Annotated in this window: 56 protein-coding genes (1 of these 56 running past the window's edge); 26 read left to right on the plus strand and 30 right to left on the minus strand. The window is 38.4% G+C overall.

Going from position 1 to position 57,671, the window contains the following annotated elements; translation table 11 throughout:
* Positions 1-651 precede the first annotated feature (651 nt).
* Both ACJJVX_RS00290 and ACJJVX_RS00295 read left to right on the plus strand, forming a co-directional pair.
* Positions 652-1,023: a hypothetical protein gene (locus tag ACJJVX_RS00290; RefSeq protein ID WP_405629495.1), complete on the plus strand. Its 372-nt coding sequence runs from the start codon at positions 652-654 to the stop codon at positions 1,021-1,023.
* 392 nt (positions 1,024-1,415) lie between these two features.
* Positions 1,416-1,958: a PIN domain-containing protein gene (locus ACJJVX_RS00295; protein WP_405629497.1), complete on the plus strand. Its 543-nt coding sequence runs from the start codon at positions 1,416-1,418 to the stop codon at positions 1,956-1,958.
* Positions 1,959-2,436: 478 nt separating this feature from the next.
* On the opposite strand, the gene ACJJVX_RS00300 is transcribed toward ACJJVX_RS00295, so the two are convergent.
* Both ACJJVX_RS00300 and ACJJVX_RS00305 read right to left on the minus strand, forming a co-directional pair.
* Entirely contained in the window at positions 2,437-3,459 is a 1,023-nt protein-coding gene (locus ACJJVX_RS00300; protein ID WP_405629608.1) for a lytic transglycosylase domain-containing protein, read from the minus strand.
* Positions 3,460-3,466: 7 nt separating this feature from the next.
* Complete coding sequence (locus ACJJVX_RS00305; RefSeq protein ID WP_054203736.1) at positions 3,467-3,748, minus strand: YcgL domain-containing protein; 282 nt, start codon at positions 3,746-3,748, stop codon at positions 3,467-3,469.
* Between the two features lie 155 nt (positions 3,749-3,903).
* Between ACJJVX_RS00305 and minC the strand changes: the two genes are divergently transcribed.
* From minC to minE, 3 genes are read left to right on the plus strand one after another with little or no spacing between them, the layout of a single operon-like run.
* Positions 3,904-4,608: a septum site-determining protein MinC gene (minC, locus tag ACJJVX_RS00310; RefSeq protein ID WP_054203737.1), complete on the plus strand. Its 705-nt coding sequence runs from the start codon at positions 3,904-3,906 to the stop codon at positions 4,606-4,608.
* Between the two features lie 5 nt (positions 4,609-4,613).
* A complete protein-coding gene (gene minD / locus ACJJVX_RS00315; protein ID WP_054203738.1) occupies positions 4,614-5,423 on the plus strand; it encodes a septum site-determining protein MinD in 810 nt (269 codons plus the stop codon).
* 1 nt (position 5,424) lies between these two features.
* Positions 5,425-5,688, plus strand: a complete 264-nt coding sequence (minE, locus tag ACJJVX_RS00320; protein ID WP_054203739.1) for a cell division topological specificity factor MinE — start codon at positions 5,425-5,427, stop codon at positions 5,686-5,688.
* Positions 5,689-6,260: 572 nt separating this feature from the next.
* Here the strand turns inward: minE and rnd are convergent.
* The 3 genes from rnd to ACJJVX_RS00335 all read right to left on the minus strand — a co-directional run bounded on the left by rnd (position 6,261) and on the right by ACJJVX_RS00335 (position 10,065).
* Positions 6,261-7,391, minus strand: coding sequence for a ribonuclease D (rnd, locus tag ACJJVX_RS00325; protein WP_169327159.1), 1,131 nt, complete (start codon positions 7,389-7,391; stop codon positions 6,261-6,263).
* A 49-nt stretch (positions 7,392-7,440) separates the two neighbouring features.
* Positions 7,441-9,093: a long-chain-fatty-acid--CoA ligase FadD gene (gene fadD, locus ACJJVX_RS00330; RefSeq protein WP_054454626.1), complete on the minus strand. Its 1,653-nt coding sequence runs from the start codon at positions 9,091-9,093 to the stop codon at positions 7,441-7,443.
* 120 nt (positions 9,094-9,213) lie between these two features.
* Positions 9,214-10,065, minus strand: a complete 852-nt coding sequence (locus ACJJVX_RS00335; RefSeq protein WP_064435591.1) for an alpha/beta fold hydrolase — start codon at positions 10,063-10,065, stop codon at positions 9,214-9,216.
* A gap of 100 nt (positions 10,066-10,165) precedes the next feature.
* Between ACJJVX_RS00335 and ACJJVX_RS00340 the strand changes: the two genes are divergently transcribed.
* Positions 10,166-11,455, plus strand: coding sequence for an alkaline phosphatase (locus ACJJVX_RS00340; RefSeq protein WP_054203742.1), 1,290 nt, complete (start codon positions 10,166-10,168; stop codon positions 11,453-11,455).
* A gap of 3 nt (positions 11,456-11,458) precedes the next feature.
* On the opposite strand, the gene ACJJVX_RS00345 is transcribed toward ACJJVX_RS00340, so the two are convergent.
* The 6 genes from ACJJVX_RS00345 to ACJJVX_RS00370 form a co-directional block, all read right to left on the minus strand.
* Positions 11,459-13,483: an EAL domain-containing protein gene (locus ACJJVX_RS00345; protein ID WP_405629503.1), complete on the minus strand. Its 2,025-nt coding sequence runs from the start codon at positions 13,481-13,483 to the stop codon at positions 11,459-11,461.
* Between the two features lie 94 nt (positions 13,484-13,577).
* On the minus strand, positions 13,578-13,910 hold the full coding sequence (locus tag ACJJVX_RS00350) for a hypothetical protein (RefSeq protein WP_054454633.1): 333 nt from the start codon (positions 13,908-13,910) through the stop codon (positions 13,578-13,580).
* 59 nt (positions 13,911-13,969) lie between these two features.
* Positions 13,970-14,680, minus strand: coding sequence for a tRNA (adenosine(37)-N6)-threonylcarbamoyltransferase complex dimerization subunit type 1 TsaB (tsaB, locus tag ACJJVX_RS00355; RefSeq protein ID WP_405629506.1), 711 nt, complete (start codon positions 14,678-14,680; stop codon positions 13,970-13,972).
* A gap of 13 nt (positions 14,681-14,693) precedes the next feature.
* Positions 14,694-16,520, minus strand: coding sequence for an ATP-dependent DNA helicase (locus ACJJVX_RS00360; RefSeq protein WP_231658972.1), 1,827 nt, complete (start codon positions 16,518-16,520; stop codon positions 14,694-14,696).
* 191 nt (positions 16,521-16,711) lie between these two features.
* Positions 16,712-17,365, minus strand: a complete 654-nt coding sequence (locus ACJJVX_RS00365) for a DUF1826 domain-containing protein (RefSeq protein WP_054203747.1) — start codon at positions 17,363-17,365, stop codon at positions 16,712-16,714.
* 368 nt (positions 17,366-17,733) lie between these two features.
* Entirely contained in the window at positions 17,734-17,964 is a 231-nt protein-coding gene (locus tag ACJJVX_RS00370; protein WP_169327164.1) for a hypothetical protein, read from the minus strand.
* 350 nt (positions 17,965-18,314) lie between these two features.
* Between ACJJVX_RS00370 and hisG the strand changes: the two genes are divergently transcribed.
* The 8 genes from hisG to hisIE are packed head-to-tail and all read left to right on the plus strand — an operon-like array spanning position 18,315 to position 25,380.
* Positions 18,315-19,214 (plus strand): ATP phosphoribosyltransferase, encoded by a 900-nt coding sequence (gene hisG / locus ACJJVX_RS00375; RefSeq protein WP_054203749.1) that lies wholly within the window; start codon positions 18,315-18,317, stop codon positions 19,212-19,214.
* 4 nt (positions 19,215-19,218) lie between these two features.
* Positions 19,219-20,523 carry a histidinol dehydrogenase gene (gene hisD / locus ACJJVX_RS00380; protein ID WP_405629510.1) on the plus strand — a complete coding sequence of 435 codons (1,305 nt, stop codon included), beginning with the start codon at positions 19,219-19,221 and terminating at the stop codon, positions 20,521-20,523.
* Positions 20,523-21,608 (plus strand): histidinol-phosphate transaminase, encoded by a 1,086-nt coding sequence (hisC, locus tag ACJJVX_RS00385; protein WP_405629512.1) that lies wholly within the window; start codon positions 20,523-20,525, stop codon positions 21,606-21,608. The genes hisD and hisC overlap by 1 nt, the downstream gene beginning before the upstream one ends.
* Positions 21,605-22,666 carry a bifunctional histidinol-phosphatase/imidazoleglycerol-phosphate dehydratase HisB gene (hisB, locus tag ACJJVX_RS00390; RefSeq protein WP_405629514.1) on the plus strand — a complete coding sequence of 354 codons (1,062 nt, stop codon included), beginning with the start codon at positions 21,605-21,607 and terminating at the stop codon, positions 22,664-22,666. The genes hisC and hisB overlap by 4 nt, the downstream gene beginning before the upstream one ends.
* The gene (hisH, locus tag ACJJVX_RS00395; RefSeq protein WP_054203753.1) at positions 22,663-23,253 is read left to right on the plus strand and encodes an imidazole glycerol phosphate synthase subunit HisH; all 591 of its coding nucleotides are present in this window, start codon (positions 22,663-22,665) and stop codon (positions 23,251-23,253) included. Before hisB ends, hisH begins: the two co-directional genes overlap by 4 nt.
* A 26-nt stretch (positions 23,254-23,279) precedes the next feature.
* Entirely contained in the window at positions 23,280-24,014 is a 735-nt protein-coding gene (locus tag ACJJVX_RS00400) for a 1-(5-phosphoribosyl)-5-[(5-phosphoribosylamino)methylideneamino] imidazole-4-carboxamide isomerase (protein ID WP_405629517.1), read from the plus strand.
* The gene (hisF, locus tag ACJJVX_RS00405; protein WP_054203755.1) at positions 23,996-24,775 is read left to right on the plus strand and encodes an imidazole glycerol phosphate synthase subunit HisF; all 780 of its coding nucleotides are present in this window, start codon (positions 23,996-23,998) and stop codon (positions 24,773-24,775) included. Before ACJJVX_RS00400 ends, hisF begins: the two co-directional genes overlap by 19 nt.
* Entirely contained in the window at positions 24,766-25,380 is a 615-nt protein-coding gene (hisIE, locus tag ACJJVX_RS00410) for a bifunctional phosphoribosyl-AMP cyclohydrolase/phosphoribosyl-ATP diphosphatase HisIE (RefSeq protein WP_054203756.1), read from the plus strand. The genes hisF and hisIE overlap by 10 nt, the downstream gene beginning before the upstream one ends.
* Positions 25,381-25,706: 326 nt before the next feature.
* Here hisIE and ACJJVX_RS00415 read toward each other — a convergent pair whose 3' ends face one another.
* Genes ACJJVX_RS00415 through ACJJVX_RS00425 form a run of 3 tightly spaced genes read right to left on the minus strand, consistent with a single transcriptional unit; the run spans position 25,707 to position 28,554 of the window.
* A complete protein-coding gene (locus ACJJVX_RS00415) occupies positions 25,707-26,957 on the minus strand; it encodes a hypothetical protein (protein WP_405629520.1) in 1,251 nt (416 codons plus the stop codon).
* 57 nt (positions 26,958-27,014) lie between these two features.
* On the minus strand, positions 27,015-27,494 hold the full coding sequence (locus ACJJVX_RS00420; RefSeq protein WP_054454636.1) for a hypothetical protein: 480 nt from the start codon (positions 27,492-27,494) through the stop codon (positions 27,015-27,017).
* Positions 27,478-28,554 (minus strand): hypothetical protein, encoded by a 1,077-nt coding sequence (locus ACJJVX_RS00425; protein WP_157601463.1) that lies wholly within the window; start codon positions 28,552-28,554, stop codon positions 27,478-27,480. The genes ACJJVX_RS00420 and ACJJVX_RS00425 overlap by 17 nt, the downstream gene beginning before the upstream one ends.
* A 397-nt stretch (positions 28,555-28,951) precedes the next feature.
* On the opposite strand from ACJJVX_RS00425, the gene ACJJVX_RS00430 reads away from it, so the two are divergent.
* From ACJJVX_RS00430 to ACJJVX_RS00445, 4 genes are all read left to right on the plus strand, one after another.
* Positions 28,952-29,728 (plus strand): hypothetical protein, encoded by a 777-nt coding sequence (locus ACJJVX_RS00430; RefSeq protein ID WP_405629523.1) that lies wholly within the window; start codon positions 28,952-28,954, stop codon positions 29,726-29,728.
* Between the two features lie 223 nt (positions 29,729-29,951).
* Positions 29,952-30,464, plus strand: coding sequence for a hypothetical protein (locus ACJJVX_RS00435; RefSeq protein WP_054203760.1), 513 nt, complete (start codon positions 29,952-29,954; stop codon positions 30,462-30,464).
* Positions 30,465-30,634: 170 nt separating this feature from the next.
* A complete protein-coding gene (locus ACJJVX_RS00440; RefSeq protein WP_054203761.1) occupies positions 30,635-30,817 on the plus strand; it encodes a DUF1289 domain-containing protein in 183 nt (60 codons plus the stop codon).
* Between the two features lie 306 nt (positions 30,818-31,123).
* Positions 31,124-31,486, plus strand: a complete 363-nt coding sequence (locus ACJJVX_RS00445; RefSeq protein ID WP_405629525.1) for a hypothetical protein — start codon at positions 31,124-31,126, stop codon at positions 31,484-31,486.
* A 133-nt stretch (positions 31,487-31,619) separates the two neighbouring features.
* Here the strand turns inward: ACJJVX_RS00445 and ACJJVX_RS00450 are convergent, their stop codons facing one another.
* The 3 genes from ACJJVX_RS00450 to ACJJVX_RS00460 all read right to left on the minus strand — a co-directional run bounded on the left by ACJJVX_RS00450 (position 31,620) and on the right by ACJJVX_RS00460 (position 37,341).
* Positions 31,620-33,779 carry a S46 family peptidase gene (locus ACJJVX_RS00450; RefSeq protein ID WP_405629528.1) on the minus strand — a complete coding sequence of 720 codons (2,160 nt, stop codon included), beginning with the start codon at positions 33,777-33,779 and terminating at the stop codon, positions 31,620-31,622.
* Between the two features lie 164 nt (positions 33,780-33,943).
* Entirely contained in the window at positions 33,944-35,215 is a 1,272-nt protein-coding gene (locus ACJJVX_RS00455) for an O-acetylhomoserine aminocarboxypropyltransferase/cysteine synthase family protein (protein WP_405629530.1), read from the minus strand.
* A gap of 344 nt (positions 35,216-35,559) precedes the next feature.
* Positions 35,560-37,341 (minus strand): M61 family metallopeptidase, encoded by a 1,782-nt coding sequence (locus ACJJVX_RS00460; protein WP_405629532.1) that lies wholly within the window; start codon positions 37,339-37,341, stop codon positions 35,560-35,562.
* Between the two features lie 275 nt (positions 37,342-37,616).
* Between ACJJVX_RS00460 and ACJJVX_RS00465 the strand changes: the two genes are divergently transcribed.
* From ACJJVX_RS00465 to ilvN, 8 genes are all read left to right on the plus strand, one after another.
* Positions 37,617-39,095, plus strand: coding sequence for a GGDEF domain-containing protein (locus tag ACJJVX_RS00465; RefSeq protein ID WP_054203892.1), 1,479 nt, complete (start codon positions 37,617-37,619; stop codon positions 39,093-39,095).
* A gap of 39 nt (positions 39,096-39,134) precedes the next feature.
* On the plus strand, positions 39,135-40,478 hold the full coding sequence (ppnN, locus tag ACJJVX_RS00470) for a nucleotide 5'-monophosphate nucleosidase PpnN (RefSeq protein ID WP_054203766.1): 1,344 nt from the start codon (positions 39,135-39,137) through the stop codon (positions 40,476-40,478).
* A 13-nt stretch (positions 40,479-40,491) separates the two neighbouring features.
* On the plus strand, positions 40,492-41,265 hold the full coding sequence (xni, locus tag ACJJVX_RS00475; protein ID WP_054454648.1) for a flap endonuclease Xni: 774 nt from the start codon (positions 40,492-40,494) through the stop codon (positions 41,263-41,265).
* 70 nt (positions 41,266-41,335) lie between these two features.
* Positions 41,336-41,719 carry a DUF3192 domain-containing protein gene (locus ACJJVX_RS00480; protein ID WP_054203768.1) on the plus strand — a complete coding sequence of 128 codons (384 nt, stop codon included), beginning with the start codon at positions 41,336-41,338 and terminating at the stop codon, positions 41,717-41,719.
* A 9-nt stretch (positions 41,720-41,728) separates the two neighbouring features.
* The gene (locus tag ACJJVX_RS00485; protein WP_405629534.1) at positions 41,729-43,414 is read left to right on the plus strand and encodes a hypothetical protein; all 1,686 of its coding nucleotides are present in this window, start codon (positions 41,729-41,731) and stop codon (positions 43,412-43,414) included.
* Positions 43,415-43,595: 181 nt separating this feature from the next.
* Positions 43,596-44,603, plus strand: a complete 1,008-nt coding sequence (locus tag ACJJVX_RS00490; RefSeq protein ID WP_054203770.1) for an isocitrate dehydrogenase — start codon at positions 43,596-43,598, stop codon at positions 44,601-44,603.
* A gap of 1,012 nt (positions 44,604-45,615) precedes the next feature.
* The gene (locus ACJJVX_RS00495; RefSeq protein WP_054203771.1) at positions 45,616-47,340 is read left to right on the plus strand and encodes an acetolactate synthase 3 large subunit; all 1,725 of its coding nucleotides are present in this window, start codon (positions 45,616-45,618) and stop codon (positions 47,338-47,340) included.
* On the plus strand, positions 47,340-47,837 hold the full coding sequence (gene ilvN, locus ACJJVX_RS00500) for an acetolactate synthase small subunit (RefSeq protein ID WP_054203772.1): 498 nt from the start codon (positions 47,340-47,342) through the stop codon (positions 47,835-47,837). Before ACJJVX_RS00495 ends, ilvN begins: the two co-directional genes overlap by 1 nt.
* A 63-nt stretch (positions 47,838-47,900) precedes the next feature.
* On the opposite strand, the gene ACJJVX_RS00505 is transcribed toward ilvN, so the two are convergent.
* The 13 genes from ACJJVX_RS00505 to ACJJVX_RS00565 form a co-directional block, all read right to left on the minus strand.
* The gene (locus tag ACJJVX_RS00505; protein WP_054203773.1) at positions 47,901-48,176 is read right to left on the minus strand and encodes an HU family DNA-binding protein; all 276 of its coding nucleotides are present in this window, start codon (positions 48,174-48,176) and stop codon (positions 47,901-47,903) included.
* 204 nt (positions 48,177-48,380) lie between these two features.
* The gene (locus ACJJVX_RS00510; protein WP_405629539.1) at positions 48,381-48,917 is read right to left on the minus strand and encodes a DUF3833 domain-containing protein; all 537 of its coding nucleotides are present in this window, start codon (positions 48,915-48,917) and stop codon (positions 48,381-48,383) included.
* Positions 48,918-48,960: 43 nt separating this feature from the next.
* Positions 48,961-49,452 carry a chalcone isomerase family protein gene (locus tag ACJJVX_RS00515; protein ID WP_082378998.1) on the minus strand — a complete coding sequence of 164 codons (492 nt, stop codon included), beginning with the start codon at positions 49,450-49,452 and terminating at the stop codon, positions 48,961-48,963.
* Between the two features lie 26 nt (positions 49,453-49,478).
* Positions 49,479-49,943: a DUF2878 domain-containing protein gene (locus ACJJVX_RS00520; RefSeq protein ID WP_054203894.1), complete on the minus strand. Its 465-nt coding sequence runs from the start codon at positions 49,941-49,943 to the stop codon at positions 49,479-49,481.
* 28 nt (positions 49,944-49,971) lie between these two features.
* Positions 49,972-51,234 carry a cyclopropane-fatty-acyl-phospholipid synthase family protein gene (locus ACJJVX_RS00525; RefSeq protein WP_054203775.1) on the minus strand — a complete coding sequence of 421 codons (1,263 nt, stop codon included), beginning with the start codon at positions 51,232-51,234 and terminating at the stop codon, positions 49,972-49,974.
* Between the two features lie 29 nt (positions 51,235-51,263).
* A complete protein-coding gene (locus ACJJVX_RS00530; RefSeq protein ID WP_054203776.1) occupies positions 51,264-52,001 on the minus strand; it encodes a DUF1365 domain-containing protein in 738 nt (245 codons plus the stop codon).
* Positions 51,994-53,250 (minus strand): NAD(P)/FAD-dependent oxidoreductase, encoded by a 1,257-nt coding sequence (locus tag ACJJVX_RS00535; protein WP_054203777.1) that lies wholly within the window; start codon positions 53,248-53,250, stop codon positions 51,994-51,996. The genes ACJJVX_RS00530 and ACJJVX_RS00535 overlap by 8 nt, the downstream gene beginning before the upstream one ends.
* Positions 53,247-53,957: an SDR family NAD(P)-dependent oxidoreductase gene (locus ACJJVX_RS00540; RefSeq protein ID WP_054203778.1), complete on the minus strand. Its 711-nt coding sequence runs from the start codon at positions 53,955-53,957 to the stop codon at positions 53,247-53,249. The genes ACJJVX_RS00535 and ACJJVX_RS00540 overlap by 4 nt, the downstream gene beginning before the upstream one ends.
* Positions 53,954-54,385: a nuclear transport factor 2 family protein gene (locus ACJJVX_RS00545; protein WP_054203779.1), complete on the minus strand. Its 432-nt coding sequence runs from the start codon at positions 54,383-54,385 to the stop codon at positions 53,954-53,956. The genes ACJJVX_RS00540 and ACJJVX_RS00545 overlap by 4 nt, the downstream gene beginning before the upstream one ends.
* Before the next feature lie 17 nt (positions 54,386-54,402).
* Complete coding sequence (gene phrB / locus ACJJVX_RS00550; RefSeq protein ID WP_054203780.1) at positions 54,403-55,794, minus strand: deoxyribodipyrimidine photo-lyase; 1,392 nt, start codon at positions 55,792-55,794, stop codon at positions 54,403-54,405.
* Positions 55,794-56,747, minus strand: coding sequence for a DUF523 and DUF1722 domain-containing protein (locus ACJJVX_RS00555; protein WP_054203781.1), 954 nt, complete (start codon positions 56,745-56,747; stop codon positions 55,794-55,796). Before ACJJVX_RS00555 ends, phrB begins: the two co-directional genes overlap by 1 nt.
* Before the next feature lie 8 nt (positions 56,748-56,755).
* Entirely contained in the window at positions 56,756-57,415 is a 660-nt protein-coding gene (locus tag ACJJVX_RS00560; RefSeq protein ID WP_054203782.1) for a ChrR family anti-sigma-E factor, read from the minus strand.
* Positions 57,408-57,671: the 3' portion of a sigma-70 family RNA polymerase sigma factor gene (locus ACJJVX_RS00565; RefSeq protein WP_054203783.1), read on the minus strand. The gene runs 360 nt beyond the window's last position; 264 of the gene's 624 nt are visible here — the last part of the coding sequence; the start codon falls outside the window, past its right edge; the stop codon is at positions 57,408-57,410. Before ACJJVX_RS00565 ends, ACJJVX_RS00560 begins: the two co-directional genes overlap by 8 nt.

Below are 57,671 nucleotides of genomic sequence, written 5' to 3' on the forward strand. Positions count from 1 at the left end.
TCATTCGAGGTATTATTCACAGCAGAACGCTGTTCATCACTATCACAACACGGTGATCTATGTGAATTCAAGTTCATTTGTAGTGTCTCCTCTGGTTAAGATGTTCAGGCCTTCACCGTGTCCCCTCCATTACGATGGGCGTTTGGCTACTCGGCAACTGCTCCTGCGTTGCTCTACCTTCTGCATCCATGCAGTCGTATGCCGTCTGCTGACTTCTGATAAGTCACTCTAGCGAGCGGCTTCCTCCAGACTATCTCTCGCGATTTAGCCCTTGCCATTTGCGAGTGTCTATCGTTTAATAACAGTATGTTATTTAAACGGTGATCTTCCTACAGAGGACTTTCACCTCATAAGTCAATGCCCATGCCGGGCGTACACAAGGCGTTTAAACGCTACAAAAACAGTGGGTTACGTTTCGCTTCGCTACACATTTCAACCCACTATTTTAGTCCGCTTAACGCGGCGTTGTGGCTGTATAATTACTCTTTTTTAAGAAAAACAGCCAGTTTTTTGGGTCCTAAATGCACTGCCTAGTGCTTTAAAAGCGCTTAGAGTTAATTATAGGAGCTCGTTTTTTAATTGAATTTGGCTGTTAGAGTAATTCTACAGCCTCGTTAGGTTTAAACCATACATCGGAGTTCTGTGTTAATTATGGAAGCAGTAAAAGAAGAAAACATCGAAGTAGACTCAGTTAACGAAAATAAAGAGAAGAATCAAACTCTCACTACAGAGCTCCACTTTGAACTACTAAAACAGTATGCGTGGCTTTCATCTGCCGTAATTGGTGCAATTATTGTTCTTGTACAATTAAAGGCTGTTGAAATGGGGAACAATATTTATATTACTTTGGGGCTTTTAGGTTTATCTATTTTCGTTTCTATTGTCGGGCAAGACCATATTGTTGATTCATTACTCAAGGGAAAAGATATATATAGAATTTCAAAAATTTTAAAATTAATTAGAGCGGTTTCAATGGGCTGCTTAGGCTTAGCGGCTGGCTATTTTACAGCTACTGCACTTTAAACCTAATCGGGTAGCCGGAGGTCTCTAACCTCCAGCCCCCACACCACCCATCATGCGCTTTTTATTAACAGGAAGCGCAATGGGCGGTTCATTTCCCGTAATGAATATTGATCCAAATATCTTTCAATGACACTAAACCTTGTGAAGCTAAGTACTCATTGCCTAGCGCAACGTTATTTCCTTTTTTTGAGCCTCATACGACTCAAATAAGCCTCTCAAACACATGTAACACCTTCCAAAATACCAATTAAAACAACACCAAGTCTTCTTTTTATATTTCACATTAAACTCAGTTATCGATTGAATCAAAATAGCAACTCGGCTATGGTTAATGCATCAATAAAAAACAAATTAAGCTACAAGCTCATTAGTATTCAAAGAGCATTAATCACATGAAGTGGGCATTTATAGATTACGAAAATATTGGTTGTCTAAGCAAAGTCAATTTATCTATCTACGAAAAAGTCATTGTTTTTGTTGGTGCTAAACAGCTAAAACTTGATTTTGGTGATAAAAAATACGAGTCACCGGTCAATATTGTTCTTATTCAAATTAAAGCTACACAATCTAATAACTTAGATTTTCACTTGTCTTATTACTTAGGTAAATATACACAAGAAGCAGCACCTAACGTGAGCTTTGAAGTTATAACCAATGACAATGGTTTTACCCCATTAATTTCTCATATTAAATCGAACGGTCGCTGTTGTAAGCAAATTAAAATAGTTAACACTTCAAATGAAATAACTAAGTTAATCCATAGCCTTAAATCCAAACCTAAAGAAAAACGGCCGCAAAAAGTGTCTAGTTTAAAAAATCATATAGCATCTCATATGCATGTTAAAGGTAACGAAGTAGCAATTCAAAACCACCTAAATCATCTTGTTAAGATGAATGTACTCTTAATATCTGAAAGTGGGTTGCAATACAAATGACAAGGTTAAAAAATTTTATGGGAAAGCTTGGTCTAATATTATTAGTATTGGTAACTGTATTTTACCTTACAGTTATTATTATCTCTAAAAGCCAATTTCCATTAGCTTTATTTTGGTTACTAATCTGTTTAGGTGTTATTTGTTTTGCGATACTCGGCAAATTTTACTTTTATCATTCGAAGCAAATAAATCACCGTAAATAAATTAAAGCCAAAAAGAGCAATGAAAGGCTTGTTAATACTGAGCAAAGATGCAGACTGATAGGGTATTTTTTCGTTGGGTTTCGTTGCACTCTACCCAACCTACGTAGCCAAATTTAACACCGAGCTTACAACTTAAAGCTTACCGCTTCTAACTCGCTTCTAACTCTCTTCTAACTCGCTTATATATTCTTTATAAACAAAAGCGCGAGATATACTCGCGCTTTCTAAAAACACCCTAGAACCTAGAACCTAGCAACCTATCACTCAATAACTCACTAAATCGCTGGATACCCAATGCGATCAGATAAATAGCCAACGCTGGTGGCGAAGTAGTATGAACGGTTCCAATGCATCAGTGCTTTGTAGTTGTCATAGGCAAGATACATACGACCGCCCATGTCATCAGGCATAACTAGCGCAGCTGTTACATCTACATTTGGCAAGTCAGTGCCGTCCATTTTACGTAAACCAAGTGCTTGCCAATCAGCCAATGAACGCTCAGAATCAGCCCAATATTCAAGCCACTGCTTACGCGTTCGTGTTCCTCGTTTTAATATATAATTTTTATCAAAGCCTTCTGGTAATTTAACTTGGCGGCCCCACGTTAAATCGTCATTCCAACCGGCTTGTTTTAAGTAATTAGCGATTGAAGCAAATGCATCTGCTTGGGTTGTCCAAATATCTTTGCGGCCATCATTGTCATAATCTACGGCGTAGGCATTAAACGATGTTGGCATAAACTGTGTTTGCCCCATAGCGCCTGCCCAAGACCCTTTAAATTTATCTAAAGTGATATGCCCTTCTTTTAGAATATCCAGCGCTGCCCAAAGTTGATTTTTATACATGGTTTCACGGCGGCCATCAAAGGCGAGCGTAACAACAGATGAAATAACACCGTGCCCACCTTGAATTTTACCAAAGTTACTTTCAAGTCCCCATAACGCTACTATGAATCGCGCTTGCACGCCAAACTCGGCTGCAACTTTTTCTAGCAGCTCTTTGTTTTGTGCATATAACTTACGGGCTCGGTCGATTTTCCATTGTGGAACACGTTTGGGTAAATAGCCTTCCAGAGTTTCTTTTACTTCTGGCTGGCTTTTATCTGCCGAAATAACCTTTTTTTTGAACTTTGCAGTCGCAAAGGCTTGTTCAATTAACGTGTTGTCATACCCTTTTTGCGCCGCTTCCTGCTTTAGATTGGCAACATATTCATCAAATTTAGCCTGTGTATTGGCCAGTACAGATGTGCTAGTTGTACAAATAAAAGCACTACATAAAATAGCAGACAAATTTTTCATTACTTTTTTAGTCACTATCAGCTCCATTTTGCTTTCTAAGTTCAGCTAATAAGTTTGCTTCTGGAGGTGGAAGCTGAAGATAAAAGCCTTTATCAGACAATGCCTCTTTCACTAAATTAAGATCGGCTCCACCTAAATGCTCACGTTTTGCTAAATTAATAATCATTACGTAATGTGGTTGACCAAACATAGCCATTAAAGGTTCCGGAACCTTACTAAAATCATCTCTTTTTTCTACATAGAGGAAGGTATCCGCTTTTTTCTTACTTTTATATACCGCAGTTAGCATTATGACCCTATAAAATCTTGCTTAACAGTGCCGCACACTATAACATGAGACTAATAATAAGTTAGAATAATTAGATCGGAAATTTCAATTAAGGGCCTATTCAGCCTAGGTTTATCTAATATTAATTTCTGATTCAACAATTCAAATGAGCGTGTATGTCGGACCAAATTTTTGAGCTAAAAGGGAATCTTTTTACGTTATCAGTTTTACATCTTTATAGTACTGATATAACCCTTTTAGCAGAACAACTGTATATAAAAATAGCCCAAGCCCCTCGCTTTTTTGAAGGGGCACCTATTGTTGTGAACTTAATTGAAATAAAAAACAGTACGCTTGATTTTGTACATTTAAAATCGCTAATCGAACGCATGCATTTTAATGCGGTTGGTGTATGTAATGGCTCTGATGAGCAACATGCGCAAGCTAAGTTAGCAGGCCTTTCTGTTTTAAATTATTCACAAGACGTTAAGAGTGAACCTGTTATACAAGAAGCGAATACTTCAATTGTTGAAAAAACAGTTCACTTACCGGCACAAGTAATTCACGGCACTGTTCGTTCTGGCCAGCAAGTTTATGCCAAAGATCGCGATTTAATCGTGATTGGTGCCGTTAGCCATGGTGCAGAAGTGATTGCTGACGGTAATGTGCACATTTATGGCGCATTACGCGGACGTGCTATTGCCGGTGCACAAGGTGATAATGAAGCGCGAATATTTTGTCAAAAGCTAGAAGCAGAGCTTGTTTCAATTAATGGCAACTATTGGATTAGCGACTCTCTACAAGGCGAACACTGGGGTAGTGCTGCACAAATCCAGCAAAAAAATGAATCATTAGAAATTTCAGCTTTGGTTAAAGGATAAATCTTATGGCAAAAGTTATTGTCGTTACATCGGGTAAAGGTGGTGTAGGTAAAACTACGTCAAGTGCTGCAATTGGCACAGGTTTAGCCCTTAAAGGGTATAAAACAGTTATTATTGATTTTGATATTGGTTTACGTAACCTTGATTTAATCATGGGCTGTGAGCGTCGCGTAGTTTATGATTTTGTAAACGTAATTAATGGTGAAGCTAAATTAAACCAAGCGTTAATAAAAGATAAGCGTGTAGATAAGTTGTTTTTACTTCCTGCATCTCAAACGCGAGATAAAGATGCACTAACGCGTGACGGTGTTGAGCGTGTTTTAAATGAGTTAAAGAAAGACTTCGATTATATTGTTTGTGATTCTCCGGCGGGCATTGAAGCCGGTGCGATGATGGCGATGTACTTTGCTGATGAAGCAATTGTTACAACGAACCCTGAAGTATCATCAGTACGCGATTCAGATCGCATTTTAGGTATTTTGCATAGCAAATCTAAACGCGCTGAAGAAGGGTTAGAAAACATAAAAGAACATTTATTACTGACTCGTTATAATCCAGAGCGTGTATTAAAAGGCGAAATGCTTTCTGTAGAAGATGTACAAGATATTCTGTCTATTGAACTTTTAGGTGTAATCCCTGAATCACAAGCCGTATTAAGTGCATCAAACTCTGGCCAACCTGTCATTTTGGACACTGAATCAGATGCAGGCCAAGCTTATGCTGATGCCATTGATCGCCTACTCGGTGAAACAGTCGATTTTCGTTTCTTAGATGTAGAAAAGAAAGGGTTATTTAAACGGATATTTGGAGGTTAATGTGTCACTACTTGACTACTTCCGCTCAGAAAAGAAAAACACAGCGTCATTAGCAAAAGAGCGATTGCAGATCATTGTCGCACACGAACGTTCACAACGTGGTACGCCTGATTATTTACCACAGTTGAAGCAGGATATACTTGATGTAATACGTAAGTACGTCAACATTAATTCTGATGCTGTACAGGTACAGTTTGATCAAAATGAAGATGATTTAGCCGTTTTAGAGCTAAATGTCACGTTGCCTGACGAAGAAAAAAAGTAATAAACTGCGGGTGCTATTTAGCATCCGCTTACCTACTTAAGTAATAGTATACCTACATACTGCGCCTAATGACATAAGTTAAGTACCTTTTTTGGGCTCAATTTAAAGTTGTGCTTTTACTTTCAAGTGCCATATGAAAGATTGAAAATGGTTTACCCATAGCGTCAAGTGACGAACGCGAAATAATATTAAATCCACAATGCTGGTTAAAACGAACAGCCTGTGCATTTTGTTCGTTTACATCAACTTTATTTGCATCCAGTTGCGTAATGGCACAGTTTAAAAGTGTTTCCCCCCTTGCCTCGCGCCGAGTTTAAGATAAATAGCATTGCAATTTTTGAATCATAAACACAAATAAAACAATAACCTCACCAACAGCATTTTTCCATTTCTTTATGTAGCCGCAGGGAAACCTTGTTCTATCATTATTGGCCTAAAAGGCATTCAGTAGCAGGATTGGTTAAATAAATCGCTTCGACCAAGCGGTGCAATTTCCATAAATCAAGTAAACTGGCTGTGTATAACAACCAGATACCCGTGTTAAAGCCTGTTGTTCAGCTTTTATAAACTCGTTAAACATCCCATTCTTTTAGCGCGTCTTTTATATAGTTATAACGCCATGATCTTAGTAAATCTGGTTTTGGTGTTGTTTTACGTGTCTCACTGTCTAGCTTCCAATTCCAACTGATTAATTGATTGATTTGCTTTTTTGAAGCAAACACATCTTCCGGAATGGCGTTCTTTTTAGCCACAGCCGTAATTTTTTGTTTAATGTCTTTAGCTACTTTCTTATAATCAGGGAAATCGATTAAACGGCGCAAGGTTGGCGGGTGATCCTGTATTTCAACTCGTTTAGCTTGTTCTAAACATTTTAAAATTTCAATCCCTGAGCGATTCACTTCACTGCTTTCAATATCTGGAATATTTCGCATCGCATTTAAGCTGGTAGGTTTACGTTTTACAATCTCTACCAAATTATGTTCTTTTAAAACAAAGTTAAGCGCCAAGTTTTTGCGAATTGCTTTATTACGTCGCCATGCAGCAAGCTCTCGTAAAATCACTAAGTCAGCAGGTTTTAACTGCCACGCATTTTTAATATCTTTATATAAAAGTTCATCTGGAATTTGATAAGCTCGTTTTTGCGCTATCAACTCACTTTCTGCGATAACAATATCAAAAAATTTGGCATCGTTAATTTGCTTAATAATAATCTCAAAGCACGGGAGTAGATGAAATACATCTGCGGCAGCATAATCTAGCTGGCTGTTTGTTAATGGTCGTTGTAACCAATTTGTGCGTGATTCACTTTTATCAATTTCAATATCAAGTAAATTTTTAACCATATGCGCAAACCCCATGCAATTACCATTTCCTAAAAGCTGGAGTGCAAATTGGGTATCAAATAATGGCGCAGGAACAAACCCCGCGTATTTTTGAAATACTTCAATATCTTCTGATGGTGAGTGCAGTACTTTTAATACTTTTGGATCTCGCAATATTTGCCAAAAATCAAATAGTGAAAGTTCTGCAAGTGGATCTATCAAAGCTAAATGTTCGCCATCATACACTTGGATCAGTGCGACTTCTGGATATAAAGTACGTCGACGCATAAACTCTGTATCAATTGCTAATATTGGTTTATTGCTAATTTGCTCTACAAACTCATTTAGTTGATTTTGTGTTTTGATCAGTTGGTATTGCACTTAAACTCCTACAATAAAAAAGCCGACTTATGTCGGCTTTTTTAGCTTGCTAATCTTTTAAGGCTCTTCTGAGGATTTTGCCAACATTTGTTTTTGGCAACTCATCCCTAAATTCTACGAGCTTAGGGACCTTATAATTAGTTAAATTATCACGACAGTGCTTTATTATATCTTTTTCAGTTAAAGATGGGTCTTTTTTAACAACAAAAACTTTAACTTGTTCACCACTGACATCGTGAGGGATACCAATTGCAGCAACTTCAAGCACGCCATCATGCATTGCAACAACTTCTTCTATCTCATTTGGATAAACATTAAAGCCAGAAACAATAATCATATCCTTCTTACGATCAACAATAAAAAAGAAACCATCATCATCGTAAGTTGCAATATCACCCGTTGCAAACCAACCATCTTGCAGGCATTCAGCTGTTGCATCAGGGCGATTATAATACCCTAACATTACTTGTGGGCCTTTAACCCATAACTCACCCGGTTCACCTTTGGCTGCTTCTTCACCATTATCTAACATTAGTTTAATGTCAGTATTTGGTGCAGGTAAACCAATAGAGCCATTATAAGAGCCTAAGTCATACGGACTAATAGTTACCAAAGGTGAACACTCAGTTAAACCATAACCTTCCATTAGCTTACTTTTAGTGACTGCCTGCCATTTTTCAGCAACGGGACGCTGAACGGCCATTCCGCCGCCAAGTGACATTTTTAAATGACTAAAATCTAAATCCGCAAAACCTGGAGTATTTAATAAACCATTAAATAAAGTATTTACACCTGTGATTGCTGTGAACTTATGTTGGCTTAATTCTTTTACAAACCCTTGCATATCTCGTGGGTTAGTGATTAATAAGTTTAAACCACCATACTTCATAAATGTTAAGCAATTGGCTGTTAATGCAAAAATATGGTACAGCGGCAATGCAGTCACAACCACTTCTGTACCACGGTTAAGCACTTTGTCTAAACAACCAGATACTTGCTCTAAATTACCAACCATGTTGCCATGAGTTAACATTGCGCCTTTAGAAACACCTGTAGTTCCACCTGTATATTGTAAAAATGCAATATCAGATAAACATATATCAGGCTTTTTATACGCGTTTTCGTTTGCAGTAAGTAAAGACTCAAACTTGATAGGGTTAGGTAATGAGTAACTTGGTACCATTTTCTTTATGCGCTTAACAACAAAGTTAACTACATGTTTTTTCAAGCCACCAACCATATCGCCTACTTGTGTGACAACAATATGTTTTACTTTTGTATGTGGTAATGCTTTTTCAAGCGTGTCAGCAAAATTTGCGAGTATAAAAATAGCTGATGTTTGTGAATCATTCAACTGATGTTCAAGCTCACGTACTGTATACAGAGGGTTTACATTAACCACCACACATCCAGCACGTAAAATGCCCAATATTGAAACTGGTGTTTGCAATAAGTTTGGCATCATAACAGCGACTTTGTCGCCTTTTTTCAGCCCAAGATCATTTTGAATATAAGAAGCGACACGTTTAGTTGCACTATCTATTTCATCATAACTGAGCGTTTTACCCATGTTAGTAAAAGCAGGCAGATCTTTGTAATCAGTGAAGCTCTTTTCAAACACTTCTAACAACGAGTTGTAGTGTTCAGGATCGATTGTTTCAGGCATACCCTCTGGGTAGCGCTTAAGCCAGATTTTTTCCACTCTTAGCTCCTGTTCTATTTATAATTTATTTTTATTAAACCTTAAACTAACTAAGGCAACTTCACAATTGAGCAAATACTCTAATGGGTAAATAATCCCACATTTGGCGCAAAGATACAATTAGCATGCACCATTTTGCAGCATAAACCCCTGAATTTGCTGTAAACACTTAACTGGATTTTGCATATGACAGTGATGTCCTCCTTCGAGTTCAGTTACTGTTAGGTCTTTGTAATATCTACTATAATCATTTATGTTATCACGTACAAATGGGTACCCTACAGTGCCTAATATTAACTGACACGGCACATTTATTTCATTTATAATGGCTATGCATTGTTGCTCATCAAATCTAAAACCTGAATGATTTTTGAGCTTTGGGTCGGTAGTAAGTACCCATTTACCACCACTTTGGGCGATATTTCTATCCATTAATAATGCGATTAAATCAATTGGTAAATCACTCATTAATGCGCGAGCTTGATAAATCGTTTGCTTTGACTCATAGCTCCTGGGTGCTTTTTTGTTGGTTCGGCGTCTGTTTAAAATTGCTTGACGTAATTGCTGCACAACGTCGTTACTGGGCGTTGTGATCACACCAAATCCTTCTATCATAGTGACTGATTTTACCTTTTCGGCAAAACAGCTGGCAAATAGTCCTGCAGCCATCGCTCCCATAGAATGCCCCACTAAATGCACTTTTTTATCAGTGATTTTGGTAATGAAATTATAAATGTCATCAATGTAATCTACAAAATAGTAATGCGCATCACTACTTCGCCAATCTGAGTGACCATGCCCAGGAAAATCAAGGCAGTACCATTTACCTTCTAACTGAGTGTTTTTTAACATTGGTATAAAACTATGGCAATTATCCAGCCACCCATGTAATCCAATAACAATTTCATCACCTTCGCCAAAGGTTAGTCCATGTAACGCTAAAGTACCACTTTGAATTAAAAAAGGCTGCAAAGGATCATTCCTCATTTTTTTGGCTTTGTTTACCGTAAAAGACATTTAATTATCATACATTGTGTATACAATAACACCACAAAATATATGGGATCCTAAAATGATAAAACAAATAAGTCTATTGGCATTAGCGTGTTCTAGCTATGCATACGCAGAGCAGACTCCAAAGAACATTATTTATATGATTGGTGATGGCATGGGCCCAGCTTATACCACTGCTTACCGCTACTTCAAAGATGACCCAGCGACTAAAGAAATTGAAAGCACGGTCTTTGATACAATATTAACAGGAATGGCGCATACATACCCTGATGATCATACGTATGTAACTGACAGTGCTGCAAGTGCTACAGCCCTTAGTAGCGGCCATAAAAGCTATAATGGGGCTATAGCAGTAGACACTGATAAAAAGCCTGTTAAAACAATGCTTGAAATAGCAAAAGAACGCGGGATGATCACTGCACTTGTTGCCACATCGCAAATTAATCATGCAACTCCGGCAAGTTTTGCATCACACAATGAATCGCGTCGCAACTATAATGAAATTGCTAATGATTACATCGACAATAAAATTGCAGGAAAGTTACCTGTCGATTTAATGCTAGGCGGTGGTACTGCATATTATATTCGTGACGATCGTAATTTGGTTGCTGAGTTTAAAGCGGCTGGTTACCAATATAGTGATGATTTTAATAGTTTAAAGCAAATTAATCAGATCCCTGCTATTGGCTTATTTGCCCCTAAAGGGATGCCATCAGCCCTTGATGAGAACCCAACTCGTTTAGCTAAAATGACCGACAAAGCCCTTAAACTACTTGATAAAAATAAAAAAGATGGCTTTTTTGTAATGATCGAAGGCAGTCAAATCGATTGGTGTGGTCATGCCAATGATATCGCATGTGCGATGGCCGAAATGGACGACTTTGCCAAATCAATCGAGCACGCTAAGGCGTATGTTGACAAGAACCCAGATACGTTACTTGTTATTACTGCAGATCATTCAACGGGAGGTTTAACTCTTGGAGCGCATGGTCAATACAAGTGGGAGGCTGAAGTTGTAAAAGGCGTTAAAGCTACAGCGACTAAATTAACCAAGTTAATGTTAGAAGCTGATGACTTAAAAGCAATTTGGACAGCAAATACAACGATTGAGTACACCAGTGAAAATCAAGTTAAGCTTGAGCAAGCAAAGAAAATGGGAAGTAAAACACTCAACCTTGCTATAAAAGATATTATTAGTAAAGCAAGCTTTACTGGCTGGACAACCGGCGGCCATACCGCAATCGATGTTCAAGTTTTTGCTTACGGGCCAAGTTCTACACAATTTGTAGGGTCGCAAAACAACACCGACATAGCAAACAAACTAATTAACTTTATCCAGAAAAAATAATGGCTATTTATGATGTTGTTTTTTGAGTAATTCAACAGCAACATTATAAGGTAACGCTTTATTATATAAAAAGCCCTGTGCACATTGTATATGGGCTTTTTTTACAACATCTTCGTGTAATTTACTCTCTACCCCCTCAGCAACTATTTTAAAGCCCAGCTCATCGCATATCTTAGCTAAATGCTGATAAAGTACGGCTGATTTAATATTGCCATCGATTGGTAATAAACTACGATCCAGTTTTATCGTATTGATATTAAGCTTAGATAAAACAGATAAACAAGAATACCCAGTACCAAAATCATCCATTGCACATTGAATATTATGCTTATTTAAATATTTAACTAATTCAATTGTTGATTCAAAATCTTCAATATAACTTGACTCTAAAATCTCGACTTCAACCTGATTTGGGAATCGAGAGAAAGCTTTAACTACACGTTTATAGCCATCAGCAAGCAAATTTTGTGGCGATATATTAAAGCTAATTTTTGGATGAAAACCCTGTCGCGCAAAATTGTCTAAATCAACTTCTAATTGATCAATAACAAAGCTATCAATTACATGCATTAGTTTATGCTGCTCAAGTGTAGCCAAAAACCAAGGGCCCATTACTTCGCCATCATTTTTTATTAAACGTAATAATGCTTCAAAACCAACAATCTGCTGACTTAAGGGATCCATTTTTGGCTGATAATACAATGCCAGTGCGCCACTATTGAGTGCATCAGTGACTGTTTTAAGACTATATTGTTCAATATGCTGTTCGGAATGTGATTTCGCAAAGCTTTCTTCCGCTTTATCTTCAATAACATGACCTGCGCTGTAGCGTTTTACAAGCATATCTAGCGCTTTACCTGTGATGTTGTGACGTTGGTTTGCAAGTACAAAGGGATAATAAATGGCTACATTTAATGCGATTAACACTAATTGCAGAGCAATGCCTGTCCAACTATGGGTGATCATCCACCCACTCAATAAAACGGGTGTAAACCAAGGTATATTCTCACTGGCACTAAGCACAATAAGTCCATGATCTATCAATTGATATGCAATGAAACCATTAACAATAGGGGCAAGTAAAAACGGAATTAAAAAATAAGGGTTAAATACAATAGGTAATGCATAAATCATTACCTCACTTATATTAAACACAGCCAATGGCGCTGAAATACGAGCGATGCTGCGTTCATGCTCTGCATTTTTAAGTAAATAACAGGCAATTATTAATCCCCATAAGCACCCTGTTCCACCTAGTAACACAAAAATAGAGAAGAAGTTATAACTCGACAGGCCTTCAAGAACTTGATAATCAGTGTACGCAGCTGGCGCTAAAATATGATAGGTATTATCCCCATGAACACCAAAAAACCATAGCATATGAGCCGTAATCATTTGGAAACTAACTTTATCAAACACACTTGCATCTTGGTGATAATTCATAAGGAATGCGAGTATTTTATTGCCAAAATCACTTATGAAGGGAATACAAATTAACGTTATCAAACTTGTTAGCAAGTAAGGAAATATTAGGTTTAAATGCTTCCTTAAGAATAAGCTTATAGTGCTTATACCTACTAACTTGAGTGCATTTATTGACGCAAAATAATGCAGTATGTAACAACAAAATATCGGCATTAAAATAGAGTAAAGAACCCCACCTTTACTATCTATATGTATCCCTGCTTCATTTACTATGATGTATCCTGTACTTGCAGCAAAACACACTATCACCAGCACAGGGCTTGCAATTGAGTGTAGTTTTAGATTTTTTGATAAATAATAGCTAAATGACAAGAGTGTTATTAATGGAAATAACGCCCAAACCAAAGTATTGAACGTATTTAAAAATTCATGACTTCCCCCTTTATCCGCAATATCAAACCATTGATTGAGTAATGTGATCACTGAAGCAACAATGAAAAAAGGAATAAGAGCGATATAACTTTCACGCAATGAAAGGATCAATGTGTTTGAAGATAGCTTCACAGCACTTTGATTAAATTGATTAAATATCTTAGCCAGCAAAACGGTTTATTCTTTTTATTTTTTTTCTACAATACCGAATTAAGGGAAATATACAAGTGATAATATTGCATGGGAAAAATTATAAATTCAGTATTTAAGCATAAATATCAACACCAATGAGGCTTTGCACCTCGGCGCGACGATCTAAATTTGCAAATTCAGTATAAGTAGAAATTGCTCTGCTCACTTTTGGTGAAGGTTGATCATAAATTGTTTGTGTATATTGGGTTTGAGTATTATTGGTATGTAAAGACAGCTTAGCGGCAAGGTCAACACCTGCGGGGCTTGACTTAACAAACTCAGCAGGTTTTTGATTGGCAATGGCATTACTTAACGTATCAGTAGATACATTAGGCACATTTTTTTTAGGGATAATTCTACCGGGAATATCCCCCGTATAAAAACCAGAACCAATCGGTAAAGCCATAATAGATACTCTTTTAAACTATCAGGTTAATTATGAGCCAAAATATACATTGTTGCAACTTACTCGCGACCGGGTAGCTTTTTCCATGTAACAGTGTCACGAACATACTTAGGTTGAGCTTGTGCTGGCGACACGGTGTGGTGATTTGCGAATGCATAATCAATATGTGCGACCATAAACCCTGCATCAGGCAGTGTAATAGCGTTGTTGATTGTTATATTTGTATAATTATCAAGGGCGTTAGGGTATGTTTTCCAGCCTGTTCCTACTGCTGTGCCTTCTGGATTGTCCAGTATTAGTGCATCTGGTTTCAGCACTTGCTCTTCACCTTGTAACACCATTAGACTCTCATCATTTAGCATATAATGAGCAAAATAAATCTCTCCCATACGTGCATCTATCGCGCAATATACAGACTTATCACCCGTTTGCTGATGTGTCTGCTGTGCCATCATTTGTAATGTGGATACGCCTACTAATGGCAACTTACACGCATACGCTAAACCTTGTGCTATGGCGACACTAATTCGAACGCCAGTAAAGCTACCAGGGCCTTGACCAAAACCAATGACATCTAAGTCATTTAAACGGCAATTTGCTTTACTAAGTAACTCATCAACTAAAGGGAGTATTTTTTGACTATGCTGTTGCGGACACTCTTCAAAGTGATGAAATGTTTGGCCGTTGTAATTAAGCACTAAAGATAATGCTTCTGTAGATGCATCTAAAGCTAAGAAGTTGATTGGTGTAGCATTCATTTGGTTACTCATGGAATGTATTTCTCTAATTAATTTGTTCTAAAAATTCGCTTGCAGCTTCAAGGCTTCGAGTACGGCGCATTGGGGGTAAGCTTTTCAAAAAAACTTGTCCATACTGGCGCGTCACTAAACGGTTATCACAAATGACAAGTACGCCTTTATCTTTATTATCTCTAATGAGCCGCCCAACCCCTTGCTTAAGCGCAATAACAGCCTGAGGTAATTGAATATAGGCGAACGGATCATGGCCTTGTAATTGCGCGTCTTGCATCTTTGCTTGTAACAATGGATCATCTGGCGCTGCAAACGGTAATTTATCAATAATAACACAACTTAATGTGCTGCCTCTAACATCAACCCCTTCCCAAAAAGAAGCAGTGCCTAAAAGGACTGCATTGCCGTGGCGGGTGAACTTTTCGAGTATGATCCGTTTTGACATTTGTCCTTGCATATATATGGGATAATCAATCTGCGTACTCAAACCTTCCGCGACTAAATGCATCATGCGGTAACTTGTGAATAATACAAAACACCGCCCTTTTGCAGCTTTAATTAAATCAAGGGTGAGCTTTACAATTGCATGCGGCATGTTTACAGCATGCGTTTCAGGTAAATAGCGCGGTAAACACAATAAAGCCTGCTTATAATAATCAAACGGGCTATCAACCATCATACTCTGTGCCGGTTTTAACCCAAGACTGGCGTTAAAGTGTGTAAGCTCATTATCAACCGATAATGTTGCCGAGGTAAATACAAAGCCCGCGCCAGTGTCTGCCATCATTTTAGCAAATTTAACGGATACATTAAGGGGGGTTATATGTACCGTTAAATATCGACGCGTTGTTTCATACCAATAACTATTACCCGTTTGGCTAATATCAAATACCCGTTCTAATTGACCTTTAAAGGCTAAGGTGCGTTCAAATGGATGCTCTATTTTGTCGCTACGATCTAAACAATGTTTGAGTACTTGATATAAAAAATCGAGATCACTAATTACTCTGTGTAATGCTGCGCATATGTCCTTATTTGCCAGCATTTGTCGCCAATCGCCTCGGCTACCGTCTAAACCAAATTGTAAACGTAGATCAGCCACGCTGGTTTCAAGTTTATTAAGTGTTTTACCTAACTGCAGCATATCTGGAATGTCGGAACGGTAAATTGCACGTAAATCATTAATTAAGTCCACCAGCTTTTTGGTGCTAATACTTTCACCAAAGTAGTCACTGGCAATTTCACTTAATTGGTGTGCTTCATCAAATATATACGCGTCAGCTGTAGGGATAAGTTCAGCAAAGCCGGTATCTTTAACTGCCATGTCTGCAAAAAACAAATGATGATTAACCACCACAATATCTGCATCCATTGCGGTTAAACGGGCTTTGCGGATATAGCAATCTTGAAAATCAGGACATTCTTTACCTAAACAGTTATCCGCAGTGGAGCTTACGTAAGGCAATACTTTGGCATCTTCTTCAATGCCAATACAGTCAGCTAAGTCACCGGTACGTGTTTCACTGGCAAATTTAGCTACCATAGCTAGCTGATGCATTACATCAGAATCATCCGTAGGCACATGTGCAACATGTTGATTTAGGCGATAAGTACACAAGTAATTACTGCGCCCTTTTAACAGAGCTGTTTTTTTACTTGCACTTAATGCTTTAACCAATTGTGGCAAATCACGATGATATAGCTGCTCTTGCAGAGCTTTAGTCCCGGTAGATATAATCGTTTTTCCCTTAGATTTAAGGGCTGGGGCTAAGTAGGCATAGGTTTTACCAGTACCAGTACCGGCTTCAACCACCAGCTGCGAGCGATTTTTAAGTGCATCACTCACCGCTACAGCCATATCTATTTGTGGTTGACGTGGCGTATATCCATCAAGTGATAACGCTAACGGCCCGGTTGCACTAAAAAGCTCTTTGATAATCTCGTTCGCTTAACTAAATCTAATAGCAGGATTTTACGTAAGCCATAGAGTCAGAGCAAGAAAAGAAACCAATGGTTTTGAAATAACCCGTTTTTAACTTTAATTAAAAACTAACAAATATAATCAATATAAATACATATCCGAGGGTCTTGGTTAATAAATGCCGGTGATGACGTGATCAACGCATTATGTTCTTGAGCCAACCAGTTTGTCCCTTTGTAAATTGCAATGTCGCCGTCACAAAAGTGATTAATAACATGATCCTCAGGAGGTTTAATTTGGTGCGTTAGTTGCCCGTCGACTAAAGGTAAAAACGTTGCATTACTGTGTTCAATCCATTGTTCACCGGTACCGCCTACGGATGAGGCCATACGGGTAATCATTGTGTTTTTATGAAAAGCAGGGCTAATCGCATGGTCACAACTAATAACACGGATACCAATCTCTTTTGGTTCAAATAACACCTCAAACATACTTAACATTTGCTTTATATGCGCTGAGATTAAATCACCGTGTGCTGCCTTATTAAAAAGCTGCTCAACTTCAGTGTATAACTTAGGGTTTATTCCACCTTGATAGCGAATTAATTCTCCCTGACTATGTTGTGCATATTTTTTAGCCGCAGTCGAAAGTGCCCAGCTAGACTTACAGCAATAACACGCAAGTACAGTATTTAAATTATAAATTTGAGATAAAACATTTGCCTGTGTATCAATAGAATAAACAGGTGAAACTGTTTGTTCTTGTGAAAGTAACGCATGCATAGAACTAAAACCATAATGATATGTGATATTATATCAAATTAACATTTTTAGGTATTTTGGCAAGCCTTTAATACGAATATAATTATTTATTAAACAACGGAGTTTCTTATCAAGGTTGCGCCTTCCAGAAGATTAAATTTACTGCTTTGTACTTTGTATTTAGTTTGTAGTTAACTGTATTACGATGCTGATGCCTCATAGAAAATCGATAATGCAGCAAAAAAGAAGTTTACTGCTTAGTCCTCGATTTTTACTTATCCACGAATTCACAAACCTCTCATTGCAATTCCCCCTTCATATTGAATAAAATTAAACCAAGTAAAGTGCAACAGTTTTCACAGCACAGTAAAAATTACAGTGCTTAAAGGTTATGCCCATGTATCTAAGTGAGCTTCATCGTCTTCTGTTTTTTTCTGATTTTGAGTCGTTTCGAGCTGTTTTTTATTAATCTTATCTTTTCGTTCTATGTCACGTTTTTTACGTTTTTCACGTTCAACTACCGTCACGTTCGACTCTTTTAGACCCGCAATATGAAACGCGCCTTTTGATTGAAGTTGCAATTTAGTTATTTGCCCTAAATAAGGGATCATGATGTCCATACCTTCCTCCTTTTGTTACTCTTATTATCGACAGTTATAGCTTATTCTTTAATTTGTAGAAAAAAAACTTGCCTCACTATATAAAAATATGTTTTTCTATATGTGAAATTTATTTAACAGATTCAATTTCTTTGTTTACATATATTAAACGAAGATTTATAGGAAATATTATAATGCGCTTAAACCTGACAACAGTACATCATCACCACCATTCACCGGAATAACCTGTCAGGTCTTTCGCTGAGAGGTTATTCCTAAAAGGAACCTCTGGCGAGTCAAAATACAATGATTCATTTTCGCCCTGAGGTTCCCTCGGGGTTTTTAGTTTTTAAATTAAAGGAAAATGAATAATGAGTAACAGCAACCGTCTACGTATCGCCATCCAAAAAGGTGGCCGCCTTTCTAAAGATTGCCAAGATTTACTAAAACAATTAGGTGTTAAGCTTAATTTACGTGAGCAACGTTTAATTGCTCACTCAACTAATATGCCGATTGACGTACTGCGTGTGCGCGATGACGATATTCCAGGTTTAGTCATGGACGGCGTATGTGATTTAGGTATTGTTGGCGAAAACGTACTTGTTGAAGTGCAAGCAGAACGTGAACGCCAAGGCGTACCAAGTGAAGTAACTAAACTTTCAAAACTTGATTTTGGTTATTGCCGCCTTGCACTTGCATGGCCTTCAGAGCTTGGAAAACAAGAAAAAAGCTGGTTTGAAGGCAAGCGTATTGCAACAACCTACCCTGAAATTTTAACTCAATATCTAAAGCGTGAAGGGATCAATGCCAGCACAGTAATGCTTACAGGCTCAGTAGAAGTGGCGCCTCGTGCAGGACTTGCTGATGCAATTTGCGATTTAGTCTCTACTGGTGCAACACTTGAAGCTAACGGTCTAATGCAAGGCGATACTATTTTAGAATCAAACGCCTGCCTTATCCAAAATAAAGACTTACAAGATGCTGACAAACTAGCGCTTATTAATAAGCTTATGCCTCGCTTACGTGGTGTGAGACAAGCTAAAGAAAGTAAATACATCATGTTACACGCGCCAAAAAATAAGCTGGATGAAATCTGCGATATTTTACCAGGCTCAGGTCAACCAACCGTATTAGCACTAGCAGGCTCAGATGAATACGTTGCCCTGCACATGGTAAGCAGCGAAACATTATTTTGGGAAACCATGGAGCAATTAAAAGCGTTAGGCGCGAACTCCATCCTCGTTATGCCAATTGAAAAAATGATGGAGTAAGTCAATGTTGCGCTGGAATGAGGTATCCACTGACGCACAAGCTGCGGCGCTAATGCGCCCAGCGGTTAGTGCAAGTGCGGAAGTAGAAGCAATTTGCCAAGCAATTATGGCAAACGTAAAAGAGCAAGGCGATACAGCCTTACTAAACATGGCTAAGCAATATGATAACCGTGAAACACCTCGTTTATTAGTACCTCTTAGTGAGATTAATGATGCTGAGCAACAACTTAGCAGTGAGCTTAAATACGCAATTGATACTGCCTACGCTAATGTAAAACGTTTTCACCAAGCACAGTTACCTAAAGATATTAAATTGTCGACTCAGCCTGGCGTGCTATGCGAACTAAAATATCAAGCCATTGAAGCCGTAGGCATTTATGTACCCGGCGGCAGTGCGCCATTACCTTCATCGGTGATCATGCAAGGTGTGCTTGCGCAGCTTAGTGGAGCAAAAACAGTGGTTTTAACAACGCCAGTACAAGGCGACTTACCAATAAATCCAGCAATTTTATATGCGGCTAAACTATGCGGTATCATAACAATCGTAGAAAGTGGCGGCGCCGGTGCAATCGCCGCCATGGCTTATGGTACAGACTCAGTGCCCAAAGTGAATAAGATCTTTGGCCCTGGTAACAGCTTTGTCACTATGGCTAAACAGCTTGTCGCACAAACAATTCCTGGCATGGCGATTGATATGCCTGCAGGCCCGTCAGAGGTATTAGTCATTGCAGACGAACGTGCCAACCCTGAATTTATTGCCGCTGATTTACTCTCACAAGCAGAGCATGGAACAGATTCACAAGTAATTTTACTCTCTAATTGCGCGCTAATTATTGCACAGACAGAGCAAGCTATTGAACGCCAACTTACAGCATTATCACGCCGTGATATAGCCGCTCAAGCATTAGCAAATTCATCGTTTATTTTGGTTGATTCTATCGAACAAGCATTTGATGTATCAGCGCAATACGGCCCTGAGCACTTAATTTTGCAACTTGCCGATGCCAATCCATATTTAGCTAAAGTTAAAAATGCCGGCTCAGTGTTTGTCGGTGATTACACCCCAGAGTCTGCGGGTGATTATGCGTCGGGTACTAATCACGTATTACCGACTTACGGTTATAGTGCAACGTATTCGAGCTTAAATCTGCTTGATTTTTTTCGTACTTATACGGTGCAAACAATCACCGAAAATGGTTTGAAAAACTTATCAAAAGCAATATTACCGCTTGCAGATGCAGAAGGACTTGATGCCCACGCAAATGCTGTAAAGGTGCGTTTAGAGGCTATGAATAGAGGCAATGAATAATGAGTAGTAACCCTTTATTACCCGCAAATATCGATGCATTAGCAGCGTATAGCTCGGCAAAAAGCGAAAAACTAACCGGCACAACGTGGTTAAATGCTAACGAAAGCCCATATGTTAAAAATATTGATATTAATATTAGTGACTTAAATCGCTATCCAGATCCACAACCAACAAGCGTTATCAATCGCTATGGCGAGTATGCAAAGCTCAACGCCGATCAAGTATTAATGACCCGTGGAGCAGATGAAGGCATTGAGTTGCTGGTTCGCACTTATTGCCAACCAGCGACAGATTCAGTTGCTTTATTTTTACCAACTTATGGTATGTATAAAGTAACCGCCGATACCCATAATGTCGCGATTAATGGATTAAGCCAAGCACTGCTATTAGAAGGCTCAGTTGATGAAATAATCACAGCTGTTGGTAACAGTAAACTAGTGTTTATTTGTAACCCCAATAACCCAACAGGCAGCATAACGCCGCTTGATAAAATCAAAGCTATTGCCACAGCACTTGCAAATAAAGCATTGGTTATTATTGATGAAGCCTATATTGAGTTTTGCCCAGAGCAAACCGCAAGCAGCCTTATTAATGAATTTGCCAACGTGGTTGTATTGCGTACACTTTCTAAAGCCTTTGCGTTAGCTGGCCTGCGAACAGGCTTTACCCTTGCACAAGAGTCAGTACTAGCACCTATTCGCAAAGTCATTGCGCCGTATCCGGTATCAACGGTCGTCGCAAGCATTGCTGCGAGTGCTCTAAGCCCAGATGCAATTACTTCAATGCGTCGCCAAGTAAGTATTCTAAATGCGCTCAAAATAAAACTAAAGCAGTGGTTAGAAGCATCCCCTGCTGTATTAAAAGTATTAAGCGGCGAAGGTAACTTTGTAACGCTAAAACTAGCTAACAAAAACAGCTTTAATATTGCCCTTGAGCAAGGCCTAGTGATGCGTTCATTTACTTTGTACGGCGAAAACGACTGGCTGCGCATTTCAATCGGTAGTGAACAAGAATTAGAACAAGTAAAAAGTTGGTTAGATGGGCTTAGCCAATCAGCCACGCTAAAAGAGCAGGAAGTATCATGAGCAACCCTTATTTATTTATCGACCGTGACGGCACTATCATTGCCGAGCCAATTACCGACAAGCAAGTAGACAGCCTAGAAAAATTAGAGTTTTTACCCAATGTGATCCCTGCCCTATTGCAGTTGCAAGGTGCGGGTTACCGTTTAGTAATGGTGTCGAACCAAGATGGTTTAGGCACTGACAGCTTTCCAACAGCTGACTTTGATATTGCCCAAGATAAAATGATGGATATTTTGTCTAGCCAAGGCATTAAATTTGACGAGGTATTAATTTGCCCTCACTTTGATGAGCAAAACTGTGATTGCCGAAAACCTAAAACAGGCTTGTTAACACAGCTTATGCGTTCAGGCAACGTTGATTTAGGCCGTTCATTTGTGATTGGTGACCGTCAAACTGATATTGGCCTTGCGCAAAACTTATGTTGCGAAGGTATTTTGTACAACGGTGATTGGAACGCGATTGTTACCAAGCTGACGACAGCAGATCGTAAAGGCCGTATTACTCGTAACACCAAAGAGACGCAAATTGATGTAAAAATCAATTTAGATCAAAACAAAAATGGTGAGATCAGCACCGGCCTTGGCTTTTTTGATCACATGCTTGACCAAATTCGCACGCACGCCAATATTGGCCTTGATATTCAAGCCAGTGGTGATTTACACATCGACGAGCATCACTTAGTTGAAGATATCGGCATCGCGCTTGGTTTGGCACTCAAACAAGCGCTTGGCACTAAATCGCAAATTGCCCGCTATGGTTTTTCCCTGCCTATGGATGAATGCAAAGCAGAGGCACAAATTGATTTATCAGGGCGTGCGTCTTTTGTTTTAAACGCTAACTTTAGCCGTGAAAAAGCCGGTGATTTAGACGTACAAATGGTTGAGCACTTTTTCAAAAGCTTAAGTGACAATGCAGCAATTAGCTTAATATTGTCAGTAAGCGACGGTAACTGTCATCACCAAGTGGAAGGTTTATTTAAAGCATTCTCTCGTGCCTTGCGCATGGCTGTTGCGGCCGACGCCAGTCAACAAACTGCCAGCTCTAAAGGATGCTTATGATTGCCATAATTAATACCGGTTGTGCCAATATAAACTCGGTACGCTTTGCGTTTGAACGCCTTGGCCAAACACCCGAGGTGATCACATCCCCTGAGCAGCTTAAAAACTTTGAACGCGCTATTTTACCCGGTGTTGGTCATGCGTCAGTTGCTATGAAACGCCTTATTGAAGGTGGTTGGCAAGAAGCAATTAACGACTACCAACGCCCATTGATGGGGATTTGTTTAGGCATGCAATTACTCTGTGAGAGCACTGAAGAAGGTAATGTGCAGTGCTTGGGTAAAATCCCTGGGCAAGTGAAAGCCCTTGATGTAGGCAGCTTAACCTCACCACACATGGGTTGGAATAATCTTATGGTTAACCGCGGGCATGCCTTAACTAAAGGCCTTGATATAAACGACCAAGTGTATTTTGTACACAGTTTTGCGCATACAGTGAATGATGCCACGCTAGTAAGCGGCGAATACGGGCAAACTTTTTCAGCCATTGTTGCCAACGATAACTATGCGGGTATGCAATTTCACCCAGAGCGCAGCGCAAAAGTCGGCACCCGTTTATTACAAAACTTTTTAGACTGGCAAGTTTAGTCAACAAATTATAAAGAGAATTTAACGTGATTATTCCAGCATTAGATGTATTACAAAATCAAATCGTGCGCTTATATCAAGGTAAATACGATACCGCACAGTTTTACCCGTTTGAGCTTGGCGCTCGCTTACAAGAATACGCACAAAGCGGCGCAGGTAAATTACACCTTGTTGATTTAGAAGGCGCACGGGATCCAGACAAAAAACAATGGCAACACATTCAAGCAGCCACTAAAGCACTAAATGTGCCGTATCAAGTTGGCGGCGGCATTCGTACTGAACAAGACGTAAGCGACTGGCTTAAAGCCGGTGCCAACCAAGTTGTAATTGGCTCTATGGCAGTTGAAAAGCGCGATGAAGTAAAAGGCTGGATTGAAAAATTTGGCGCACAGCATTTTGTTATCGCCCTTGATGTAAATAAAACAGACAGCGGCTGGGCCCCTGCCACTCACGGTTGGTTAAGTGAATCTGAATTTGGCTTATTTGAGCTAGTGGACTTTTATGTTGCACTTGGCGTTATTGATTTTTTGTGTACGGACATCAGCAAGGACGGCACTATGACCGGCCCTTCATTTGCTTTGTACCAAGATTTAGCAAAGCACAACAGCAACATTAAAGTACAAGCCTCTGGCGGCGTAAGTTCACTCGATGACATTAAAAAGCTTAAAGAGCTAGGCGTAGGCGGTGTTATTTTAGGTAAGTCATTGCTCGATGGCGCATTTAATGTTGAGGAGGCGTTGGCATGTTATCAAAACGCATAATCCCGTGTTTAGACGTTAAAGACGGCCAAGTCGTTAAAGGCGTTAAATTTAAAGGTCACGAAGTCGTTGGTGATATATTAACAATGGCTAAAGCGTATAGCGAAGCCGGTGCTGACGAACTCGTATTTTATGAAATTAGCGCAAGTGTTGAAAAACGCCTACTCGATGTAAATTGGGTCGAAAGCATTGCCCGTCATATCGACATTCCATTTTGTGTAGCCGGTGGTATTAAATCGGTCGCCGATGCTGCACGCGTGCTAGAGCGCGGCGCAGATAAAATCAGTATCAACAGCCCTGCTATAGCACGCCCTGAACTTATCAAAGAGTTACATGATGAGTTTGGTAAGCAATGTGTGGTCGTCGGTATTGATAGCTTTTATGATGACGTAACTGGCGAGTATTTAGTGTATCAGCTAACTGGCGATCCCAATGCATCAAGCCGTACACGCTACAAAACGCAGGAATGGGTTAAACGCGTGCAGGACTTAGGCGCAGGCGAAATTGTACTCAACTGCATGAACCAAGATGGCGTGCGTAACGGCTACGATAACGAGCAACTATCTAAAATGCGCGCTTTGTGTGATATTCCACTGATTGCCTCTGGCGGCGCGGGCAGCATGCAAGATTTTGTTGATGTATTTAAACAAAGCCAAGTAGATGGCGCACTCGCTGCGAGTGTTTTTCACAAAAACGTGATCAACATTGGCGAATTAAAACAGTATTTAACAGATAACCAAGTGGCGGCGCGTTTATGCAACTAACTAAAGAAAACCTCACTCAAGTCGACTTCGCGAAAAGCGAGCTGATCCCAGCCATAATTCAAGATGCCCGTACTGGGGTTATTTTAATGCAAGGGTTTATGAATCAAGAGTCCCTTGAGGTCACCTTTGAAAAGCAAAAAGTGACCTTTTATTCACGTTCAAAAAACCGTTTATGGACGAAGGGTGAAACCTCTGAGAATTACTTAGAAGTAGTGTCGGTCCATACAGATTGCGATTACGATTCAATATTAGTGCTCGCCAACCCACTTGGCCCAACCTGTCATTTAGGCACGCAAAGTTGTTTTGGTGATGCCGCTAAACCAAGCTTGAGCTTTCTAGCACAACTTGAACAAGTGATTGTAGAGCGTAAAAACGACGACCCTGAAAAAAGCTACACAGCGTCACTTTTTGCTAAAGACTTAAGCCGTAGCTGCCAAAAAGTCGGTGAAGAAGGTGTAGAAGTTGCTCTAGCCGCAATGAAACACGACAACGACGAGCTGACGAATGAATCAGCCGATTTGTTGTATCACTTAATCGTGTTACTACAGCGTCAAGGCCTTGAGCTGAAAGACGTGGTAGAATGCCTACAAGGCCGTCATAAATAAGTTTATCTATAGTTGTTTATTAAGCTATGAGTTTTTAACAAAGGATAAAAACACACAGATATTAGCATTCTTTACTCAATCCAAATACATTGACTTGCTAAATGCTTAAGTCGCATTAACTGAGTTCATATTTTGACTCAATTATTTATTGTTCTCTTAACTAGTTTGACGTAAAATTTGATTTGATCAACCTCTCGGCTCCGCTTTATATATCAATAAAATGAAGCCGGAGGTTGTGAAATTAAAAAATCACTTTTCATGCTTTAGCTACAAATAAATAATAATTTCTGTAGGTTTTAGATAATTAAGTTTAAAGCGTAATTTATCTAAGGTATTAAAATTAAAGCCTTTGGATCTAAGGTAATATGATCATGGTTATTATGAACATTATTAAACTTCATTTTATTACTTGGTTCCCAGCTCCCTAAGCCAGTTTCGAGTACCTTTGTAGCAATCGTTAAATTACCATTTATCATAAGGCTATATAACCAACCGGCTGACAGTTCACCATATTTAGAACCATAACCAGAATATAAACGTTGCACCTCTGACACTGTTGATAGTGCATCTAAGCCAGCCCTTTGATTACTTACCCATATTTTAACTATATCTAAGTGCTTTTGTTCATCCGACACCATTGTGTTTCCAACAAAATAATTACTCACAGCCCTTTGCAAACGATTGTAGTTTTCCTGACCACTTTTATTATCCAACTCCGTAAATTGAAAGGTGTCTATATCTGTACCATATTTATGACTTTTATGGCCGATGTTACGCCCATGCTCACCTGATATATCGTTTACTCGTGTAATAAGACTTAAGTTATTTTCCAGCCAAGCATAAGCTCCTTTTGATGACCAATCGTCTCCGCCTTTGTCACGAGTCCAACCAAAACGTTTAACTTTTTCAGGCATCGCCCAAAGTGCTGTATGTGCTCCTGACAATAACTGAGAATTTACTTCTTGATTATCATGAAAGCCATTGACTATAAATTGATATTTAAAATTTCGAAATCGTGCTTCTGTTAAGTTACTTTTATTCCCTTCTAGTTTGAATGTTACTGGTACTCTGTATACATCACCACCTAAATTTATAACTTCTTTAGACATAAAATCATAAGAATTAACTAGAATTGGAGTGCTAATAGATTCTGGTAGCATTAGATAAACGTCAATGGAAGACAGAACAGTATTTTCTGCTTTAGAGATCGTTAAATCATAACTCCTGTTAAATACATTCTTGTTTCCTAACTTAGGAATTGACACTATTTCACTTGGGTACTTTATCTTACCACTTGATGAAATGCTTTTGACTTTTACTAACTTAATTTTCGGGTAATTAATAGAAGCAAGGACCATACTCCACCTACAATTTGAGCCATAACTTCCACTCCTTCCTATATCCACTTTTATTTTGAACGTTCTATTTTTAGGATTAATGTGTGAAACATTAAAAACCTCAGAAATAATAGCCCTAGAAGCACCATCAGGATTAGGTTTTAAAATAGGGCCAAGATAAAGTTGTGAGTATATTCCTCTTTTCTGCGCATAATAAAATGATCCATTATTGTTTTGCAAAGATAGTTCCCATGAATCATTCCATTGCCCTAAACAAACATCATGTCCAAAATATTGTCACATATTTGTCGAGACGCTGTAAGTTAGATTAAATGACTCAACGCCATCCGGAAGGGTAAACTCATATTCTTTATCCCAAAGCTGATATCGAGTAGAAACACCAATCATTTTTGCATTTTTATTATTGCTAGTATCAGTAGCCAGTATGTTTTGACCTTCAATATTTTTCAAAAATAAATCTTGAGCTAATTGATAATCATCAAGAGTAGTTGCATCTGAAAAAGATTGGTTATTTATTTCTGAACTATTTATTTTCTTAGTCAACGGTATTAAGACGTCAAAATAATCGGATAATGTTGCATTTTTCGCATATGAAAAATATCGTAAGCTCACCATTGTATTTTCATTTAATTCAAATTGAGCGAACGTTCGATAATAATCCCCTGTAGGGTGTTCTATTTTACCATTCACTTGCCACAACCCTAGTTCCAATTCTGGAATAACAATATTACCTTGCGAATCAGGGCTTAATGACAACTTTGTTTTCGTTTGTGACTGCTAGTGTGATATCTTCAATATTGATAAGTTGACTTAGATTCACTGGGATAGTTATCTTCAACGTTAATTGTGCTGATTGGTAAAAGAAAGAGACACATCGTGACGGAAACTGGTGATAATCATTTGATGTTGTGAAGCATATTTCCAACGGCCCCTGATCAAGCTCTTTGAGTTTGGTGTAAAATTCATTTGTTTTATTAATACGAATCACATTATCTTTCAAACTAAAATACTCAGTAACATCGTGCGTGCCAAGTAAATAATTCGCAGGTTTGCTCAATATTACACTTTCAAGGTACTGAGACCTGAGTTGGTGACCTAAAGAGTCCTCAAAATATAGTTCCAATGGCTGGCTATCGTTTAAATGCTGAGGAAACCCTATTAGTTGTGAATCTTCATAATGCAGGTTCGATTCATTTAACTCAAATATATAGTCATAGTGTTGACCTTGCTCCATAGCCGTTTTGAATGCATAGCCCTTATAAGCAATGATTACCTCTTTAGCGCCAGAGCTAAGTTTAAATGTTGTATTAAGCAACCCTTTTTCATTAGTTGTACCTACATAAACATTATCAATTAAGATAGGTATTTCAGCATATGGCATTGCACTATCATGATCATAAACAGTTTTAAATGATAGTTTAACATCATTATTTTTGGGTATACCATAGGTAAAGCTTTGCCAGCTTTCATAGTGTGTTGAACCTTTAGGGCAGGTAATTAAATTCAATGGACAATTATTTATATTCCACTGTGTAGCGACAAAGTAGTGCTTCTCAAACATGACTACATCGCCAAATTGATAAGCTGTTTTAATTTGCCAGTCCATTGCGGTATCTACTGGTATTTCAAACCAAGCACTGTTAGCTATATCAAACCCTTTTACCCAATGCTTTGCGATAAACAACCTATTTTCGAATTGGCAAATGTCCCCACTTTTATAGTTTTTTTCAGACAGACAATCATTCGGAAGTTGACTTGCAAAGATATTGCAGATGGATAGACATAGTAATATTAATACCATCTTGATTAAATTCATTGATTCATCCTTAAAATTTTAGCAATAATCATATACTTTATAGAGTAAGTGCCGCTCTGAGTATTGCACATTTACTATCGGTTATATTGTTCAGTATGATTCCCCTACATGTATATACAGTATAAAAATCCAGCTATCTATAAATTAATTTACCCAAAAAAGCAACGGGAAAGTTTCAAAATAAAGCTTTAGCTAAGCACATTTAAATAAGCTAGCACTAGAGAGACCTTTAAACTGCTCAGCACCTGCTCATCTTCCATTTACAAATATCAGTTAAATTCTAATTACCAGATTTAAAGGTAAAATAAGAGTGACTAAAAATAATTGACTTCGCTTTAAACCTTTCTAGCGCTTTGTGCGACTAAACTAAAAACATGACAAGAATAGAAAGGGAATAATGATGATTAATATATTTACACGACTTACTCTAATCAGTGCCGTACTCGTATCAACTCAAGCTTTTGCTTGGAATAACGATATGACATTACAGAACACAAAACAGCTGACACTTGATGCGCAGTCGCTAACGGCATTAAAGGTAGAGGCAGGATCAGGTTTTTTAAATATAGTGGGCAGTGATACAACTGCAATCACTGTAAAAGCTGAAATTTACCAATATGAAGCGCACGACAATTACTGCCTTAATTTAGCTAACAAAGGCACAACAGCACAGCTCACTGCAAATAATTGTAATAGTAATAGTAATAGTAATAGTAATAGTAATAATAATAGTAATAATGACCAGCAAACACGCATTGACTTAACAGTGGCATTACCGAAAACATTTAGCCTGGATATTACCGACGGCTCAGGCGCGATTTTAATTGAGAATACGGCTGCAACAAAAATTCATGATGGCTCTGGCGCAATAAATGTTGACACTATTAAAGGTGACTTAATCATTGAGGATGGATCAGGTGGCATTACTGTCAACAATGTCAGCGGCGCGGTGGATATACATGACGGTTCAGGAAGTATTGATTTAACTAATACCCTTAGTGATGTAAAGGTTCATGATGGCTCTGGCAATATCAATATTGAAAATGTGGATGGCGATGTGTCGGTAACCGATGGATCAGGTGGAATTTATGTTGATACAGCAGCAAGCTTCACTTTAGTTGCTGACGGCTCCGGTCGTGTTAAAATAAAAAATGTACAAAAGCAAACACTTTAACGTTTATTTACGCAATGACTTTGTTTAAGTAATGATAGTGCTCAGCACTGGGGCATGTAATTTCCAGTACTGAGTACTGATATACCCAACAATTCTCAATAACCCATTTGATAAAAAATCAAACCGCCCTTTTATTTTCACCTCTTTCATAGCATTTTTTCAAGCCCTTAGGTATCCTTAACATCACTTCGAAGGATTAGCTATTACAAAAGGATAGCGCATTATGAAAAAGTCTTTATCAGTATTGTTAACTGGCCTAATTTTATCTGGCTGCACAAGTTTAACCACCGAACAACAAACAACTATTGATAATCTTACTCCCTGTGAAAAAATCAACGGGTTATTGAATGCCTATGATAACCGCTTTGAAGAGTTAAAGGGCACACGTGTTAATACTAAGTACATGGAAACGTGGACTGCAAAATACGATCTGGTTGGTGAGGATTGCCAAATAACAGCCGTTGATGCACAGACGGTTACATATCGTTGCCAAGGCGATTTTAAAGAGCAAACAACCGCCGTTGCATTACACCAAAAAGCGGTCGATTTTACCCGTGAATGTTTAGTACAAAAAAACTGGCTTGAAAAGCAAAAAGAATCAGCAGACTCATTACGCACTACTTTTGTATTGGATGACAAAACTCCTGTAATTTCAATTCACACTGCAAAGACTTTATCGCGCACCACACCGTGGTCTACTTCATTAGAAGTTGGTAAACCAATATCAAGCAAATAGCGACAATTTAATATATAAACCCATACCACCTCACAATGCTGAACCCAACGTTTCACAGGAACTTAATCTCAGGTATTACTTTGCAATAATGGTAGTCCCTTTGAAGGTGGAGTGGGTATATGGCCACTTAAACTGGCCTTTAAATATCACGCAACTTTAAAAAAGACATTATGACTTCACCAATTAAATCAAACACCCTCCCGCTAAAAACCGACTGCATTGGCAAATGCTACCGCTTAAAGGGCTACTGCACAGGCTGTGGGCGCACCAGCGAAGAGATTTTTGATTGGATTATATTATCCAATAGTGAAAAAAAAGCGATTTTAGAAACGGTTCGACACGATAATAAGTAATAGGCGCTTTTGGTAGCCAAAACGCCAATCTGAATATGTTTAAGCTTTATCTAACGCTTGGCTAATATCAGCGATAATGAAACTTAAAATTGAACTTAAAATGACACCCATTTTAAGTTTCATCGGAAGTAAAACTGTTTTCCTTTTCTTCCTACAGAGGACTTTCACCTCATAAGTCAATGCCCATGTCGGGCTGTACATAAGTTGCTTATACGGAAAAATAACCGTTGGCCATCGCTTCGCGATTATAGCCAACCATTATTTTCCGCTTAGCAAAGCGTTTTATAAATACCTAAAGGATTGAGTGTGGACGTTACATTTTTTGCAGAAAAAGAAGGGGGCGATATAAATAGCTTTGATGAAGTACCTGAAAATTCATTACTAGCTGGCGGTCGTTTTACCAAGGATCAAATTGGAGATTTGCTTGGCTGCTTTAAATGTTCAGCTTCTGCTTTAAGCGACAATCTTTGGATACTCCCAACGAGTTTTTCTGAAAACTTAGCAGTAATTGATGATGAGCAATTAAAAAATATTGCCATTGATTGGGCGGATGAACACTCATGGGAAAATACTAATATTAACTCTATGGATTTAGCTGGTCACTTATTAGAACTAAAGTATGCTTATCTATCTCATTCAAGTACAAAAGTTTTTGCACTATTTGAGTAAGTATTTATAAAAAGTAGTTCAAGCGGGACTAAAAACAATTTGCTCGGTTTCGCTACACTCTACCAACCTACGTAATAACCAAAAAAGGCGCTTCCGGTTAAGGTAAGCGCCTTTTGATTATTTTAGCTATTACTTATTTTACGATTTTCATTTCATCTAATAAGTTTTCTGCGTTATCAACTTTATCCATCACCCATAACATATAGCGTGAATCGACGTGGATTGAGCGGTTAAGTGCAGGGTTATAATCCCAATCGCCAATGATGCTTTCATAAACACCGTCAAAGAGTAAACCAACAAGCTCAGCTTTGCCGTTAAGCGTTGGTGAGCCTGAATTACCGCCTGTTGTGTCAACATTTGATAAGAAGTTAACTGGCACAGTATTCATACCACCGGTGTAATCGCCATATAACTTAGCTTTGATCTGTTTTTGTAGATTTTCAGGCGCGTTGAATGGGTCAACATTGGTGTTTTTAGCGAGTAAACCTTCAAGTGAGGTAAATGGCGTTGCAACCAAACCATCTTGTGGCGAATAACCGCCAACCGTGCCATACGTTACCCGTAAAGTGCTATTAGCATCAGCATAAACTGGTTTATTTTGTGCTTTGTTAAATGCAATGATTGCACTCATTAGTTGCGGGCGTGCAGCTTGTAATTTACCAGCAAGCGCTTTGTCTTTATCTTCTTCTGCTTTCATTACTGCAAATATCGCTTTAGCGTATTGCATAAATGGGTCTTCGCTTTGTTCTACTTGCGCTAAAGATTGTTCAAATAACGCTAAACGAGCGGCTTCATCATTAAGTGATGAATTTGCGTACATTTGCGAGAGTAATTCACTGTGCTTTGTTTTATCAAACCCATTTTGTAGTTTAAATGCGTTATCAACATCTTCAAAACGTTCTGCTTTTGGTAACGCAGCATACAACTCTAAAAAGTGTAATAAAATTGCTTTATCAACTGTTGCATCAAAACGACGTGTCATACGCTTTAAGCCCGCTTCAAAACGCGGTAAATCGCGTTCTTGATAACCAGACTCACGCTCTGCATTTGGCTTTTGTTTTTCATATGCTAAACGATATAAACCACGTGCAGTGCTGATCATTTGCGAACGATGTACATAGCCAAGCATACGGTCACGTTCATTATGATTTTGAGACTGTGCAACTAAAGCCGACAATTCATCTAAGATTTTACCGTATTGATTTTTACGTTTACGATCGCTATTGATCCAGTTTGTTAAGTCTTGCTCAAACTGATTTTTACGCTCAAACATACTGCCTTTATTAAAGCTTTCAATCATTGAACCGTAGTTTTTAATGTAGTTGTTGTAGCCTGCAATTGTGCTTTCATAAGCAATTCGCGCTTTACTACCATCTTCTGAGTTTTCTTCAATCAAAGACACATACTTTGAGTTATGTTTACGCGCTTTTGGGTAGCTGGTGTTAAATACATAATCAACTTCCGCAGCAATTCGGTAGCGATTAGTACGCCCCGGGTAACCTGTTACCATAACAAAGTCGCCTTCTTGAACGCCTTTGGCACTTACACTTAGGTAAGAGTCTGGTACGTACGGTACATTGTCTTCACTAAATTCAGCTGGCTTACCATCTTTACCAACATAGGCACGGTAAAATGCAAAATCACCGGTGTGACGTGGCCACATCCAATTATCGATATCGCCGCCGTATTTTCCTACACCCATTGCCGGCGTATATGCTAAACGTACATCTTTAATTTCTAATGATTTAATAAGGTAAAACTCTAAACCACCGTGGAATGAATATACGTTGCAACGGTAATTGTCATCAGCTTCACACTGAGCAACGAGGGCTTTTTCATTTTTTTCAAGCGCATCGTAACGTGCTTTTGCGCTCAACTTTTCAGTGCCTTTGATTACTTTATCAGTTACGTTGGTCACGGTTTCTGTAACATACACGCGAGAGCCTGGTGCCGCAGGTAAATCCTCAGCGGGTGTTTTTGCTAAAAAGCCGTTTTCTAAAATGTTATTTTCAGGCGTTGAGTTATATTGAATAGACCCATAAGCACAATGATGATTGGTAACGACTAAGCCTTTTGGTGATACAAAAGATGCCGTACACCCACCTAAACTAATTACAGCATTCATCGGGAATTCTGTAAGCTTAGAAATAGATTTAGCATCAATTTCAAGCCCTTTAGCCTTTAGTATTGATTCAAGTTCTGGAAGTTGATGTGGCTGCCACATTCCTTCATCTGCAATAACTATCGTCGAAAATGCAACAGCAAGTGTTGCAATGAGAGGTTTTAAACGCATTTTATAATCCTTTTTATTTTATTCGCAATAGGGTACGCGCGAAGTACACTTGAGGTCAATCGCTCTGCAATGAATTGTTACATTATAACGGTCAGAAACTAATATATTGATTAATTAATAAATTTGAGAGGGAAAATGCCTCTATAAGAGGCTTCTGATTATAGTTAAGCACGCTCTAAGGCTTGGCTTACATCTGCAATAATATCGTCAATACTTTCAATGCCGACCGACAAACGAACTAAATCTCGACTAACGCCTGCATTTGCAAGCTCATCATCATTGAGTTGACGATGAGTTGTGGATGCGGGATGACAAGCAAGTGATTTGGCGTCGCCTATATTAACTAGTCGCAAGACCATATTAAGCGCATCAATAAAACGAGCGCCCGCTTGAGCCCCGCCTTTAATGCCAAAACTTAAAATTCCAGATGCTTTTGAATCCGTCATTTTTTTACTCATTTCATTATAAGGGCTTGATGCTAAGCCCGCGTAATTAACCCAAGACACTTTAGGATGATCTTCAAGGTACTGAGCGAGTTTTTGGGCATTTTCGCAGTGACGTTCCATTCTTAAGCCAAGTGTTTCAAGACCAATTAGAATGTCTGACGCGTTTTTAGGGGCCAATGCTGCGCCGGTATTTCTTAATGGCACAACACGGCAACGGCCTATAAAAGCAGCCTCAGCGAATGCATCTGTATACACAACATTATGATAAGACGGATCGGGCTCGTTCATCATAGTAAAACGTGTCGCATTTGCTTTCCAATCAAATTTACCCGAATCAATGATGATGCCGCCAATGGCAGTTCCGTGGCCATTAATGTATTTAGTTAATGAATGCACAACAATATCTGCACCGTGCTCAAACGGACGACATAAGTAAGGCGTTGCAACGGTATTATCAACAATCAACGGTACACCCTTTTTGTGTGCAATTTCTGCAAGGCGTGCTATATCAACAATATTACCAGCAGGGTTCCCTATTGACTCACAAAAAACAGCACGAGTATTTTCATCTATAGCATTTTCAAAAGCAGTAAAGTCGTCAGCTTTGATCATGCGAGCTTCAATACCTTGGCGTGGTAATGTGTGGGCAAATAGGTTGTACGTGCCACCGTATACCTGACTTGTGCTAACAATATTAGTGCCCACTTCACATAAACATTGTATTGCGTAAGTAATTGCGGCCATTCCAGAAGCAACTGCCAAGGCACCAATTCCGCCCTCCATTGCAGCTAGTCGCTGCTCAAGAACTGCGTTGGTGGGATTCATGATTCGAGTGTAAATATTACCTGGTACTTTTAAGTCAAATAAATCAGCGCCATGCTGAGTGTTATCAAATGTATAAGATGAAGTATGATAAATAGGCACCGCGGCAGATTTTGTGGTGGCTTCTGATTCATAGCCATGATGAAGTGCTAACGACTCTAATTTCATTATTATTCCTTTTAATTGATGAACTACGTGTAACTTAGCACCTTTCACTTCGTTGGTTCAATTTTTAAGCTCTATGTAGCTTAAAACACTGTAAGTTGATCTGTAGATCACATGTTCAAGCAAAGTTTGGTTAATAACAAAAAAAGGAGCCGCAGCTCCATTTATACCCAAGCCATCTCAAGATCCAGTTTCAGTTGGAATTAAAAGCGATTTAGGCAAGGCATTGATTGAAAATAATGGTTGTTCCCTTATTAAAATCAATAATGCAGTGTAAATCGCTTTTAAACCAACCCGTTGGGCGTCTCATCTTGAGGTAGTTTGGGTATAGTCATTCGTCATGTTAATTATTTAACTAGATTAGGATGATCGACCCCCATCCATGCTTTAAACAATGCCATTTGCTGTTCAGTAGCCTCTTTATTTACGACGATTTTTTTAGCTTTATCAAAGTCTTCAGTAAGAGTTAGTGTCGTGCTTTGTAGTGCATCACGGCGTATAAAGTCAACCGTCACTTTGTCACCCGCTTTGAATGTTTCCAGACTCGCTTTTAAATCTTTTCCAACATGCTTTTTGTTAATTGCTACAATTTTATCTGCCGTTGTTAAGCCAGCTTGCCACGCAGCACCACCACGGCGAACATGCGTTAGCGTAAGTAACTCGCCACTATTTTTAGCCATCGCATCAACACTTGCTAATGTTTTAGCACCTTTAGGGCGTTCAAGCACAAGCCCTACTTTATTAAGTAAAATATCAAAATCAATTTTAGCTGGAGAGTCTACATTTGCAGCCCACCACGTACTATAGTCACGCCCAGTTAAGTCTTTTAAAATCGCTTTCACATTATCAACGCTAAACCCTTCTGGGAGTTTATGTAAATTATAAAGAGCACGATGAACATCGCGATAACTTTGCTTTCCTTGGCTATTCTCAAGTAGATCAATATCAAGCGCCATGGAGATTAATGACCCTTCTAAGTATATATTGGTGCTATAGTTACGCGCGTGGTCACCACCTTGATTAATCCATTTGTCAAAACTTGTTTCAGTGGCGCTTTGTACGTCCCGACCCGGCGTTAATAAATGGCGGTTAACTGTTTTTGTTAAACTTTTAAAAAACTCATCTGTCGTTGATATACCAGAACGAACCATTAAATGATCTTCAAAGTAACTAGTTGAACCTTCGGCAATCCACAGTAACTTGTCAAAATTCATATTCGTATAATCATAAGGTACTAACCCTTCTGGGCGGTACGCTTTGACATTCCACGTATGAATAAATTCATGCGCTGCCGTACTAATAAATGCCAGGTAATCTTCGCGCGAACCAAAACGATCTCGCGGTCGTTGAATGATGGTTGAGTTTAAATGCTCTGTTGCACCACCAGCACCTGATGTGGCATGCACCATAAATACATAGCGCTCGTACGGATAATCATCCCAGATCACATTGCCTGTTGTGACTAGTTTTTTAAGGTCTTTTAACATTAAGTCAACGTCATAGTTCCCCTCTCCCCAGATCACTAGCTCATAGTCACGACCACCCACTTTAAAAGTATGATGTTCATTAAGACCTGTTTCGATTGGCGAATCGACCAGTACATCATAATCTGCAGCTTTAAAACTATGTTTTGAGCCTGCGTTATCCATTCCTGACACAGAACGCCACGCTTTTGGAACATCTAGGGTTACCGTCACAGGCTCTTGACGAAATGACTCACTAAACATAAAAAAGCCGGATGCATCAATAAATGCATGACTATCGTCAATATGACGGGCACGCTTACCTAATTCATTGGCATACACTTGGTAATCTATTTGCACATCAGTTGGTTCGTCTAAGTGCACACGCCATGTACTGGCATTTATTTTTTCCCAATTAAGCGCTTTACCTTCATCATCTTTTGCTTGAAAAAAACGCACACCATTAGCCAGATTTAAAATCTCATAACGACCCGTGCGCCATGCCGGTAATTTAACATCTAAATGAGCTTGTGCTGTTTGAGGAAACGCAACACTTACATTCCCTAAATGATGCTCTGGTTGAGTGATCTCAAGAGAGTAATTTACGTCAGCGAATGCTGACTGAGAGAGTGCTGCTAATACCGATAATGCTAAAAAACGTTTCATATAGACTCTTTATTCTAAATTATCATTGCTATGTTATAAATTAGCCTAACAATGATGGCTATTAATGTGAATTAAAAGCGACAAAAAGACACAGTTATAAGCCCGATGAATAAAAATCACCATCAAATGCTAAGTTTTTGACTTCGCGACTACATTTGTTCCAATTTTGTTGTAAACTTAAGGCAATATAAAGATTTAATCAATGGCGGTAGCTATCAGTGTCACAACAGATCGAAGTTTTAAATAAAAAACTTAAACAAGCCATTGAGTCGCGCATGGTGATAGAGCATGCGCGCAAACAACAGGTCGATACATTAACCCATTTTTCAGCTAAATTATCATTAAGCTGTAAAGGTATGGACATTGAACTTGATAACCGTTTAGCTAAATTTCGTAGTGCATTAGCAAAAGGGGTCGATTTTGAAATGTTCGCGCCGCTTATTGATGAAGTTCTTACTCTATTAAAGGGGCAAGAAGCCCTACAGTCAGCTCATCAGCGTGAACTTTACAATAGTGTTCAAGATGCCGGTAAACAGCTGCAAAAAACAAAAGGGCTGCCTGATGACGCAAGACGTACGCTACGTCACTTGCTCGATCATGAATTAAATCAGGTCCAATCAAATAGGGATTTCATTCCTATTCTTAACCGCCTTGTTACTATTTACCATCAAGCTTTACATGCAAAACTTACATTAACTGACTCTAAGCAAGCATCATTACAACCCTCATTGGCAAAAGAACTCTTAAATTTAGCCAATGATTTAGTCTTTGAAGATGAAGCTGCGGAACAAGTTAAAACTATAAAAAATAATATCTCTGAAACGGATACTGTGGATGACTTATTAGTTTCAGCAATTGAAATTATCCGTATTATTGCCGGTAATATAAGTAAAGAGCGGCAGTCCGCTCAAAGCTTTTTAGTATCATTAAATCAAACACTTGAAGAATTACATCATTCAATTGTCTCAACCAGCAAACACTCACAATCGATGGGAGCTGAATTTGATGCACTTAATAAACGAATCGAAAGTAAAATAAACAATTTAACGTCACAAACGCAAAATGCAACGTCTATCTCATCGTTAAAGGCACTCGTTGATAATGAATTAAAGTCGCTTAGCCAAGATTTAATTGAAAAAGAACGCCTTGAACAAGAAGACCGTCAAGCGTTAATTTCCAGTTTTAACGAAATAAATCAACGAATTGGTAGTTTAGAAGGCAAGCTATCCAAGTATAAAAAACGTTTACATGAACAGCGTTTTAAAAGCCTACTCGATGGTTTAACTAAATTACCTAATCGTGCTGCATTTGATGAACGCTTTAATCATGAGTTTCACCTTTTTGCAGTCCAAGAATCAGATATGACATTAGTGGTTATTGATGTTGATCACTTTAAGTCAATTAATGATAAGTATGGACACAGTGCTGGTGACAAAACATTGCAAGTAATTGCAAAAGCGTTGCAAATGTCGATTCGTAAATCTGACTTTATTGCACGTTATGGTGGCGAAGAGTTTGTTTTATTAATGCCAGGTATGTCACTTGAACATGCAAGTCAGCCCCTTGAAAAACTACGTAAGGCTGTGAAAGGCATTCCATTTAAATTTAAGAATAAACAAGTCGAAATTACAATTTCACTTGGTGTTACTCAGTTTAAAAAAGGGGATACCCCTTTAAGTGCATTTGATCGCGCTGATGATGCGCTTTACAAAGCTAAAAATACAGGTCGTGACCGAATATGTATCAGTAAATAATCACGACCACCGAACTGCTTTTCAGCAAGGAGAATGCCTATGTTAATACAGTTAAACCCAACCGGTGTGTTAGATTTACTGTCACAATTAGAAGTAGACCTATTAGAGCAATCGTCCACGAGTGAACGTTATAAATTATTTAGAAATTGCGCGTTAGCAGTACTTAATGTTGGTAGCCATACAGATTCAAGCCTTGAAATTTATAATAAATATAAAGACTTTGACATTCGCTTAGTAAGTCGTGAGCGAGGCATTAAGATTGAATTAATTAACCCCCCTACTACGGCTTTTGTTGATGGTGAAATTATTACAGGTATCCACGAGCATATATTCTCTGTGATACGCGACATCTTGTTTATTTGCCAAAAATACGAAAAAGACTTAACAGATCAAAAAAGCATTACTCATATGGTCTTTGATATGTTGCGTAATGCTGCTGCACTTCGCGTGAACAGCGATCCGAGTATGATAGTTTGCTGGGGCGGACATTCGATCAATGAAGTTGAATATAAATATACCAAACAAGTTGGTTATGAACTGGGCTTAAGAGGCTTAAACATTTGTACCGGTTGTGGCCCTGGCGCAATGAAAGGTCCAATGAAAGGCGCAACGATTGGCCACGCCAAACAACGTAATACCAACAACCGTTATTTAGGTTTAACAGAACCAAGCATTATTGCCGCAGAGCCACCTAATCCAATCGTTAACGAACTCGTTATCCTTCCTGATATTGAAAAGCGCCTTGAAGCATTTATTAGAACGGCTCACGGTATTATTATCTTTCCAGGTGGTGCGGGAACGGCCGAAGAGCTGCTTTATTTACTTGGCATTTTATTACATCCTGAGAATCAAAAGCAGTCGTTACCTGTCATTTTAACTGGGCCTAAAGAAAGCGAAAATTATTTCATTGAACTCTGCAAATTTGTAGAAATGACGTTAGGCACTGAAGCTCTTGATAAATTTGAAGTGATCATTGATAACCCTGAATTAGTGGGTATTAAATTAAAATCTGCGATGGCTAATGTACGCGATTACCGCAAGAGCCAAGGCGATGCTTACTACTTTAACTGGACACTGAAAATAGAAAACGATTTTCAACAGCCATTTTCCCCAACGCATAAAAATATGGCGGGACTTGATCTTCATTTAGATCAACCTAAGCAACAGCTTGCAGCTAATCTACGTCGTGCATTCTCTGGCATTGTTGCCGGCAATGTAAAAGATGAAGGGATCCAAGCAATAAAACAAGACGGTCGCTTTATTTTAAGTGGTGAACCTGAATTAATGAACGCCATGGATAAATTATTACGTGCATTTGTTGAACAAGGACGAATGAAACTTCCCGGCAGTAAATATACTCCATGTTACGAAATTAAAGCATGAGGATTTTTATTTAGTGTCTGGACAATTACTTTTAATAGATGCGCTTAATTTAATTAGGCGTATCTATGCTGTTGATAGTAATCAAAATAAAGGCAGCGATGAGCAAATGATTATAACGTGCTGCGCGCGTGTAGCGCATGCCTGTGAAAAATTACTAAAAATCACCCAAGCAACACATGCTATTGCAGTCTTTGATGGCGATAAAAGCTGGCGTTATCATTATTACAAGCAATATAAAAGTAGCAGAGCACCAATGCCTGAAACTTTAAGAAATTCACTCGCTAAATTTAAACACGCCATAGAGCAAACTGGTATTATTGTTTTTGCACCCGTTAATGATGAAGCTGATGATATTATTGCCACTTTAGCGCATAAGATGGCAAAGAATCAGCTACATTCGACTATTGTATCTACCGACAAGGGCTTTTTACCTAGCCTAAATAATTACATTAGTGTGTACGACTATTTTAAAAAAGAGTATCTAGATTTAAATTCCATACACCAACGCTTTGGTGTTGAACAAGCTAGGTTGATTGATTTTTGGGCCATGGCCGGTGATAAAACCAATGATATTCCTGGAATAAAAGGTGTTGGAACTAAAACAGCACAAGACGTGATAGCTAAACACGCTGATATTACGTTAGCCGCCAATGATGAATCGCTTTCTCCCGGCACCCGTAAAAAACTAGCGTCTGGTATGGAAGACTATATTATTTCAAAAAACTTGGTTAGTTTGCGCACAGATATAAACTTAGGCTTTAGTTTAAAGCAGTTAAGGCTCAATTAATCGCATTAGCATGGCACTGAATTTCAACTATGCGTATACTCAATTTTAAGTTTCAGTGTAAGAGTGTCAGATGTTTAAAAAGGTTTTTCGCTATCTAATATTAGGTTTAGGTGTCTATGCTTTAATTGCTACCTTGGTTATTACTTTTTATAAAGATGACCCTCAAGCAATGATTTGGCAAGACCGCGAAGCTTTCAATAAGCGTTATATTGATAAGTTAACGATAGAAAATCCCGTTAATTTGAACAGCGTATTAGATTATTTAGGTAGTCCAGATCTTACCTTTGCAAAGCGTGATAAAGAAGAAGTATGGCAAATTATTTTCTACCGCACTCAGCATATAAAGTCAGACGGGATCACCACTATGGATGAGTGCTCGGGGTTACTATTTAAAAATGGTGAATTAGTTTTATGGGGCCCAAGTGCATTTGATGCCTATCAGCGCGAAGGATAATATTAAATAATGGATACCGTCAATCCACAATCACTGGTAACCCTTTTTGAAAAAACACACCAAGTGCTGCGCTGTTATAATAATAAAAGCCAATGGCCCAATATTTATCCACTACTTAGTCAATTAGCTGAACGCTATTATCAAGTCTATGAGCACACACCACATGCTATGCAGGCTCAACTTACTTTGTACGTAAAAAGCTATGGGTATACGACGAACCTAGTTGTCAATCAATGTGTATTGATCACCGCATTTTGCAAAAGTTTAGGTTATGATAGTAAAGTCACACAACAACTCATTTTTGTTTGCCTTACAAACTACTTATGTGTTCAAACGCAAAGTAACAAGTTAGCACTTCGCCAACCACTTAATTTACAAGAAAAAAAGCAGTGGCAATGTCGCCACCAGCTTGCTATTAAACTTTTGCAATCTTCTCAGGTGCCAACGGATAATATCTCAGCAGTTTTAGCACGACTAAATAAATACAAACAAGCCTTACTTAGCACACCACAAATTATGATTTACGATGGCGCAACAATTTTAGTCGCCCTTGCAAATATAATCGCGATGAATATAACTTATCGTGAACACAATGATCATATCAGCGTTTATAAAGCGGTGGCTGATATTTACTTACGTACACCCAATCAGTTTGCACAATACGCACTAAAAAGCATCATTGCACACATAGGCCCCTTTGTACCTGGAAGTGTTGTTAAACATGGTGAACAGGATCTCGTTTACATCGGTGAAGATAAAACTCAAAAACACCTTGTTATTTCTATTGATACAGAGCAAAAAATACGCTGGCATAGTATTAAAGCGCAACTAGATGCCAATGCTAAACAACGGCCTATTATAGATAAGCGAGTTTTATTCAGTGTTTGGTTTAGTGAGCACCTTGTAAAGAATGAGGAAGTTAATGAGCAGCAACAAGCGCTTTTAATACTGATAAGCCAAGTTAAAGTACAACATGAATATTCATACACGGCATTGATTAAATTATTACAGAATCAAACTCAAACAATTGAAAATTTATGTCAGTCAGTTAAACCTTATAATAAAGAAAATTTACCTGGTAAAGACTTACGACATAGCCTGTGTATGGTCGGCCTAGATAATGCCCCCGCAATAATACAGCACGTACTATTTGAGCAGCTTGTAACATCCCATAAGCACCCTTTACAGCGTCATATTCATTGTCGTTTACGCGGTATAATTAATATTCTAGCACTGTTTTTCAGACATAATAATGAGCAACAATTTGAGCAACTTGCCTTGCCTGTTTATGCATATATAAGTTATTTGATTGAGCACGCAAGTACTGATCTAAGCCGAAAAACATTGCATAGTAAAGAACCAAATAATGATAAAAGCCCCCTACTCTCATGGTTATTTGGTGTTCGACAGTTAGACCCAGACTCCCTCAGCCAGTACTTACTCACCGTTTTAAGTGATAACCCATGGACTCAAGCCTTATTAGATGCTGAGCAACATAAAAAGAAATCACTCAGTGATTCGGCTAAGTTATGGGTTGCGGTTAAGTTAATTTCAACACAAGTATATCAACCAAAATACGTACTCAGCCCGTGGCAAAAGCAAATTTTAGATTCTGTATTAAAAGAACTTGGCTGGCCTAGTACTGCGAATTTTTATTCACAATTAACCAGTCTAGGTTTAAGTAATAGTGTATAAACAGCGCATTTTATAAGACATATTGACTATTTTCACGGTTTTTACTGGCAAAAAGTTGAATAAATTGCTATAAAAGCCGCTTAAATTTTCAAACTCATTCACGTAAATTATCTAACAAGTTATCGCAGTTTATTTTTGCGACATATTTACGTGTATTTCTAACTCGTAATAGGAAAAGTTCATGACCAAAAAAATCATCACAGTAATCAAAGGCGACGGTATCGGTCCAAGTATTATTGATTCAGCTCTTGAGATATTACAAGCCGCAGGATGCGATTTTGATTATGAATTCGTTGATGCTGGTCTAGCTGCCTTAGAGAAAACAGGTGAATTATTACCGCAAGAGACTATTGACACTATTGCACGTAATAAAATCACTTTAAAGGGCCCATTAACAACGCCTGTTGGTGAAGGTTTTACTTCAATCAACGTCACATTACGTAAGCAATTTGGTTTATACGCAAACGTGCGCCCAGTAAAATCATTTGTCGGAACAAAAGCCCGCTACGATGATATTGATATCATCACAGTACGTGAAAATACACAGGGTATGTATTCAGGTTTAGGCCAAGTGACTTCAGAAGATGGTAACGAAGCACAAGCAATGTCAATGATCACGCGTGACGGTGCTGAGAAAATCGTTACTTTTGCATATGAGCTTGCCGTACGTGAAGGCCGTAAAAAAGTAACTGCTGTTCACAAAGCTAACATTTTAAAATCAACATCAGGTTTATTCTTAAAAGTAGCACGTGAAGTTGCAGAGCGTTACCCTGAAATTGAATCAACAGAAATGATTGTTGATGCTACTTGTATGAAATTAGTAATGAGCCCAGAAGAGTTTGACGTTATTGTTACAACAAACCTTTTTGGTGATATTTTATCTGACTTATGTGCAGGTCTAGTTGGTGGTCTTGGTATGGCGCCAGGTGCTAATATTGGTGAAGATGCAGCGATTTTTGAGGCTGTACATGGTAGTGCACCTGACATCGCGGGTAAAAACTTAGCAAACCCGACATCTGTGATCCTAGCGTCAATTCAAATGCTGGAGCATTTAGAAATGGGTGATACAGCTGAGCGCATCCGTAGCGCTGTAGCTGATGTGATTAAGACCGGTGATCGTACAACGCGTGATCTAGGTGGCAACCACGGAACTACCGATTTCACTCAAGCTGTAATTGACCGTCTATAATTTTTTCTGAACGGTTAAAAAGCACAAAAAACCAGTGTTAAAACTGGTTTTTTTGTGCCTGTCAATTTTCGATTCAACGGCCCTTTGTACTAACAATTTTATACCAATCGAGTTAAGTTACTGACCACTCATAGCGACAGGTAAATACGGTGATAACAAGGCATAAATTTTGACATGGTGTTGATCTCGGCAATTGCTCCTGCATTGCTCTACCTCCTGCATCCATGCAGTCGAACATGAAAAATTTATAACGCTGTTAGCGCTTTATTTAGCCCGCTAGAATGGTTAAATATCTAAGTCGATTGGTATTAGTACTCAATTCATAGACGTTTAATGAATAAATTAAGCGCTATCACCTATGCTCATACCTGCAACATCAGCTGAATACCCTGTGTTCAATCTTTAATTAATTGTATGAAATAGCATCTAAAAATATTTATCTCTCACATAATTAGAGCTCAACACCATTCCTATTATTAAGCTTTGTCATCGTAACGTCTTTGTCTACAATTAGACTCTGTAGCTGAGATCAAATCATCGCTCCATCAACAGCTATCATTTTAAGCATAAATTCTTTAATTACCTCGTAAAAAAACACATTTTAAAGCTAGCTTAAAATAAAAAACCAATTAATTTGGAATTTTAATGCAAGATAGTCTTGCTGGCGGTTGACATTAGGTAGTAAAACACTTAAAAATAGAGGTAATAAAAAAGTGAATTAATTGTGTCTTAGGCACCGAGTAATTAAATAGTTCATTAGAAATTTCATAACAAACATACAGAAGAAAAGTAATATTATGAAACATCAATTTCACCAAATAAACGTTCTCGTACTGGTCTTAGTCTTAAGCCCTGCGAGGATGTATTAAAAGGTGAAACAGCTTTTTAAAAACCCTCGCTCCAGCGGGGGTTTTTTTATGCATTTAAATTGTAATACTAATTTAATTAAGTCTATTAGGTAACTATTTACTTGTAACCTTAATTAAAAGTATCAGGTACGTGAGGAATGAGGATGAGTACGAAACAATATAATGGCTCCGAACTAGTGGTTCAGGCATTAAAAGAGTTAAAGGTTAAATATATATTTGGCTACCCCGGTGGCTCTGTATTAGATCTTTATGATGCTTTATTTCAACAAGATGATGTTGAGCATATTTTAGTAAGACATGAACAAGCAGCAACGCACATGGCCGATGGCTATGCGCGTGCTACAGGCGATGTTGGGGTGGTTTTAGCTACTTCTGGGCCAGGTGCTACAAACTGCATAACGGGCATTGCGACAGCGTACATGGATTCAATTCCAATGGTTGTATTATCAGGTCAAGTACCTACTAACTTAATTGGTGATGATGCATTTCAGGAAACCGATATTATTGGCTGTTCTCGCCCTATTGTTAAACATAGTTTTAACTGTCGTAGCGCTAAAGATATTCCAACAATTTTAGCTAAGGCATTTTATATCGCAAGTAGCGGCCGCCCAGGGCCTGTCGTTGTTGAACTGCCAAAAGACATGTTAAACCCAGCGTTAAAATTTGATTTTGAATTCCCTTCCACAACCGAATTACGAACCTACAACCCTAATACTAAAGGTCATTCAAAACAAATACGCAAAGCTGTAACTGCTATATTAGAAGCTAAAAAATTAGTTATTTATTCTGGCGGCGGTATCATCATTTCAAATACCTCAGAACAACTAACACGTTTAGTAGAGTCACTTAATGCGCCAATTACCAATACTCTAATGGGTTTAGGTGGCATCAGTGGTGTACACCCCAACTTTATTGGCATGCTAGGCATGCACGGCAGCCTAGAAGCCAACAAAGCAATGGCCAATGCTGATGTAATCTTAGCCTTAGGTGCTCGTTTTGATGACAGGGTAACCAACAATGTTAAAAAGTTTTGCCCGAATGCAACTATTGTCCATGTTGATGTCGATCCAACATCTATTTCGAAAACAATAAAAGCCCATATTCCTGTCGTAGGTTGCCTTGCAACGGTACTTGAACAATTACAGACCGCGATAGATAAAAGCCCTTTAAATATAGACCGAAGTGCCCAAGAAGATTGGTGGCGTCAGATCATCAGCTGGCGCGAGCAAAAGTGCTTAAGCTACAGCAATGATGGCGAAAAAATAAAACCACAAGCTGTTATTGAAGCCCTCTATAAAGCAACAAATGGTGACGCTTATATCAGCTCAGATGTTGGCCAACATCAAATGTTTGCTGCACAATACTATCCGTTTAAAAATCCACGCCAATGGATCAACTCAGGGGGCTTAGGCACCATGGGTTTCGGTTTACCTGCAGCTATGGGCGTGAAGCTGGCATTTCCTGATAAAGAGTCAATTTGTGTGACTGGAGATGGTTCAATTCAAATGAATATTCAAGAATTATCAACCTGCATGCAATACAACTTAGCAGTCAAAATTGTTTCTTTGAATAATCGCTCATTAGGTATGGTACGCCAATGGCAAGATATGGTTTATGGCGGTCGCCACTCATCATCTTATATGGACTCACTGCCTGACTTTGTAAAATTAGCTGAAAGTTATGGTCACGTAGGCATTAGGGTAAATACACTAGATGAGTTACAGCCTGCGATTGACAAAGCTATGGCGATTACTGACAAGTTAGTATTTTTAGATATTTGTGTTGATGAAAAAGAACACGTTTACCCAATGCAGATTAAACTTGGGTCAATTGATGAGATGTGGCTACGTAAAGGAGTAAAAGCATAATGCGCCGTATACTATCTATTTTACTAGAAAATGAGCCAGGTGCCTTGTCGCGTATAGTTGGTCTGTTTTCACAACGCGCCTATAATATTGATAGCTTAACTGTAGGCACTACTGATGATCATTCATTATCACGGATCACCATCACCACAATGGGAGATGACCGTATTGTTGAACAAATCACTAAGCAAGTTAATAAACTTGTGGATGTTTTAAAAATCATCGACCTGACTGAAATAGCACATATTGAGCGTGAGTTATTACTCGTAAAAGTTCATGCTCAAGATGAGGCTAAACGTTCGGCAGTTACTCGGGTAGCCGATGTATTTAACGGCGCTATTTTAGATATGGGCCGCAATAGTTATACATTACAGCTCGTTAGCAGTACAGATAAAATTGAATCATTTTTAGACACTTTACGCCATGAGACCGATATTATCGAAGTGGTACGTTCTGGGGCTGTAGGCATAGGCCGTGGTGATAAAGCGTTAAGAATATAATAATTAAAAAGCACAAAAAAAGGGCTAAACAGCCCTTTTTTTGTTAATAAGTGCTTTAACTTATTAAGGATTAACTTGGTCTTTTAGACCTTTGCCTGCTTTAAAGCTTGGGATAGTTGCCGCTGAAATTTGAATTTCTGCACCTGTTTGTGGGTTACGGCCAGTACGTGCAGCACGCTCTTTTACTGAGAAAGTACCAAAACCAACTAATGCAACAGAATCACCTTCTTTTAAAGATGTTGTTACAGCACCAGTAAACGCGTCAAGTGCACGTGTAGCCGCTGCTTTAGAGATTTCTGCATCAGTAGCGATTTTTTCAACTAATTGAGCTTTATTCATTTGTTAAATTCCTATTCGTTATTATTTTGCCTTCGCAAAACCTATCTTTATGCATTTTTTAAGTATTGGCAACAGCAAATTGCCATTTTTGTTTAAATTCTTAATAAATGGATAAAATTTGGATAATAGTCTTAAAAAATAATGCTTATATCATTAACGAATACTGAATTTAATGACTTTTTAATACTATTATAAAAAAACTATCTACTGTTCAATTTTTTCAATCACCAAAGTAACTTCACCAACCTCAATACCAAATTTATCAATAGCGGTACGGTTAATCAAGTGAGAATCTGTTACCAAGTACATCCAATCGTCAAAGTTAACTTCATAACTGCTACCATCAACAGACAACTCTAAAGAATATGTCCAATGAAAAACACTTCCATTACTCGCACCTTGCGCTATCCCAATGACATCACTAGCAGTTCCTGTTAATGTATTATCATCGTTTAAAGTTATATACCAAACGCGGCGCTGTGTTTCCCCATCATCGTAAACAAAATCTTCTTCTATAACGCCCTTATTGCCATCCCAAGACGCATCCATATCAACAACTAGCTTACGGGTAAGTTCGCCTTTATAATCTTGTACGACACCGTAGGCTTTCAATTTACCATTGAAGAATGTCTTAAAATTAAACTCAGGCTGGCTTTGGCTGTAATAATCGACATCGGGCGCTGCACAGCTTGTTAAAAAAACAAGCATAAATAGAATTAAACCACGGATTGTATTGTTCATATTATTTCCTATTGATAGCGTTTGTAACAAATGGTAATTGTATTTAACGACCCAGTAATTGCTTGCGCATTTTAGGCTCAGATGTGTTTTCAGATAGCCATATAGAGAGGAAGTCATCCGCAAAATTAACATCCTTGATCGAGCCTAGCTCTTTATTTTGATGATAAAAAGTACCTATACCTGTTTCAGTCGTAATAAAAGTAAGTGTCTCGCCTTCTTTTATGTCAGGCCAGATTGCCAATAACTTATCATCATACTTTTTAACCAGTTGGTTTTTCCCTAGGTACTGCCACTGCTCGTTGGTTGCTTTGACAATGTCTTTTGCAGCAAAATCGCGAAGATAAGTAAGTGATAATTTAGTCGGGTGCTGAGGAAACTCGTACTGCCCTGTAGTCGTTGCCAAAGTAGCGTCATAAACATCCCAAAAAATGTACTCAAAACGAGACGTTCCGACGGTTTTAAAATCAGCCGAAACGCATTGACCAACAAAGGCTAAGCACACCGCACAGATTGTATTAGCTATAAAACGGTTCATGAATACCTTTAATTTAATAGTGAAGGTTAAATTTGTGGTGAGCTTTGATTGCTGTTTTGAGCAAAGCGTTTGTTCAAATACATAATGAGATTGAACATACATGACCAAGCCACCCCGTAAACAAGCCAAAACTGCAATAATGGTACAGAAATGGTAATAACACCAAAACGAGCACCCGCCCAATAACTTGCAGGTGCGCTAATGGCACAAACCAATAAAGAAAAAAACCAAGGGAGCTTATTTAAAAACTGCATTGAGGTATTCAGAGTCAGTAATAATGCACACCACAATAATACAAGCCAAAACGGGAAAGGTGACTGTTTAAAATACAACATCCCTGATAAAACCATTAAATACTCGTATGTTAGCGCTATAACTAAGCCAAATGTGATCAGTATTAAATCTTGTTTTTTCTGTTTAGACAAATAAACCATTAGACCAATTACACAGAGTATTGGAATTATTGCTCTAGTTTCAAGGAGTAAGGCCATAAACCAAACACCTTGAAACAATGCAAAATTAATAACCGAGCGCAATGTCGTCTCTTGAATGGCTAAAGCGAGGTTTACGTGCCACTAAATGAACAGTGCTGGTTGCTCTGGTGCGAAAAGCCCCTTCACAATAGGCTAAATAGAAAAGCCAAAGACGATAAAAGCGCTGATCAAACTTAGTTTTATCAATTTCAGGCCAACTTGCGACAAAGCGAGAACGCCAATCTGCTAATGTTCTCGCGTAATGGACTCCTATGTCCTTTATGCTATGGACTACCATGTCGGACTGCTGCTTTATTTGTTTATTCATTTCATCAATACACGGTAAGCATCCACCAGGGAATATATACTGCTGTATGAAATCAGAATTTTTTAAATAGTGCTTGTAACGTTGATCGGCAATAGTTATTGCTTGAATTAGCATCGCACCAGACTCTTTCAATAATTCATTGCACTTTTTGAAAAAACTCGGTAAATATTCATGCCCTACAGCCTCGATCATCTCTATGGAAACAAGCTTGTCATATCGCCCTTCAAGTAAGCGATAGTCTTTTTTAAGCAACGTTATTTTATCCTCTAAACCAAGCTCAGCTACTTTTTGTGCTACGTATGAGTATTGTTCATCTGAAATTGTTGTGGTTGTAACATGACAGCCATAATGCGTTACTGCATGTATTGCAAATGCTCCCCAACCGGTTCCAATTTCAACTACTTTTTCGCCTGGCTGTAAATCTATTTGCTGACAAATTAAATCGAGTTTATGTTTTTGTGCATCTTCTAAAGAAGCGCTTTTTGATGGATAAACTGCACTTGAGTACAACATTTCTGTGCTTAAAAACGATGAATAAAGCTCATTACCAAGATCGTAATGAGCAACAATATTCTTTTTTGAACCGTGCTCTGAGTTTTTGTTCTTAAAATGATTTAATCGAAAGTAAATATTACTGAAAAATGCAAATTTCTTCTCAAATGCATCGAGCTCATTTTGATTAATGGCAAATATTTCAATTAATTTGGTTAAATCATCACAATCCCAATGACCAAGGATATATGATTCACCCGCACCTACACTGCCTGATAAAGCGAAGGACTTGTACATAGCATTACTGTGAACTGTAAGCTTTACATTGAGTTCGCTTTTTTTATCACCAAAATGAGTTACATTGTTACCTTCTAACAAAATTACATGCCCGGTTTTTAGACTATTAAAGGCACCGAAGACAAGTTTTTTATATATTTTTATCAGCCAATCACTCGATTGCACAGTCTCTAAACTGGATACTTTTTCCATAACATCACCTAAATTCTTACTAATGCAGATTAGCTGCCTTTACCTGAGTGCCCAATAAATGGCACTCGTTTACAAAATAATTTAAAAGCATGGACGTATATCCCTTTGAAAATACTCCACGTCATTGCTGGAAATTGCTTTAAAAGTGCAGACACACTCTCATTGTTCAATGATTGGCGTTTTAATCTAAGCGTCGCATCAAACAATACAGTGCCATCTTTTTTGTTTTCTATATGAATCATTGCATTATCGTTCTTAAAACGCGTATTCCAATGATAGTTCATATCTAAATCCATGAAAGGTGATACGGAAAAAACCTTCTTAAAGTTCACTTTTTTTTCTATTGGTACTAAATAATAATGCCGCTCATTCCAAGGAGTATTACTTACCTCTGCGACCATATGGGTGAAATCACCGGACTTGCTTTGATAAAAGAAAAAGTTAACCGGACTAAAGTAAAGACCAAAACACCGTAACTGACCAAGCATGTATACGTTTTCAAATATATCTGAAACCCCCAACTCGGCTATTTTTTTAAATGCACGATCGGAGATAGTTTCATGTATATTTTCGTCTTGATTAAGATAATCTGCTTGATTAAACTTAAGCGCTTTAAACCCTTTAGTGCCCAACCCTTTATGTATATTATTGAGTGATTCAGGATCAATAAGGTCCACCCACATCATATAGATGGGGTGTTTAAAATAATGGGATTTAACAGCAAATCGGCGATGTTTTATATCACCAATATACACCGCGCTAGTCAAACTCAACACCAAGCTGACGCGCAACATCTACCGCACTTTTAACGCCGTCTTCATGAAATCCGTTATACCAATAAGCGCCGCAAAAATAGCTATTATTTTCGCCATCAACTAATTTTTTTTGCCGCTGGGCTGCAATTGACGCTTTATTAAATACAGGATGATAATAGGTAAATTCACGAAGTATTTTTTCTTTATCAATACCTTGCTTATGATTAAGTGTCACACAAAACTGTGTGTCACTTTTAATTCCCTGCAAAATATTCATTTGATATGTCACAACAGCAGCTTTATCTACATTATCATTGAGCAGGTAATTCCAGCTTGCCCAAGCCGCTTTACGCTTTGGCAATAGTCGCGTATCTGTATGTAATATAACTGAGTTTTCAGTGTAAGGAATAGCACCTAGCACCTTTTTTTCATCATCTGTAGGCGAATCCAATAATTTAAGAGCTTGATCTGAATGGCATGCAAATACTACTTTATCAAACTCTTCACTGTGACCATCGGCAAAAGAAAGCGTTACACCTAGGCCCCTCCTTACCACTGACTTTATATCGCTATTTAACTTTATATTATCAGCAAAACCTTTTATTAATGGCGCTATGTATTCTCTGGAACCACCCGGTATTACGTACCATTGAGGGCGATTAGTAATATCAAGAAGCCCATGATTAAAAAAGAACTTTACAAAAAATTCAACGCCTACGCCGCTCATTTCTTTTATGCTGGTAGACCAAATCGCTGCGCCCATAGGCAAGATATAATGATAACGAAAAAAATCATTAAATCCGTGCTCATCTAATAAATTGCCCAGAGTTTGACCCTGCGTGTATTTATTGTCATGGTGTAGAACCTTGCATAATTTATTAAAGCGGACGATATCTGCCAGTAGCTTCCAAAAACGAGGACGAAAAATATTTCGTTTTTGAGCAAATAGGCTGGTAAACGTGTGGCCATTGTATTCAAAGCCTGTTTCTTCATTATGAACACTGAAACTCATTTCAGTCGGCTTTCGCTCTATGCCAATACGCTTTAATAGTTTTTCAAAGTAAGGATATGTACGGTCATTAAATACGATGAAACCGGTATCTATGGCGTAATTTTTACCATTAACATCAACATCTACTGTTGCAGTATGCCCACCAATATAATTATTTTTCTCAAAAATGGTGATATCGTACTGTTTATGTAACAAATGAGCACAACTTAAACCGGATACGCCGGAACCTATTATTGCTATTTTTTTCAACGTGATAATCCTTTTGCAAGCTTTAACCACAGAGGGAGTGGCAGCACGCGTAAACACTTTAATATTAAAGTAAATCGATACGGAAAATGAATTTCCTTACGGCGTTTGCTAACGCCTTTAATAATATAATCGGCCGCTTTTTCTGCCGTCACTGCCATAGGCATCGGAAAATCGTTCTTCTGTGTAAGTGGGGTTTTAACGAAGCCTGGATGAACGAGCGATACATCGACATCAGTTAAATCAACAGCAAGGCTTTTTGCTAAATAACTTACTCCCGCTTTTGAAGCTCCATATGCCTCAGAGCGAGGTAGTGGTAGATAAGTAACACTTGAACTAACTATAACTAATTGTCCACCTGACTTTATTTTTGGTAATAAAGCATCAAGGCAATAACCCATTGAGAGTAGATTTGTTGTAACGACACGCGTAAATAAAGCGCTGTCGAAATTTCGAGCATCATTAATATATTCACAATTTCCGGCATTTAATATGACACGGTCAAACTGTTCGTAATGAGCTGTTGCCTGTTTCACTGCATCAACATCGGTAGCATCAAATTTACATGCCTCAATGTTGTTATAACCTGACAATTGAGCTAATTTTTCCTCATTGCGACCACAAGCAATAACGCGATCACCTAGAGCAGCATATTGCTTTGCAAGCTCCTCACCAATACCAGAAGTCGCACCTGTAATGAGTGTAATCATGATTGTGTCGCTCGCTTATTGATAAGTTTAATAACGGGGCCTATTAATGGGATTTGTTGGTACAATAGCTCACCTACATCAAAGTAATCTCGGTGCAATTTTATTTTGTTCCCATCGAAAACCAGATGACTATGACCCTGAACAGCGATTTCTTTGTGCGATGCTAATTTAGGGTGACGATAGTACATAGTCCAATATAAAAAAGCGTCATCATCTACGCTATGAAAGCTTGAAATATCAAACCGACACTCAGTTACATTACTGTATAAATCGGCGAAGTAACTGTGAAGATCATCTAAACCATTAACAGTATGCAATGGGTCTGAAAAACAGATTGATGGATGATAAATATCGTCAAGTAAATGTAGGCTATCTTTACTTAGCTGTTGATAAATATTGACAAAATTCTCAATTTTTTGTTCGCGCATTTTATACCTTAAAACAATTATACCTTGAAAGCGTTTAAAGCCCTTTCACGTGCGGCTTTGTGATCAACAACAGCTGGCCAATATACCTCTTTCTTATTCATCTTCGCTAAATATTCATGCGGAAAATGAATCTGTTTATCCGGCACATTTTCCAGTTCAGGTATATATTTACGAATAAATTCCCCCTTTGGATCAAATCTTTCGCTTTGAGTAATTGGGTTAAAGATCCGAAAGTATGGTTGCGCATCACACCCTGTACTCGCTGCCCATTGCCAACCACCATTATTAGATGCTAGATCGCCATCTATTAGGTGTGTCATGAAAAAGCGCTCACCCTTTCGCCAATCAATTAAAAGGTGTTTAGTTAAAAAGCTCGCAACAACCATTCGCAAACGATTATGCATCCAGCCTGTTTCTAATAACTGGCGCATTGCAGCATCGACAAGCGGATAGCCAGTTCGCCCTTCACACCACGCTGTAAAATCGTTATCGTCTGCTCGCCACTTAACTGCATCGTACTTTTCATTAAAGTTTTTATATTTATTTAAATCTGGAAAAGCAACAATCAAATGGCGATAAAACTCTCGCCATACCAACTCATTAACCCAAGTGAATAAGTTACTTTTTGCACTAGTCAATACATCTACATGTTGTTGTTGAACAAGCGCGACAAGTTGATGAACGCTTACAATACCCAGTGCCAAATATGGACTGATCCCCGATGTTCCTTTTATGCTAGGAAAATCACGAGTGTCTTTGTAACTAACCAATTTTTTATCAATAAAACGCGCAATAACACCACTGAGGGAGGCATCATCAACAGGCCATTTTTCAGAGCTATTGTCACTTTCGAGTGATGCTGGTGGTTGCCAAATTATTTCTGCAAAGCACTGGGGAAATTGACGAAAATGAAAATGTGTATCTTGATGTAGTTTCAGCCATGTATTTTTGAAAGGTGTAAAAACTTTATACATTTCACCTGTTTTAGTTACAACTGTACCAGGTGGGGCAATTACGTCGCCATCGTAAAAAGTGCATTTTATCTGATGCTTGTCTGCCCTTGAAATAAAGTCGGCGTCTCGCTGCTGCTCATTATATTCATATTCTTTATTAGCAAAAACTTGTGTGATGTTATGAGCCGAGCAAAAACCATCTAAAAGTAAAACACATTCGTTGTAAGTTCCTGCATCAATTACATGCAATTTGATGCCATGTTTAGCCAACAAATCACCTAGAAATACAACTCTACGTTTTATCAAATCTATTTGGATAGGTGCAACATTATGCTGGCGCCATTGCGTGGGGGTAATAAAAAAAATGGCATTTTTACAACCACTTTCAATCGCATCGTATAATGCTAGATTATTAAAAAGGCGCAAATCGCGCCTAAACCAAAAAACTGTCTTCATTAGATACCGTATCTCAGCTTTAAATCATGAGGATAAGGATTGAAATAAACTTGCTTATCAAGATACTCATTAGGGTGAACTTTTAAATGGTGCTTTACTAATGTTAAAGGCACATATAAAGGCACGAGTCCTTCTCTGTATTCATCAATCGCATCTCTAAGTTCTTGTTTTTCAACTTTACAAAGTACCTTTTTAAAATAGCCTTGCAAATGCATAAGAGTATTACTGTTATTTTTGCGTGATGCAGGCCTCTTTAATGCAGCCATTAGCCCCGAAATATAGGAATCTGCAAGTGATTCACTATCTGCACCATCAAAAGTACCAAGTAAGTTACCTAAGTCTTTATAAGCTTGGTAATTATGAGCCATTAGTAAGTACTTGTATTGGGAGTGGAACTGAGTTAAACGATGTACACTTACTGGCTGCTCTCGTAAAATTTGCCAATTTTTGTAAGTATAAACTCGCATTACGAAGTTTTCCCGTAAGTGCATATCATTTAACCTGCCATTTTCTTCACAAGGAAGCAGCGGGTTATGCAACATAATCTGTTCAGCAAAAAAGCCGACGCCTTCAGATGTATTGCCGGTACCAGCCTCATTGTAAATTTTAATCCGTTCCATACCGCAGCTCGGACTTTTCGCACAAAAAACAAACCCACTCAATTGACTAGCCTGCTCTGTTGCAATTCTTTTACCATATTCGGTTAACTTAGGCCCAACATCTCCTGTGCCATCTGGGCGACATACTTTTATTGTGTCACCAACTCGAACTTGCCTGATTGTAGGCCTAGGTATGGGAAGCCCTACAGCTACCTCAGGGCAAAAACGAGTATATTCAACGTGTTTAGATAACTCGTCCATACAAAAATTTGATTTTTTATGTCCGCTATCAAAGCGGACTTTTTCACCAGCAAGACAGGCGCTTATTCCTATCTTAATTGTCGATTGCTGCATGTATTTCCTTAATAGATCAAGTTGCCAATTGGATTAAGTAGTTTACTCAAACCTTTATTAAAGTGTAGAGCACTACTGACAACTGTGTAACATAAACAGCCATTTTCTGTTACCGGTGTATGCTGATGCTGACCATCTAGAAGCATAAAATCTCCTGCAACATAATCTCCTGATTCATCACTAAATTCACCGGCAAGCAATAAAGTTAATTCAAAGCCTGTGTGAGTATGCTCTGGTATTTCGCCACCAGCAGCAATATGAAGTAAACTTGATCTAAGGGCGCCATCGTCTAACGCTATACGTGATCTAGAAAGTTTGCCCATTTGCATAAACTTACTATGAGCAATTCGAGACAACGCACGTGGTAGCTCATATGATTGTTCATTTACAGAAACTTCCTGCTTTTTAACTTCATACACTTCATCAATGCCATCATCTAGCATGATAGATTCTAATAGCCCTGCATCTTCTAAATCTATTTGTTCGGAAAAATCTTCTTGGTTGTTAATAAATACTTCGCTCGCATTACTCGCTTCAATAGCTTCAACCTTGTCTCTACAACAAGAGCACATATCAATATGGATAGACACTGCAACACTTAAACTAGCAGGTAATGTTCCATTACAATACTGAGTTAATAAAGCATCAGTTGGATGGTGTTTAATCATTTTTATCTCCCATCTCATTTCGTAACTTTTGTAAAGCTAAACGCAAACGAGATTTAACTGTTCCAACTGGAATGTTCAGTTGCTCTGCAAGTTGCTCTTGTGACATATCCTGAAAATAAACGCCACGTACAACATCTCTTTGGGCTTGTGGCAATTTATCAAGATAACCCTTTATCTGCTTATCTTCGAGGTGATCACTAAACTCATGGGCATCATTTTCATTTTGCTCAACTAAAGGCCAAATATCTTCACTGAT

Source organism: Pseudoalteromonas sp. Ld20 (assembly GCF_045064175.1).
Classification (GTDB): Bacteria; Pseudomonadota; Gammaproteobacteria; order Enterobacterales; family Alteromonadaceae; genus Pseudoalteromonas; species Pseudoalteromonas neustonica.

What these genes read in the sequence shown, in the direction of transcription:
- ACJJVX_RS00290 (WP_405629495.1), top strand. Translation starts at nt 652, where the DNA reads ATGGAAGCAGTAAAAGAAGAAAACATCGAAGTAGACTCAGTTAACGAA.
- ACJJVX_RS00295 (WP_405629497.1), top strand. Translation starts at nt 1,416, where the DNA reads ATGAAGTGGGCATTTATAGATTACGAAAATATTGGTTGTCTAAGCAAA.
- ACJJVX_RS00300 (WP_405629608.1), bottom strand. Translation starts at nt 3,459, where the DNA reads ATGAAAAATTTGTCTGCTATTTTATGTAGTGCTTTTATTTGTACAACT.
- ACJJVX_RS00305 (WP_054203736.1), bottom strand. Translation starts at nt 3,748, where the DNA reads ATGCTAACTGCGGTATATAAAAGTAAGAAAAAAGCGGATACCTTCCTC.
- minC (WP_054203737.1), top strand. Translation starts at nt 3,904, where the DNA reads ATGTCGGACCAAATTTTTGAGCTAAAAGGGAATCTTTTTACGTTATCA.
- minD (WP_054203738.1), top strand. Translation starts at nt 4,614, where the DNA reads ATGGCAAAAGTTATTGTCGTTACATCGGGTAAAGGTGGTGTAGGTAAA.
- ACJJVX_RS00340 (WP_054203742.1), top strand. Translation starts at nt 10,166, where the DNA reads ATGATAAAACAAATAAGTCTATTGGCATTAGCGTGTTCTAGCTATGCA.
- ACJJVX_RS00350 (WP_054454633.1), bottom strand. Translation starts at nt 13,910, where the DNA reads ATGGCTTTACCGATTGGTTCTGGTTTTTATACGGGGGATATTCCCGGT.
- tsaB (WP_405629506.1), bottom strand. Translation starts at nt 14,680, where the DNA reads ATGAGTAACCAAATGAATGCTACACCAATCAACTTCTTAGCTTTAGAT.
- ACJJVX_RS00360 (WP_231658972.1), bottom strand. Translation starts at nt 16,520, where the DNA reads ATGGCTGTAGCGGTGAGTGATGCACTTAAAAATCGCTCGCAGCTGGTG.
- ACJJVX_RS00365 (WP_054203747.1), bottom strand. Translation starts at nt 17,365, where the DNA reads ATGCATGCGTTACTTTCACAAGAACAAACAGTTTCACCTGTTTATTCT.
- ACJJVX_RS00370 (WP_169327164.1), bottom strand. Translation starts at nt 17,964, where the DNA reads ATGGACATCATGATCCCTTATTTAGGGCAAATAACTAAATTGCAACTT.
- hisG (WP_054203749.1), top strand. Translation starts at nt 18,315, where the DNA reads ATGAGTAACAGCAACCGTCTACGTATCGCCATCCAAAAAGGTGGCCGC.
- hisD (WP_405629510.1), top strand. Translation starts at nt 19,219, where the DNA reads ATGTTGCGCTGGAATGAGGTATCCACTGACGCACAAGCTGCGGCGCTA.
- hisC (WP_405629512.1), top strand. Translation starts at nt 20,523, where the DNA reads ATGAGTAGTAACCCTTTATTACCCGCAAATATCGATGCATTAGCAGCG.
- hisB (WP_405629514.1), top strand. Translation starts at nt 21,605, where the DNA reads ATGAGCAACCCTTATTTATTTATCGACCGTGACGGCACTATCATTGCC.
- hisH (WP_054203753.1), top strand. Translation starts at nt 22,663, where the DNA reads ATGATTGCCATAATTAATACCGGTTGTGCCAATATAAACTCGGTACGC.
- hisF (WP_054203755.1), top strand. Translation starts at nt 23,996, where the DNA reads ATGTTATCAAAACGCATAATCCCGTGTTTAGACGTTAAAGACGGCCAA.
- hisIE (WP_054203756.1), top strand. Translation starts at nt 24,766, where the DNA reads ATGCAACTAACTAAAGAAAACCTCACTCAAGTCGACTTCGCGAAAAGC.
- ACJJVX_RS00425 (WP_157601463.1), bottom strand. Translation starts at nt 28,554, where the DNA reads ATGAATTTAATCAAGATGGTATTAATATTACTATGTCTATCCATCTGC.
- ACJJVX_RS00430 (WP_405629523.1), top strand. Translation starts at nt 28,952, where the DNA reads ATGATGATTAATATATTTACACGACTTACTCTAATCAGTGCCGTACTC.
- ACJJVX_RS00435 (WP_054203760.1), top strand. Translation starts at nt 29,952, where the DNA reads ATGAAAAAGTCTTTATCAGTATTGTTAACTGGCCTAATTTTATCTGGC.
- ACJJVX_RS00440 (WP_054203761.1), top strand. Translation starts at nt 30,635, where the DNA reads ATGACTTCACCAATTAAATCAAACACCCTCCCGCTAAAAACCGACTGC.
- ACJJVX_RS00450 (WP_405629528.1), bottom strand. Translation starts at nt 33,779, where the DNA reads ATGCGTTTAAAACCTCTCATTGCAACACTTGCTGTTGCATTTTCGACG.
- ACJJVX_RS00455 (WP_405629530.1), bottom strand. Translation starts at nt 35,215, where the DNA reads ATGAAATTAGAGTCGTTAGCACTTCATCATGGCTATGAATCAGAAGCC.
- ACJJVX_RS00460 (WP_405629532.1), bottom strand. Translation starts at nt 37,341, where the DNA reads ATGAAACGTTTTTTAGCATTATCGGTATTAGCAGCACTCTCTCAGTCA.
- ACJJVX_RS00465 (WP_054203892.1), top strand. Translation starts at nt 37,617, where the DNA reads ATGGTGATAGAGCATGCGCGCAAACAACAGGTCGATACATTAACCCAT.
- ppnN (WP_054203766.1), top strand. Translation starts at nt 39,135, where the DNA reads ATGTTAATACAGTTAAACCCAACCGGTGTGTTAGATTTACTGTCACAA.
- ACJJVX_RS00480 (WP_054203768.1), top strand. Translation starts at nt 41,336, where the DNA reads ATGTTTAAAAAGGTTTTTCGCTATCTAATATTAGGTTTAGGTGTCTAT.
- ACJJVX_RS00485 (WP_405629534.1), top strand. Translation starts at nt 41,729, where the DNA reads ATGGATACCGTCAATCCACAATCACTGGTAACCCTTTTTGAAAAAACA.
- ACJJVX_RS00490 (WP_054203770.1), top strand. Translation starts at nt 43,596, where the DNA reads ATGACCAAAAAAATCATCACAGTAATCAAAGGCGACGGTATCGGTCCA.
- ACJJVX_RS00495 (WP_054203771.1), top strand. Translation starts at nt 45,616, where the DNA reads ATGAGTACGAAACAATATAATGGCTCCGAACTAGTGGTTCAGGCATTA.
- ilvN (WP_054203772.1), top strand. Translation starts at nt 47,340, where the DNA reads ATGCGCCGTATACTATCTATTTTACTAGAAAATGAGCCAGGTGCCTTG.
- ACJJVX_RS00505 (WP_054203773.1), bottom strand. Translation starts at nt 48,176, where the DNA reads ATGAATAAAGCTCAATTAGTTGAAAAAATCGCTACTGATGCAGAAATC.
- ACJJVX_RS00510 (WP_405629539.1), bottom strand. Translation starts at nt 48,917, where the DNA reads ATGAACAATACAATCCGTGGTTTAATTCTATTTATGCTTGTTTTTTTA.
- ACJJVX_RS00515 (WP_082378998.1), bottom strand. Translation starts at nt 49,452, where the DNA reads ATGAACCGTTTTATAGCTAATACAATCTGTGCGGTGTGCTTAGCCTTT.
- ACJJVX_RS00520 (WP_054203894.1), bottom strand. Translation starts at nt 49,943, where the DNA reads ATGGCCTTACTCCTTGAAACTAGAGCAATAATTCCAATACTCTGTGTA.
- ACJJVX_RS00525 (WP_054203775.1), bottom strand. Translation starts at nt 51,234, where the DNA reads ATGGAAAAAGTATCCAGTTTAGAGACTGTGCAATCGAGTGATTGGCTG.
- ACJJVX_RS00540 (WP_054203778.1), bottom strand. Translation starts at nt 53,957, where the DNA reads ATGATTACACTCATTACAGGTGCGACTTCTGGTATTGGTGAGGAGCTT.
- ACJJVX_RS00545 (WP_054203779.1), bottom strand. Translation starts at nt 54,385, where the DNA reads ATGCGCGAACAAAAAATTGAGAATTTTGTCAATATTTATCAACAGCTA.
- phrB (WP_054203780.1), bottom strand. Translation starts at nt 55,794, where the DNA reads ATGAAGACAGTTTTTTGGTTTAGGCGCGATTTGCGCCTTTTTAATAAT.
- ACJJVX_RS00555 (WP_054203781.1), bottom strand. Translation starts at nt 56,747, where the DNA reads ATGCAGCAATCGACAATTAAGATAGGAATAAGCGCCTGTCTTGCTGGT.
- ACJJVX_RS00560 (WP_054203782.1), bottom strand. Translation starts at nt 57,415, where the DNA reads ATGATTAAACACCATCCAACTGATGCTTTATTAACTCAGTATTGTAAT.